Annotated in this window: 38 protein-coding genes (1 of these 38 only partly in view); 18 read left to right on the top strand and 20 right to left on the bottom strand. The window is 70.6% G+C overall.

Going from position 1 to position 57,671, the window contains the following annotated elements; translation table 11 throughout:
* From AOZ53_RS02495 to AOZ53_RS02460, 8 genes are all read right to left on the bottom strand, one after another.
* Positions 1 to 10,417 carry the 5' portion of a filamentous haemagglutinin family protein gene (locus AOZ53_RS02495; protein WP_054486728.1) on the bottom strand. The gene continues 2,270 nt to the left of window position 1, outside the view, so only the first 10,417 of its 12,687 coding nucleotides appear in the window; its start codon is at positions 10,415 to 10,417; its stop codon lies beyond the left edge, outside the window.
* A 184-nt stretch (positions 10,418 to 10,601) separates the two neighbouring features.
* Complete coding sequence (locus tag AOZ53_RS02490; protein WP_054486726.1) at positions 10,602 to 11,567, bottom strand: FecR family protein; 966 nt, start codon at positions 11,565 to 11,567, stop codon at positions 10,602 to 10,604.
* Between the two features lie 4 nt (positions 11,568 to 11,571).
* Complete coding sequence (locus tag AOZ53_RS02485) at positions 11,572 to 12,108, bottom strand: RNA polymerase sigma factor (RefSeq protein WP_231690410.1); 537 nt, start codon at positions 12,106 to 12,108, stop codon at positions 11,572 to 11,574.
* Positions 12,109 to 12,119: 11 nt separating this feature from the next.
* The gene (locus AOZ53_RS02480; protein ID WP_054460516.1) at positions 12,120 to 12,818 is read right to left on the bottom strand and encodes an STN domain-containing protein; all 699 of its coding nucleotides are present in this window, start codon (positions 12,816 to 12,818) and stop codon (positions 12,120 to 12,122) included.
* Between the two features lie 171 nt (positions 12,819 to 12,989).
* Complete coding sequence (locus AOZ53_RS02475; protein ID WP_054486724.1) at positions 12,990 to 25,652, bottom strand: filamentous haemagglutinin family protein; 12,663 nt, start codon at positions 25,650 to 25,652, stop codon at positions 12,990 to 12,992.
* 126 nt (positions 25,653 to 25,778) lie between these two features.
* Positions 25,779 to 26,780 carry a FecR family protein gene (locus AOZ53_RS02470; protein WP_054486723.1) on the bottom strand — a complete coding sequence of 334 codons (1,002 nt, stop codon included), beginning with the start codon at positions 26,778 to 26,780 and terminating at the stop codon, positions 25,779 to 25,781.
* Positions 26,771 to 27,325: an RNA polymerase sigma factor gene (locus tag AOZ53_RS02465; protein WP_054486722.1), complete on the bottom strand. Its 555-nt coding sequence runs from the start codon at positions 27,323 to 27,325 to the stop codon at positions 26,771 to 26,773. Before AOZ53_RS02465 ends, AOZ53_RS02470 begins: the two co-directional genes overlap by 10 nt.
* Positions 27,315 to 28,010, bottom strand: a complete 696-nt coding sequence (locus AOZ53_RS02460) for an STN domain-containing protein (RefSeq protein ID WP_231690542.1) — start codon at positions 28,008 to 28,010, stop codon at positions 27,315 to 27,317. Before AOZ53_RS02460 ends, AOZ53_RS02465 begins: the two co-directional genes overlap by 11 nt.
* A gap of 215 nt (positions 28,011 to 28,225) precedes the next feature.
* Here AOZ53_RS02460 and AOZ53_RS02455 point away from each other — a divergent pair, with 215 nt between their 5' ends.
* Positions 28,226 to 28,594 carry a hypothetical protein gene (locus AOZ53_RS02455; protein WP_054431820.1) on the top strand — a complete coding sequence of 123 codons (369 nt, stop codon included), beginning with the start codon at positions 28,226 to 28,228 and terminating at the stop codon, positions 28,592 to 28,594.
* A gap of 70 nt (positions 28,595 to 28,664) precedes the next feature.
* On the opposite strand, the gene AOZ53_RS02450 is transcribed toward AOZ53_RS02455, so the two are convergent.
* The 5 genes from AOZ53_RS02450 to AOZ53_RS02430 form a co-directional block, all read right to left on the bottom strand.
* Positions 28,665 to 29,030: a cupin domain-containing protein gene (locus tag AOZ53_RS02450; RefSeq protein WP_054486720.1), complete on the bottom strand. Its 366-nt coding sequence runs from the start codon at positions 29,028 to 29,030 to the stop codon at positions 28,665 to 28,667.
* Positions 29,031 to 29,046: 16 nt separating this feature from the next.
* Positions 29,047 to 29,601: a helix-turn-helix domain-containing protein gene (locus AOZ53_RS02445; RefSeq protein ID WP_006390110.1), complete on the bottom strand. Its 555-nt coding sequence runs from the start codon at positions 29,599 to 29,601 to the stop codon at positions 29,047 to 29,049.
* A 134-nt stretch (positions 29,602 to 29,735) separates the two neighbouring features.
* Positions 29,736 to 30,518 (bottom strand): aldolase, encoded by a 783-nt coding sequence (locus AOZ53_RS02440; protein WP_054431822.1) that lies wholly within the window; start codon positions 30,516 to 30,518, stop codon positions 29,736 to 29,738.
* 13 nt (positions 30,519 to 30,531) lie between these two features.
* Positions 30,532 to 31,167 (bottom strand): glutathione S-transferase family protein, encoded by a 636-nt coding sequence (locus AOZ53_RS02435; RefSeq protein WP_054486719.1) that lies wholly within the window; start codon positions 31,165 to 31,167, stop codon positions 30,532 to 30,534.
* Positions 31,168 to 31,169: 2 nt separating this feature from the next.
* Complete coding sequence (locus AOZ53_RS02430) at positions 31,170 to 32,126, bottom strand: Bug family tripartite tricarboxylate transporter substrate binding protein (protein WP_054477694.1); 957 nt, start codon at positions 32,124 to 32,126, stop codon at positions 31,170 to 31,172.
* A gap of 266 nt (positions 32,127 to 32,392) precedes the next feature.
* Here AOZ53_RS02430 and AOZ53_RS02425 point away from each other — a divergent pair, with 266 nt between their 5' ends.
* Positions 32,393 to 32,827, top strand: a complete 435-nt coding sequence (locus AOZ53_RS02425) for a hypothetical protein (protein ID WP_156333187.1) — start codon at positions 32,393 to 32,395, stop codon at positions 32,825 to 32,827.
* Positions 32,828 to 32,962: 135 nt separating this feature from the next.
* Here the strand turns inward: AOZ53_RS02425 and AOZ53_RS02420 are convergent, their stop codons facing one another.
* Positions 32,963 to 33,253 carry a hypothetical protein gene (locus tag AOZ53_RS02420; RefSeq protein ID WP_054431826.1) on the bottom strand — a complete coding sequence of 97 codons (291 nt, stop codon included), beginning with the start codon at positions 33,251 to 33,253 and terminating at the stop codon, positions 32,963 to 32,965.
* A 79-nt stretch (positions 33,254 to 33,332) separates the two neighbouring features.
* Positions 33,333 to 34,331, bottom strand: a complete 999-nt coding sequence (locus AOZ53_RS02415; protein WP_054431827.1) for a GlxA family transcriptional regulator — start codon at positions 34,329 to 34,331, stop codon at positions 33,333 to 33,335.
* Positions 34,332 to 34,804: 473 nt separating this feature from the next.
* Between AOZ53_RS02415 and AOZ53_RS02410 the strand changes: the two genes are divergently transcribed.
* The 4 genes from AOZ53_RS02410 to AOZ53_RS02395 are packed head-to-tail and all read left to right on the top strand — an operon-like array spanning position 34,805 to position 41,640.
* On the top strand, positions 34,805 to 35,989 hold the full coding sequence (locus AOZ53_RS02410) for an efflux RND transporter periplasmic adaptor subunit (protein WP_054486717.1): 1,185 nt from the start codon (positions 34,805 to 34,807) through the stop codon (positions 35,987 to 35,989).
* 36 nt (positions 35,990 to 36,025) lie between these two features.
* Complete coding sequence (locus AOZ53_RS02405; RefSeq protein ID WP_054431829.1) at positions 36,026 to 39,205, top strand: efflux RND transporter permease subunit; 3,180 nt, start codon at positions 36,026 to 36,028, stop codon at positions 39,203 to 39,205.
* The gene (locus AOZ53_RS02400; protein WP_054486716.1) at positions 39,202 to 40,638 is read left to right on the top strand and encodes an efflux transporter outer membrane subunit; all 1,437 of its coding nucleotides are present in this window, start codon (positions 39,202 to 39,204) and stop codon (positions 40,636 to 40,638) included. Before AOZ53_RS02405 ends, AOZ53_RS02400 begins: the two co-directional genes overlap by 4 nt.
* 57 nt (positions 40,639 to 40,695) lie before the next feature.
* Complete coding sequence (locus tag AOZ53_RS02395) at positions 40,696 to 41,640, top strand: LysR family transcriptional regulator (RefSeq protein WP_082385476.1); 945 nt, start codon at positions 40,696 to 40,698, stop codon at positions 41,638 to 41,640.
* Here AOZ53_RS02395 and cyoE read toward each other — a convergent pair.
* Both cyoE and AOZ53_RS02385 read right to left on the bottom strand, forming a co-directional pair.
* A complete protein-coding gene (cyoE, locus tag AOZ53_RS02390) occupies positions 41,628 to 42,500 on the bottom strand; it encodes a heme o synthase (protein ID WP_054486715.1) in 873 nt (290 codons plus the stop codon). The genes AOZ53_RS02395 and cyoE overlap by 13 nt on opposite strands.
* Before the next feature lie 256 nt (positions 42,501 to 42,756).
* Positions 42,757 to 43,236, bottom strand: coding sequence for a hypothetical protein (locus AOZ53_RS02385; protein WP_054431832.1), 480 nt, complete (start codon positions 43,234 to 43,236; stop codon positions 42,757 to 42,759).
* A 150-nt stretch (positions 43,237 to 43,386) separates the two neighbouring features.
* Between AOZ53_RS02385 and AOZ53_RS02380 the strand changes: the two genes are divergently transcribed.
* The 8 genes from AOZ53_RS02380 to AOZ53_RS02345 all read left to right on the top strand — a co-directional run bounded on the left by AOZ53_RS02380 (position 43,387) and on the right by AOZ53_RS02345 (position 50,150).
* Positions 43,387 to 43,896, top strand: a complete 510-nt coding sequence (locus AOZ53_RS02380; protein WP_054477706.1) for a sigma-70 family RNA polymerase sigma factor — start codon at positions 43,387 to 43,389, stop codon at positions 43,894 to 43,896.
* Complete coding sequence (locus tag AOZ53_RS02375) at positions 43,893 to 44,834, top strand: FecR domain-containing protein (RefSeq protein ID WP_054431834.1); 942 nt, start codon at positions 43,893 to 43,895, stop codon at positions 44,832 to 44,834. The genes AOZ53_RS02380 and AOZ53_RS02375 overlap by 4 nt, the downstream gene beginning before the upstream one ends.
* Positions 44,835 to 45,046: 212 nt before the next feature.
* A complete protein-coding gene (locus AOZ53_RS02370; RefSeq protein WP_156333186.1) occupies positions 45,047 to 47,401 on the top strand; it encodes a TonB-dependent siderophore receptor in 2,355 nt (784 codons plus the stop codon).
* 109 nt (positions 47,402 to 47,510) lie between these two features.
* Positions 47,511 to 47,699 (top strand): CrpP-related protein, encoded by a 189-nt coding sequence (locus tag AOZ53_RS02365; RefSeq protein ID WP_054431835.1) that lies wholly within the window; start codon positions 47,511 to 47,513, stop codon positions 47,697 to 47,699.
* A 270-nt stretch (positions 47,700 to 47,969) separates the two neighbouring features.
* Entirely contained in the window at positions 47,970 to 48,515 is a 546-nt protein-coding gene (locus tag AOZ53_RS02360) for a DUF4142 domain-containing protein (protein ID WP_054431836.1), read from the top strand.
* A gap of 22 nt (positions 48,516 to 48,537) precedes the next feature.
* Complete coding sequence (locus AOZ53_RS02355; RefSeq protein WP_054431837.1) at positions 48,538 to 48,768, top strand: hypothetical protein; 231 nt, start codon at positions 48,538 to 48,540, stop codon at positions 48,766 to 48,768.
* Between the two features lie 34 nt (positions 48,769 to 48,802).
* Positions 48,803 to 48,994, top strand: coding sequence for a hypothetical protein (locus tag AOZ53_RS02350; RefSeq protein WP_054486714.1), 192 nt, complete (start codon positions 48,803 to 48,805; stop codon positions 48,992 to 48,994).
* An 88-nt stretch (positions 48,995 to 49,082) separates the two neighbouring features.
* Positions 49,083 to 50,150 carry a mechanosensitive ion channel family protein gene (locus AOZ53_RS02345; RefSeq protein WP_054431838.1) on the top strand — a complete coding sequence of 356 codons (1,068 nt, stop codon included), beginning with the start codon at positions 49,083 to 49,085 and terminating at the stop codon, positions 50,148 to 50,150.
* Here the strand turns inward: AOZ53_RS02345 and AOZ53_RS02340 are convergent.
* The 3 genes from AOZ53_RS02340 to AOZ53_RS02330 all read right to left on the bottom strand — a co-directional run bounded on the left by AOZ53_RS02340 (position 50,147) and on the right by AOZ53_RS02330 (position 52,806).
* Entirely contained in the window at positions 50,147 to 50,587 is a 441-nt protein-coding gene (locus tag AOZ53_RS02340) for a hypothetical protein (protein WP_054431839.1), read from the bottom strand. The genes AOZ53_RS02345 and AOZ53_RS02340 overlap by 4 nt on opposite strands.
* A 6-nt stretch (positions 50,588 to 50,593) precedes the next feature.
* Positions 50,594 to 52,372 carry a hypothetical protein gene (locus AOZ53_RS02335; protein ID WP_180180181.1) on the bottom strand — a complete coding sequence of 593 codons (1,779 nt, stop codon included), beginning with the start codon at positions 52,370 to 52,372 and terminating at the stop codon, positions 50,594 to 50,596.
* A gap of 122 nt (positions 52,373 to 52,494) precedes the next feature.
* Entirely contained in the window at positions 52,495 to 52,806 is a 312-nt protein-coding gene (locus tag AOZ53_RS02330) for a hypothetical protein (RefSeq protein ID WP_054431968.1), read from the bottom strand.
* A 137-nt stretch (positions 52,807 to 52,943) separates the two neighbouring features.
* On the opposite strand from AOZ53_RS02330, the gene AOZ53_RS02325 reads away from it, so the two are divergent.
* From AOZ53_RS02325 to glgA, 4 genes are all read left to right on the top strand, one after another.
* Positions 52,944 to 53,705, top strand: coding sequence for an endonuclease/exonuclease/phosphatase family protein (locus AOZ53_RS02325; RefSeq protein ID WP_054431841.1), 762 nt, complete (start codon positions 52,944 to 52,946; stop codon positions 53,703 to 53,705).
* Positions 53,702 to 54,904 (top strand): cardiolipin synthase ClsB, encoded by a 1,203-nt coding sequence (gene clsB / locus AOZ53_RS02320; RefSeq protein WP_082380640.1) that lies wholly within the window; start codon positions 53,702 to 53,704, stop codon positions 54,902 to 54,904. Before AOZ53_RS02325 ends, clsB begins: the two co-directional genes overlap by 4 nt.
* Positions 54,901 to 55,875, top strand: coding sequence for a lysylphosphatidylglycerol synthase transmembrane domain-containing protein (locus AOZ53_RS02315; RefSeq protein WP_082385474.1), 975 nt, complete (start codon positions 54,901 to 54,903; stop codon positions 55,873 to 55,875). Before clsB ends, AOZ53_RS02315 begins: the two co-directional genes overlap by 4 nt.
* Before the next feature lie 160 nt (positions 55,876 to 56,035).
* The gene (gene glgA / locus AOZ53_RS02310; RefSeq protein WP_054431842.1) at positions 56,036 to 57,601 is read left to right on the top strand and encodes a glycogen synthase GlgA; all 1,566 of its coding nucleotides are present in this window, start codon (positions 56,036 to 56,038) and stop codon (positions 57,599 to 57,601) included.
* Positions 57,602 to 57,671 lie beyond the last annotated feature (70 nt).

Here is a 57,671-nt window from a genome sequence, read left to right as displayed (position 1 = left end):
CGCCCTTGGCCAGGCTGCCCTGGGTATAGGGGCTGGTATTGATCTGGCGCACGCGGCCGGGGTCCGGCGCATCGGCCAGCACCAGGTCGCCGCGCGTGTCGAACGACGCCACGGCATCGCCCAGCAGCAGGCGCGGCCCGCCCATGGGGCGGCCGCCGCCCACCGCGGACTGGTCGGGGGCCCGCAGCCGCGCGCCGTCGCCATAGGTCAGCGCGATGCCGCCCACCCGGCCCGCCGTCAACGCCAGTTGCCCGCGCAGATTGACCAGCAGCCCGTTCAGATCGACATCCTCGAAGTTGCCGGCATAGCCGGTGCCCGTGCCAGCGCTGCCGTCGGTCTGCTGCATCGCGCGCAGATTGGGGTTGTACGCGCCACCGATGCGCAGATCCATGTCGCCGCCGCCCGTCAGCACCAGGTCGCCGCCGACCACCCGGCCAGTGCCGGCCACCACGGCCACCAGGGCCTGCGAACGGCCGGATGCCAGATTGTTGTTGAGCAGCGCGTCGCCGCGCGGATCGCGCACGCCGGCATCGCGCCCGGCGCTGATGCTGAGATTGCCGCCGCCCAGGGTGCCGAAGCCGGTGAAGCCCACCACCCGCGGCTGTTCCCCGTTGGTCGACGAATTGCTGGCGTACGTGCCGAAGTTGATCCACCAGCTCGAAGCGATGTCCGTCACCCCCGGCGTGCCCACGCTGCCCTGGCGCCACAGCCAGTTGCTGAGCGCGGCGCTGGGGTACTTGGGGTATTCGACGTCCGGGCTGCCGTAGCGCTGGGCGTTCATGGCGGTCTTGGCCCATGCGTCGCCATAGATGTCGCGGCCCGCCGCCACGGTCAGGTTGCCGCCCTGGTCCGGATACCAGGCGCGGTAGGCGGCCAGCGCCGCGTCGTACTTGCCGTCGTACTGGACGGTGCCCAGCACGGCGTCGTCGGCGGTGGTGCCGCGCGGCAGGTTGAAGCGCGCGTCCAGCGACGCCCCCAGCGATGACTGCGTGCCGGCCGTGTACACGCCGTAGACCGACGCCATGCCGACGTCGCGCCCGGCCAGCAGCGACAGGTCGCCCGTGCCGGTACGCAGCACGCTGAACAGCGGCGTGCGGTCGGCGTAGCGGTACTCGCGCGTGACGGTGGTCTCGGTGCGGCCGCCGCCTTCACAATAGCTGACCGCCTCGCAGAATTCCGCCTCGGAAACGCCCCACTCGACCTCCAGCTCCGCCACGTAGCGCCCCTTGCCCGACTCGTCGCCGAACCAGTAGAGCGAACCCGCCGCCGTCAGCTTGCGCTTGCCCGCCTCGCAATAGCCGGTGCTATTGCAGAACGTATCCTCGCTCATCTCGTACCCGTCGGCGATGGGCTTGACGGGCGTGCCCAGCAACGACGGATCGAGTTCAAGCTCGTCGATGGCGAGCTGCGTCAGCACCCGCTCGCCGATGAATACGTTGGTGGTGGTCTTGCTGCCATAGGCCAGCCGGCCGTAGTGCGTGTCGGCCAGGATGATGTCGCCCTGCCCGTCCGGCCGGCGCGCCGCCATGTCGGCCGCCGTCAGGTCCGCACCCGCCACCGCCATCACGCTCCAGGCGCTGGCGCCTTCGCCCAGCATCGGCGCCAGGGCCCAGTTGCGGCCCTGCCGACCATCCGGGCCGACGGGACGCAGGTTGATGGGTTGATGGCCCGGCAGTTCGATGAAAGTCTGCGACGGGATCAGCGAGCCGCGCGCCAGATCCAGGCGCGCGCTGGCCTTGAGCGCCGCCGGCAGCGGCACGCCCTTGGGCCAGGTGAAGGCCTGCAGCGCCGCCTCGCTGCGCAGCGTGAAGCCCACGCCCAGGCGGGCGCCCGCGCCCAGCGTCAGCGCCTCCTGCAGCACCGAGCCGGCGCGCAGCACGCGGCCGTCGGCCAGCGTCAGGTCGCCGGTCAGCACCAGGCCGGCGGGCAGGGCCAACGGGCCGTTCAGTGTCGCCGCCATCGGCAGCACGGTGCCGGCCGGCAGCGTGGCGGCCTGTGCCGGCAGGTCGTAGTTCAGCGCCCGGCCGCCCGGGAAGACGGTGCCCGTTTCCAGTTGAACGCCATCGATGGGCACCACCAGGTCTTCGCCGAACGGCGTCTGGCCATTGCCCAGGAAACGCCCTTCGACCAGCTTCCAGCCGCTGTCGTCGATCGTCTCGGGCGGCGGCGCGAAGCCGTCGTTGAGGCTGCCGTGGATGGCCAGGTCGCCGCCGGCGCGCAGCACCAGCTTGCCGGGCTCGCCGTAGCCGCGCAGCGCGGCCACCGTGCGGTTGGCGTTGGGGCCGTAGCGGTAGTTCGACAGGTCGATGTCGCCCGATACCGCCAGATTGCCATCGGGCGTGGCGCTGACGATCTCGACGCCGGGCCGCAAGTGGTACGGGCCCAGCGCCGCCAGCCGGGCGGTCAGCGCGCCATTGCCGAGCGCGGCGTTCATGAAGGCCACGCTCTCGCCGTCGATGCCGTCCAGGTAGGCCTGCGTGATCAGCTGCGGCGTCTTGCCGCTGACGTCGGGCTTGGGCGCCAGCGGCGCGTCGTCATAGCGGCGGAAGGCATTCACCGCCACGGTCTTGGCGCCCAGGATCTGCGGCGTGCCCGTGATGCGGATGGCCACGTCGTTGGCGCCGTCGCCGGAGCCGGCAATGGCGCCGCGCTCGCCGCCGCCACCCAGGCGGCGGGCATTCAGGTCGAGCGTGCCGAGCTGGCGGCCGGCCAGGCGGCTCGGGTCGTCGGTGCCGGCGCGCAGGTCGAAGCGCGCGCCGGCGTCCAGCACCAGCGTGCCGTCGCGCGAGGTCAGTTCAATGATGGCGCGGTTGGCGGCGTCGATGGCCTTGCCGTAGCTGTCCAGGCGCAGGCGTGCGCCATGCGTGTCCAGCAGGCCGTTGATGCGCAGATCGTCGCGCGCCGCCAGGCGGATGCTGCCGACCTGGCGGCCGCTGGCGTCGATACGGCCATTGACGGTCAGGCTGCCGCCATCGACGCTGATCTCGACCACGCGCGCGCGCACCTCGTCGCCCACCACCAGGTCGCCCTGCTTGAGCTGGAAGCGGCGGGCGCCGGTGACGCCGCCCTGGTTCAGGCGTTGATTCAGCCCGGCGAAATCCGCCAGCGTCTGCGCGCGCAGCATGATCTCGGCGCCGTCATAGGGCACGCGCGTGCCGCCGGCATCGTGCTCGCCGCTGGCCCCGCCCAGAATGACGCCGTCCAGCGCCACGTGGCCGCCGGCCACGCCCAGCGCCGAGGCCTGCATGCGGCCGCCGCGCTGGTTGCGCGCCGACAGGTCGATGACCGACCCGGCGGCCTGGACGATGTTGCCGGCCACGCTGTTCAGTTCGAGGTCGCCGCCCCAGCTGTAGCGGGTGGCATCGAACGCCGTGAAGGCGCGTCCCGCCAGGTCGATGCGCGCGCCCGCGCCCAAGGTGATGTCGCCATCGGCCTTGACGGTCAGCTTGCCCGACGGCAGCGCCACGGTCGAATCCAGCGTGACGCGCTGCGCCTTCAGATCGAGCGTGGCGCCCAGCACGTCGCGGGCGGGCGCCACGGCGCCGGTGCCCGTCAGCGCCAGCGCGCCGCCGGCGCGCAACGCCAGCGTCGCGCCCGCCTCGCCGGTCAACAGCGGCGTGCGCAGCGTCAGATCGCCGCCCTGGTAGCGCCAGCCTTCTCCCGCCACATAGCCGTTCTGCTTGTGATAGACGTGCAGGCTGCCGGTCGACGCGCCCGTGATCATCTGGGCGGCCTCCAGGTTGACCGCGGCAAAGCCCAGCGCCAGCCGGTTGGCCGGCACCAGCGAGGCCGGCACCGTGTAGGGCGAGTAATCGAAACGGATGACATCGGCCGCGATGGTCAGGCTGCCGTCGCCCAGGCGATCCAGCACCGCGCCGCCCGGCGCCGCCGGCTGGTCGTAGCCCAACGGCGCGTTGCCGGCCGTCGCGGCCCTGACCGAGCCGGCCCAGACGAATTCCGACGCACTGATGCGCGCCGTGTCGCCCGCCGCGCCATAGCCATACACGGCCGGCGCGCCCAGCACCAGGCGCCGCAAGGCCGAGGGACCGGCCGCGGCGCGGGTGTCCAGCGTCACCGCGCCATACACGTTGATGGATTCGGCGGCGTTGAAGATCAGGCTTTCCAGCGCGGGCGCGCCCAACGCCGTATTGCCGCGCAGCAGCCGCGCCAGGGCATCCTGGTCCAGCGCCAGTCCGGGCGGCAATTGTCCTTGTGCCGCGGCCTGGGCCAGCGCCTGCGGCGAGCCCAGGTTCAGGCCGGACACGCTCAGCATCAGGTTGCGCGTACCGTACTCGACGTTGTCGCGCAAAGTGAAGGCGCCGTTGGTGGCCGCGCCCAGGGTGCCTTCCGACACCAGGCGCGTGGTTCCCGAGCAGATGCCCGGGCAGGCGCCGATGTCGATGGCCACGCGGCCGTCTTGCGTCGGCGGTCGCAGGTTGACCAGCCCGTTGGACAGGACCAACGCGCCGTTGGTCTGGACCGAATAGTAATAGCCGCCACGCGCGTCCTGCGGCGCCGGTCCCAGCCCGACGGTGGACAGGACGGCCCCCTGCTCGATGGTGATATTGCCGTTGTCGGGTGAGAACAGCACGATCTCCGGCGCATACAGGCTGGCGCCGCCGCGCACCAGCACGCGCTGGGCGTCGCCGGCCAGGCTGATCGCGCCGAGCGAATCGGCTTGGGTGGAGGCGCCTATCACGCCACCCAGCACCATGCGGGCCGGACGCAAGGCGTTGAGCGCGTCCGCGGAGACGGCCACGCCAGGGCCCGCCAGGGCCGGCGCCTGCCCCGGACCCAGGATTTCCAGGCCGCCGCCCCGCACGTCCACGGCCAGGGTGCCGCCCGCGCCGGTGCTGCCCGGCGCCGCGGAGAAGCGCGCCACGCCGCCGAACGACAGGGCCGGCGTGCCTTCGCGGCCCGCGCCCGGCGTCAGCTTCAGGCGCAGCATGCCCGCGTCGGCCAGCTGCATCGGCAACGGCGTGCCGGTGCGCGCCGCGTTGGCCACCAGGAAGGCGTTGTACGAGGTCTCGTTGTATTGCGCATGGCGCCGCACCACGTCGCCCGGCGTCACCAGCAGCTGACTGGCGGGCACCGCGCCCGGGTTGACACCCGGCGCCGTCATCCGGCCCGTGGTCACCCAGGAACCGCCGCGGGTCGGCGCGGCCTGCGCGGCGTCGAACACGCCCGGCGCACCGGCCTCGACGCGGAACGCGCCCGGCAGCATGGCGAAATTGGCGGGCAACAGCGTGTAGGTGCCGGGCGGCAAGCCCGGCACGCCGGCGCCGATGGTGACGCGCTGGCCGTACGCAGGCATGGCGGCGTCTTTGGTGGCCGGCGCATAGTCGCCGCCGAAGCCGGGCACGATGGCATAGACGGCATTGCCGGACTTGCTGAAACCGAAGCCGGGATTGGCGTCCGCCATGGCGTACTTGAGCACGTCCACCGAGCCGCCGCGTCCGCGCACGAACGCGGCGCCGGTCAGTTCGCCGCCCCCGGACAGGTCCAGCAGCGAGCCGGCCTCGGCCACGACGGATTTCATGTTGATCTGGATCATGCGGGATGGCGCGCCGTTCGTGTCATTGCCGCCCACGCCGCTGGTCCGGATCTCCTGCCCGCCGTACAGGTACTTGATGCCGTCGGTGGTGCCGCCATAGGGCATGACCATCCCCTGGCCGCTGATCGACGTCACGCTGCCGGCCAGGAAGCGCACGCTGGACGGCGCGCCTTCGGGCCCCATGAACAGAATCGAGCCGAGCGGCGCGCGCACCACGCCGCCCTGGATGATATTGGGCCCCGACAACGTCACCGCGCCGAAGGCGGAATACGGCATGTCGGGCATGCCCTCCGTGGCGCGCCGGATCGTCAGCACCGCATCCGGATTCTTCACCGCGCTGCCGCCCCCCTGCCCGTAGTATTCGCCCGCGGCAATCCCGCCGCCGCCGCGGGTGGTGGGGTAGATCTGGGCCGCGGTGATGGTCAGGCGGTTGGGCGCGGCCAGCAGCGTATTGCCATTGAAGTCCTGGCCCATGGACACGCCTGTCAGGCGCAGGTCACCGGTCAGGTTGACCTGGACATCATCGAAGCTGAGCAAGTCGCGCATGCCGCGCAGATCCATCATGCCGGCGTCCAGCACCAGGCGATGCCCGCGCTTGAGCCACTCCGGCGCCACCACGCCGACTTGCACCACGCTGTCGGATCCCACCGGCGGCGCATAGGCCGCGTGATTCAGGAACATGTACGGGGCCGACAGCTGCACCAGGCTGCCCGCGGGCGCGTTCTGGCCCAGCATCAGCGGGCCCGACAGGCGCAGGCTCTGCGGCATGGCGAGCGTCAGGCTGTTCTCGGCCCGCATCGACGCGAACAACGCCAGGTTGCCAAAACCGCCGGCCTGGACCTGGTCCACGCCCAGGCCGCCGACGCCATAGCGCAGGTTGCCGCCGAGTTCGCCCGGACGCAGATCGGCGGACAGCAACGGGGCGCCCTGGCGCTGCGCCAGCGTCAGTACCCGTGGCGTCAGCACCTCGGCCTCGGCCAGGCTTCTCAGATAGAAGGCGGGCGACAGCGCCACGCCCAGGGTGCCGCCCACCGCGCCCGCTCCGCCCGCCGCGGCGCGCAGGTCGCCGTCCAGGTACAGGCTGTTGGCCGACGCCAGCACGATGCTGCCGCCGTTGTAGGCCAGCAGCGTGGCGCCGCGCCCGGGCAGGTCCACCAGCGCCTGCGCCCCGGATGCGTCCAGCAGCGAGCCGGGACGCAGGATCAGGTGCCGGTCCATCGGACGGCGCGGGGCGTAGGCGTCGACCTCCCAGTCCAGCATGCCGCCGATCTCGATGTTGCCGCCGGCGCGCGCCACGCCGTAGCGGCGGCCGTCGGTGGCCAGCGCGACATGGCTGTCGCCGGCCACGTCCAGCACCGCGCGCTCGCCGATCCACACCGAACGGCCGTTGGCCTTGGGGGTGTAGTTCTGCTGCGAATCCACCCGCGTATCCAGGATCGAGATCAGGCCGCCGGGCGCCACCAGGCGCCCCAGCACGGTGATCTGGTCGCCGCCGACAAGGCGGATCGACTGGCCCGGATCCACCGCGACCCGCGCGGCCTCGCCGATCTCGAGCACGCCGCCGACGGTCGCGCGGTCCGAGCGCAGCGCCAGGCTGGCGCCGCCGCGCTGGGTCAGCTTGCCGCGCTTGGGATCTTCCGCGTAGAGCGGCGGCGTCCACAACTGCAGCGCCTCGGCCGGGTCGGCGCCCGTCGGCGGCAGCGGGCCGCTTTCACGCCGCATGCGCCAGGCCGGCATCGCCACCTCGATCGCCGCGCCGTCGGCCACGCGCAGCCCGGCATGGCCATTGACGTCATAGCTGGCGAAGCCGGACTGGAACAGCGCCGGGTCCAGCCGCAAGGCGCCGGCAGGCAGGCCATCGGCCGGGCCGCCCAGGACGATGACGCCGCCGCTGGCGACGCTCAGGGCGCCGCTGCCGCTCATGCCGTAGGCGCGCACCGCGGCGCCCAGCGACAGCCTGCCGCCCGATGCGGTCTGGCCGCCGAGCGCGTTGGCCTCCAGCGTCACGCTGCCGCCGCGGCCGCCCTGCACCGCGCCGGTCGTCAGCAACGCCCCGCCCGAGGACACATCGATCGCGCTGCCCGCCGCCAGGGTCACGTCGCCGGTGCCGCGCAGCAGCACGCGGCCGCCATCGACCAGCGCCAGGCCGCGCTGCGCGGCCGGGTCTTGCTTCAGGTTGCTCCACACGCCGCGGGCATCGAGCGCCACGCCGCCCGCCACGCGCAGCGCGGCGCGGGCGCCGGCGGCCGGCTCCAGCGCGACCTCGTCGACGCGTCCCGCCGCGCCGGGCTGGCGCAGCGTATTGCCGGCCTGGATCAGGCCGCCGCGGCTGACCAGGTCGGCGTTGATATCGATGGTGGGCGCATACAGCGTGATCTCGCCGCCATCGGCGCTGCGCAGGGTGGCGTCCACGCTCAGGCTGCGGCCGGCGGCGATGCGCACCGCGCCCAGGCCGAAGCCGTTCAGGCGGTCGGCGTCCAGGAACAGCTTGCCCCGCAGGTCCGCCGGCAGCGCATCGGCCAGTTCCAGGCCGGCCGAACGGCCCGCCAGGCCCTTGCCCACCGCCACATCGGCGGCCGTGCCGGTCGCGCCCAGCTGGTAGCGCAGGAAGTTGCCGGCGGTGTCGTAGAACGGCTTGTAGGCGCCCACCACGAACTGCGCCGCGCGCGCCGCGTTGCGATGCGACTGGCTGTAGCCGTCCTGGCCGGTCACCGGCGCGCGCGTCTGGCGGTCGCCCTGGTAGGTGTCGCTGATCAGGTCGCCGTCCAGCACCGCGTTGCGGGTCGAGACCACCAGCGTGCCGGCATCGCGGCCCACGGTGTAGCCCGACTCGTAGCGGGTCGGCGGCGCGATCAGCGGGTTGTAGAAGCGCCGCGTGGCGTTCTCGCCCCAACGTCGCGACACCGCCTCGTAGCCCTGGTACAGGCCGGTATAGAGCAGGTCGCCCGGCGCGCGATCGGCCAGGTACAGGCGGCCGTCCTCGCCGCGCAGCCAGCTCTGGCGGATCTCGCCGCTCTGCACGTCGAGCGTGCCGCCCGACAGGTTGATGGCCGAGCCGGCCTGCGTCACCACCTCGGCGCCATCGAAGCGCACCACGCCGCCCTGCGCCAGCCAGTGGCTCACCGGCACGCCCAGCGTGCCCAGGTAACCGCCCACTTCCAGCAGCCCGCCGGCCGTGTACCAGCGGTCGGCATCGTTGCCGCCGCTGCCCGCCGCCAGGCGCACCAGGTCGCGGCGATCGAGCCAGACGTCGCTGTTGTTCAGCAGCTTGCTGTCGCGGTTGATCGGGGCGTCGCGCTGTTCGTTGCCCTGCAGGTTGATCTTGAGGTTGTTGGACTCCATCGACACGATCACGCCGACCGCGCCGCCCACGTCGATGCGCGCGCCGTCGCGCACCAGCGCGCGGCCATCGGCCTTGACCGCCACCTGCCCGCCGGTGGCCAGCGACAGCGAACCGCCCTGGAAGTCCACCGTGCCCTGGCTGCTGATGCGCAGCAGCGACAGGTCGCGGCGGAATTCGTCGCCGGGGATGAGCGCGGTGTTGCCGCCCACGGCCGGCTGCAGCAGGCTGCCGCGCTGGCCGTCCAGCGCCGTCGTCAGGCTGGCGTCCACCAGGATGGCGCTGATGGCGGATTCGCTCAGCGTCACGGCCGCGCCAGCGCCGCGCGCGTCCAGGTGGATGGTGCCGCGCGCGTCCACCGACGTCGTCGACACCAGCACGCCGGCCTGCTCCACGCGCTGCGCGGTCAGGGTGATGTCGCCCTGCGGCGCCTGGATCAGGCCGGTGTTGCGCACCAGCCCGGCGCCGGTCGTCTGCGCCTCGTTGCCGCGCGTGGTGGAGGCGATGTTGCTGTCCGATCCCTGGCCGCGGCGGATGATGAAACTGTCGCCCGCCGCCAGCAGCGCCTGGCCCTGCGGCGTGCTGATCTCGCCGGCGTTGCGGACTTCCTTGCCGGCCAGCAGCACATAGCCACCGCCGCGCGTGGCGCTGCCGGGCGTGGCCGTGGACAGGCGCGCGCCGGCCTGCACCTCGATGTTGCCGAGCGCGTCCTTGAAGGTCGGGATGGTGCCGTCGGCGTCGGCGTAGATGCCGCGCTCGCGGAACTGCGCATCCGTCATGGTCGCGGCCGCGACCACCAGGTTGCGCGCGTTGACCTGGCTGGTACCGCTGAAGATCACGCCGTTCTGGTTGACCACCAGCACCGTGCCGTCGGCCTTGATCGCGCCCTGGATCTGGCTGGGCCGGGCCGACGCGCCCACTACCCGGTTCAGCACCGCGTCGTCGGCGCCCTGCTTGAACTGCAGCGTGGTGTTGCGACCGATGTTGAACGTGTCCCAGTTCAGGATGGCGCGCGATTGCGTCTGCTCGATCGTCACCAGCTGGCGTCCGCCCTCGGCGCCGGTGGTCGGCTTCTTGGCGCCTTCCCACTTGGCCTGCGCGCCTTCGGCGATCCACAGGCCGCCCTGCGCCAGGCCGTCCGGCACCCCCGCGCCATTGGCGGCCGCGCGCGCCGCCGCCTGCGCCGCCTGCTGCGCGGCCACCGCCGCCGCGGTGCGGTTCAGGTTGTCCAGCGAGCGCTGCAGCTGCTGGCGCGATTGCGCCTGCTGGCGGGCCGTGTTGCCGATGCCGGCCAGGCTGCCGTCGGGCATGCGGCCGGTGCGCTGCGCCGTCGATTGCACCGCCCCCTTGTCGGCGAACCAGCCCGGGCTGAACGCCCGCGCCTGGGCCTGCGCCGCGCCATGCCCGCCCCCCGCCACCAGCAACACCGCCAACGCCTGGGTCAGCGGCGCCAGGCGCCAGGCCGGACGGCGCGAACGCCGCTGGGGATTGCGGGAAACGAGGGCGTGATTACGGCTGGGCATGACGGCTTTTCCTTCGTGGAATCGGATCTGGCATCTGCAGCGCCAGGACCGGCACGCCGGAAAAAACGGCGACGCGGACCGGGCAGTTCTGCGCATGGGTGCCTAGACCGCTTCAAGCGTCATCGACTGCGCCTTTTCACAAAAAATTCATATTTCACGTTTGGGACAATGCGCGCGACGGCGCTCAGCTCAGCAGCACGATCCCGCCCGGCAGCGACGTGACCTGGGCGCCATAGGCATCGCGGATCAGTTGCGCGGCGTCGGCCAGCTGGTCCAGCGAAAAGCGCGCCTGCACCAGGCTGCCCGCCAGCCGGTCGCTCACCAACACGATGCGGCCGGGGCGATAGCGGTTGATCTCGTCGACCACCTGCGCCAGCGGCACATTGTTGAATTCCAGCACGCCGCGGCGCCACGCCGTGACCTGGTCGGGGTCCACCCTTTGCGGCCCGCTGGCGCCGCCGGCGCCCAGCACCACCTGCTGCGCGGCCGTCAATTCAATGGAGTCCTTGCGCAGCGCGACGCGGGCGCTGCCCTCCAGGCAGGTCACGCGCACCAGGCCATCGGTGTAGCGCACGTTGACGCACCCCGAGGTGGCGCTGACGCGACCCGCGCCCGCCGTCAGGCTGACCAGCTGGCCGGACGTCAGCAGCTCGACCTCGCCGGCCAGCAGATCGATCTGCTGCGCCGGGCCGCTGCGCGACAGGTTGATGCGGGTCTGGGTATTGAGCTGCACGCTGGCGTCGCCCGCCAGCGCCACGCGGCGCTGTTCGCCGGTGCCGCTGCGCACATCCGCGGTCAATTCGTCCACCGCCGGCCACAGGCCCAGCGGCGGCTTGAACGCCAGCCACGCGCCGCAGGCCGCCACCGCGCCGCCCAGGAACGCGCGCCGCGCCGGCCGCGCGACGCGGGCGCGGCGCGCCTGCGCGGCCTGCAACTGGCGCGCCGCCGGCGCCAGCTGCTGCCAGGCGCCGCGCGTTTCCTTGAAGACGCGCGCGTGCTCGGCGCTCTGCGCGCACCAGCGGCGGAAGGCCTCGCCATCGGCCACGCTGGCCTGGCCCGAGGCCAGCCGCACGACCCACGCCTGGGCCTCGCGCTGGAGCGCGGCCGCGGGGTCGCCGCCGGGGCGGGAGCGTCTGAAGAGGGTCGTCATGGGTCTAAGACGTTTCCCGGGCCTGGGGACCGTAGCGCTGGACATACTTTTTTTCCAATTTCCCGCAACAGTGCTCCAGCCCCGCGCGCAATTCCTTTTCCACGGTCCGCACCGAAATGCCGAAACGCTCGGCGATCTCGCGGTGCGGCACCTCGTCGACCCGCGCCGCGATCACGATCGCCTGGCGCCGGCGCGGCAGCTCGGCCAGCGCCGCCTCCAGCGCCGCCAGTTGCTCGCGGCCCTCGGCCACCTGGGCCGGGCCAGCGGCCTCGTCGGCCATGTCGTACAGCTCCTCGATCTCGGCCATGGACAGGATGCGGGCATTGGCGCGGCGCTGGTCCTCGGCGATGTTCGAGGCGATCTTGAAGAGATAGGCGGCCGGATACTCGACCGGCGCGGTCTCGGCCAGGCTGTCGACCCGCAGCCAGGCCTCCTGCATGGCGTCGTTGGCCAGGTCTTCCGACCCCAGCCGGATGCGCAGGCGCTTGCGGAATTCCTGGTACTTGGACAGGAACAGGTTGCGCAGGGCGTCGCCGGTCATGGACATGCGGTTCAGCCCGCGGCGCCGGCCAGCCGGCAATCGGTCCGCGGATCGGGCCGCGGCGCCAGCACGATGGTCACCGGCTGCGGCAGGTCGGCCGGCGGCGGCGCATCCATGATGAGTCCGGACAGCACGCCGGCCAGCGCCTCGTCGCGGCGCGCGTCGCCGGTGCCCGACAGCACCCGCGCCTGGCGCACCACGCCATTGCGGCCGATCCACAGCTGCAGCGAGGCGCGGTAGCGGCCGAACTGCGCGCCGGTCCACTGGCACAACGCGCGCGTCACGGTGTTCTGCAGGACGCCGGCATAGCGCGTCACCGCCGCCGGCGACGGCGCCGTGGCCGGCGCGCGCGGCGCGGGCGCGCTGGCGGCCGCTTCCACCAGCGTGAAGGCCGACGCGCTGCTGTAGCGGGCCTGCAGGCCGGTGCCCGCCAGCAGCAGGCGCAAGGCCTCGCGCGGCGCCAGCCGGCCGCGCACCGCGCTGCCCTGGCGGCCGGCCGTCAGGCGGCTGGTCACCAGCACCGCCATGCCGGTGGCCTGGGTGTACGCGGCCAGGGCCGCGTCCAGCGGCTGCGCGGCGATGTCGAACGGGATCAACGCCGTGTCCGCCGTCCGCTGCTGGGCCAGCGCGGCCGGCGGCAGCACCGCCAGTCCGAGCGCGAACCAGCAGGCGAACGCCCAAGCGGCCCCAGGCGCCTGCGTGACTGTCATAACACCCCGATGTCTCTAAGATGGCGTGGCGACTGCGCCCCGGTGGTGGCCGGAGGCAGGGCGGAAGCGGCATGGTAGCGAGCGGATATGACGGTCGGGTGACGCGCTCGTGACAGTTGCCGGCCATCGGGCAGGCAACCGTCACGCACGCGTCACGCCCCCCGGCGCGGCTCACATCGCCAGCTTGCCCCGCTCCTGCGCGCTCAGTTGCCGCATCTCGCTGTCGTCCAGCGCGCCGGCGCCCAGCACCTGCACGGCGCTGGCCGCGTCATAGCGGTTCGCGGCCGCGGTCGGCCCGGGCGGCGGCGCCATGCTGGCGCCGGCCACCGGCTCCTCGCCATACCCCAGGATCTGCACGCTGATCACCGACGGCTGGTTCTGCCGCGCCTGGCTCTGGGCGCGCTGCGCCGACTCCTGCGCCGCCCCCACCGCCGAGGCCGCCGCGGCGCTGGCCGACGACATCGCGCCGGTATTGACCGACGCCGTCACCGGCACGCCCTTGCTCTCGCCCTGGGCCTGGATGTTGGCGGCGTTCACCACCTGCAGCGCCGCGATGTTGACGTTGCCCGACACCCGGATGCCGGCTTCGCCCGCGTCGATGGTGCCCAGCGGCGCATACAGGTCGACGTCGCCGGCCGGCACCTCCGGCAGCGGCGCCAGCGTCGCGATGCCCGCGCCGGTGCCGGGCGCATTGGGCGACAGCGTCACATTGCCGACCGTGTCGTAGACGCGCTTGGGCGGGGCGTACAGCACGGTCGTCTTGGCGCCACGGCCGGCGTTGATGTCGCCTTGCGCCGACCAGGCGGTGATGCCGCCGCCGAAAGTGGTCATGACCCGGCTCTGCCCCAGCAGGATGCTGCCCAGCGCGTAGAGCTGGATGCTGCCCTCGCCCTGGGTGATGATGCCGGCGGTGGCGGGCGGCGCGGCCCCTTCCAGGCCGAACACCTGCTGCCCGCCCGGCGTCAGCAACTGAATGTCGCCGCCGAAGGTGCTGCGGATGCCGGCGCCGCCATACAGCGTGATATCGCCCTGGTAGGCCCCGGGCGCGGTGTCCGGGAACAGCGCGGCAATGGCCTGGCGGCCGCGCAGGTAGCTGCCGTAGCGGGCGCTGGACTTGTCGTTGTATTCGCGGCCGCCGGCGCGCAGCTCGGCAAAGTACACCTGGCGCGCGAAGAGGTTGCGCTGCTCGGCGGGCAGCGCGTTGAAATAGGCGCGCGCGTCGTCCACGCTGCCGGCGAAATCATGGTGTTGCGTCAGCCACAGCAGCAGTTCCGCCTGATAGGTCTTGAACGCCAAGCCCTGGTCCGTCAGCGGCCGGCCCGGATCCGCGGCCCGCGTATCCAGGTAACGCGCCAGGAATCCCGCATAGTCCGGCCCGGCCGCGCCGACGCCCGCCAGCACGGCGATCGATGCGCCGGGACGGCGGTCGCCGGGCATCACCGCGCCCAGGCTGGTGATCGAGGCCTGGTCGGCCATGAGCACCTGCCGGCCCGCCGACACTTCCAGCGCGCCGGGGCCGGCCACCTGGAACGAGCTGTAGAGAATGTCGCGGCCGGCGGACACCCGGGAAACCTCGCCCGCATCGCGGTGCAGGAACAGGTTGCCGCTCGATCCCACCCACGCGCCCCCGCCGCTGCCCAGGTTGTAGCCGTTGCTCGACGGCACGTCGAGCTGCGCGCCCGGCCCGGTGCCCGACGCGACGATATCGCGCCCGGCCATCATCCAGACCGGCCCCGCCGCTTCGTACCAGGTCTGGCCCTGGCTGTCGCCCTTGAGCACGGTCAGCGTTTCACCGCTGCGCAACCCGACGATGTCGCCATCGCGGGCATACAGCCGGGTCACCGCGCCCGAGCCTGCCGCGCTTGCGGTCGGCGTGCCGAAATAGAACAGCGGGAAATGCAGATCGCGCTCCAGGAGGCCGCCGATCGAGCCCCGGTTGCTCAGGACAGGCGCCTGGCTGGCCTGCGAGGCATAGCCGGCAAAGGCGGGCGTGCGGACACTGGCCACGCTGGCGGGATCGGCGCCCGAGCGATTGATGGCGTAACCGCCCGCGTAGATCGAGTCGCCCGCCAGCAATTCCAGCTGCCCGCGCGCGCCCGGCGCCAACGTCAACGAATACGGCCGGCCGGTGTCTTCCGTGTTCAGATAGCCCGCCGACACCCCCGCATAGATACTGCCATCGTAGGCCGTCGCGCGCAGGATCGACGGATAGAGATAGCGCGCGTCCGACGCCGAGGTATTGAGCCCGGTCTGCAACGCCATGCCCTTGGCGCTGTGCGACGTCTGCCGGCTGGGCGTCAGGTTGCCGCCCGCGCTCGACAGGGTGATCGCGGTGTTGTCGGTCCAGAGCGAGAACCAGGTGGTGCCGCCTCCCGTCATCGGCGTGCCGTCGCGCAGCCGGAACGGCGTGCTGTTCGGCACGGCCACGCGGCCCGGATCGCTGGCCCCGCCGACCACCAGATCGCCGCGCGTATCCAGGCGGATCACCGCGTCGCCAGGGATCAGCGCCAGGCCGCCCGTGGCGCTGGCCAGGGTGGCGGTGTAGGGATCGTAGCCGCGGCTGTCCTTGGCATCCTGCAGCGAAGCATTGTTGCCGTATTGCAGATCCAGGCCGCCGACCGCGCCGCCCGTCAGCCTGACGTTGCCGCGCAGGTTGATCAGGGCGCCCTGCAGGTCGATCGCGGGATCGCCGTAGTACGGCGTCGCCCCCCCGGTGGACGACACCCGTCCGCGCGCGCTCTGCGTCGGATTGAGGGCCCCGCCGATGCGCATGTCGATATCGCCGCCGCCCGTCAGCACCACGCTGCCATCGGCCGCGACGCGGCCGGTGCCGCCCACGGCGACGACCAGCCCCTGGCCGCGCGGATAGGCGATCGATCCGCGCGATTCGATATTGCCGGCATCGCCGTCCGTGCGCACGCTGACGTTGCCGCCGCCCAGCGCGCCGAAACCGGTGAAGCCCACCAGCACGGGCGTCGAATCCTTGAACTCGGGCCGCGCCGGCGCATAGCTGCCGAAGTTGATCCACCATGCCGTGGGCGTGTCGCCGCCATTGGCGCTGCCGCTGCCCTGGCGCCACAGCCAGTTGCCGATGCCGACACTGGGGTCGATCACGCGCCCGTCGTAGTTGCCGGCCACGGTCTTGCCCCAGACGTCCCCGCGCAGCGCACCGCCGGCGTACAGGCTGAAGTTGCCGCCCGCTTCGGGATACCAGGCCTGATAGCCGGCGCCGGCGGCAACGAAGGGTTCGTAGTTGCTGGCGTAAGCGTCGCCCAGCACCGTGCTGCCGTAGCGGCCGCGCGGCAATTGGTAGGCCGGCGCCACGTTGGCCGATTGCGTGCCGGCCGTGTAGACGCCATAGGCCGACATCAGGCTGATGTCGCCGCCGGCCACCAGGTCCAGGTCGCCGGTGCCGGTGCGCAGCACGCTGAAGTTCTGCGTATGCGTGGCGACGGTGGTGGTCTGCTTGTTCTCGACGCACTGGTCCGGAAACCCCTCGCAGACCCCCAGGTCCGCGTCGGCCACTGGCGAACCTTCGGGCTGGCCCCACCAGTTGTCCTTGGCCCAGACCCAGCGCGGCGGCGGCAGGCACAGGCCCTCCACCACGTCGCACAGCCACAACATGTCGTCCGGCACCGGCTTGCCGGGCTCGAAGCCGGACGCCTCGCCGTCCGGCCCCCACACCAGGCCGGCCCCCTTCACCAGGGTGGCGTTGTAGTGCGTGTCGGCCAGCGTCAGCTTGCCCGCGCCCGGCCCGGGCAGCACCTGGCGCCGGTCGGCCGCGTCCAGGTCCGCGCCCGCCGTCAGCTGCACCGACCACGACTGGCTGCCGGCGGGCAGCATCCTGGCCAGCGCCCAGTTGCGCCGCTGGTCCGCCGCGGTGCCCGGCCGCAGCTCCACGTAATCCGTGCCCTCCGGGAACACCAGCTTGGTCTGCGAGGGAATCAACGCCCCCTGCTGCAGCGTGATGGTGCCCGCCATCAGCAACACGTTGGGCTCGTAGGCCTGGGTGGTGTACCGATTGGGCAGGGCCACGTTGGCCGGCCAGGTGAATGCCTTCAGGGCCGTGCCACGGGTCAGCAAGGTGCCCGCGCCCAGGCGGGTCTGCGCCGGCAGGTCGAGCGCGTGCTCCAGGACCGTGCCCGCGGCGTACAGCAGTTGCCCGCCGGCGTCGCGCACGTCGCCCGACAGCACCGTGCCGGCGGCCAGCGACAGCGGCTGGTCCAGCACCGCTTCCACGGGCAGCCGGGTGCCGGCCGCCAGCGTGGTGGCCTGCAGCGGCAAGGGGTAGTTCAAGGTCTTGCCGCCCGGGAACTCGGTGCCGTCGGCCAGTTGCACCCCGCCGCGCGGCAGCACCACGTCGCCGCCGAAGGGCTGCGCGCCGGGGGTCAGGACCCAGCCGCTCTCATCGTCCGGCGATGCCGGCGGCGGCGCGAAGCCGTCGTTGATGCTGCCGTAGACGTCCAGGTTGCCCTTGGCCCGCAGGATCAGCGCGCCCGCCTCGCCCGAGCCGTAGGCCGAGGTCACCGGCGATCGCGGATTCAGGCTGGCGTAGCGATAGCGCGACAGGTCCAGGTCGCCCTGCACCACCAGGTCGCCGTCGGCGGTGCGGCTGACGATTTCCACGCCGGGACGCAGATGGAACACGTCGCGGTAGGTCGCGTTGTTCAGGCCCGCCAGCTTGCCGTCCAGCAGATTGCCGTTGAGCAGGGCAAGGCGGATGAATTCCCGGCTGTCCGCGTGCTTGGCCTCCAGGTAGGCCTGGTCGATGATCTGGTATTCACGGCCGCCGGCGCGGTCGGCCGGATCGCCCGGGCGGGCGTCGTCATAGCGCTGCATGGCGGTCAGGTTGATGGCCTTGGCGCCGTCGATCGTGAGCGGGCCGCGCGCGTCGATGGCGATGTCGCCGTAGGTCGCGGCCGCCCCCGGCGCCCCGTCGCCATTGAGCCCGGCATTGCCCGCGGCGTCGATGCGCGGCGCCATGAGATCCAGCGTGCCGCGCGCCGCGCCATCGTGCTGCCCGGCGGCGGCGCCCGGCGCAGCCGCGGTGCCGTGGCGCAGGTCGATGCGGGCGCCGCCCGCCAGCGTCAGCACGCCCTGGCCCGAGCTCAACTCGACCACCGCCCGGTTGGGCGCGTCAATGATCCTGCCGTAGCTGTCCACCCGCAACACCGTGCCGTGCGCGTCCAGCACCGCGCTGGAGGCCAGCGTCAGGCCGTCGCGCGCCGCCAGCCGGATGCGCCCGACCCGTTCGCCGCTGGCATCGACCCGGCCGACCACGGTCAGGCTGCCGCCGTCGATCGACAGGTTGATATCGTTGGCCCGCAGCGCGTCGCCCAGCGTCAGGCTGCCCTGCTTGACCTGGAAGCTGCGCGCGCCCGTCACGCCGCCCTCGTTCAGGCGGCGGTTCAGGGCCTCGAAGTCGGCGTTCAGACTGCCGGGCGCGCCGAGGCGCTGCGCGCGGACCTCGACACTGCCCGCCCGATACGGCACCTCGGTGCCGCCCGCGTCGTAACGGCCCGAGCTGCCGCCCAGGATGCGGCCCAGCAAGGCCACCTCGCCATCGGCGGCCGCCAGCGCCACCGCGCGCAGGTTGCCCGCGTCGTTGTCGCGCGCCGACAGGTCGATCAGCGACCCGGCCTCCTGGCGGATGCCGCCCTGGCTGCTTTCCAGCACCAGGTCGCCGCCCCAGCTGTAGCGCAGCACGTCATTGAACGCGATGGCGCGACCGGCCAGGTCGAGCTTCGATCCGTCCGCCAGCAGCACGCTGTCGCGGCCCTGCAGCGTCAGCTTGCCGCTGGGCAACGCGATCACGCCGTCGACCCGGACATTGGCGCCGGCCAGGCTCAACTCCGCGCCCAGCGCCTGCACCGTGTCCTGCGCCGCGGGCGCCCCCACGGCGGCCAGCACACGCACGTCGCCGCCCGCCGTGATGCGGTTGACGGAGCCCGCCGCGCCGGTCAGCAAGGGGGTGTTGAGCGTGAGATTGCCGCCGCTGTAGGCATAGCCGCTGCCGCTGGTGTAAGCGCCTTGCGATTGGTACACCGCCAGACTGCCGCGATGGTTCGCGGTGATGCGGTCGCTGGCGTTCAGCGTGACGCCGGCAAAGCCCAGCGCCAGGCGGGCGTTGTCATCCAGGCCATTCGGTTGCGCGCCCTGGCCGTAGCCGAACTCGATGCGCTCGGCCTCGATCCGCAACGCCCCCCGGCCGGTGCCGGCCCCGCCCGCCGCGACCGCGCCAGGCGCCTGCACCGCGCCGTTCCAGACCAGGTTGCGGGCGTAGATCGACGCCACGTCGCCGGCCTCGCCATAGCCATAGAGGGCCGGCGTGCCCAGCGCCAGCGTCGCCATGCGGTAGTTGCCGGTGGCCGGGTCGCGCGTGTCCAGCGCCACGGTGCCGTAGAAATTCACGGCTTCGCGCGCCGTCAGCGTCAGCATCTCGAGCGCCGGGGCCCCGGCGCTGGCATCGCCGCGCAACAGGCGCGCCAGGATGGCCTGGTTCAGCGTCAAGCCGCTGGGCAGCACGCCGCGCGCGGCGGCCTGCTGCAGCGCTTCAGTGGTGCCGACATTGACGGTGCCGACGGCCAGCGCCAGGTTGCGGGTGCCGTAGCGCACCTGTTCACCCAGATCGAACACGCCATTGGTGGCGACGGCGATGGTGCCCTCGGAATACAGCCGCGTCACCGCCTCGCAGGCGCCGGTCGCGCAGGTGCCGATGCGGATCGCGCCCGTGACCGTGCTGTCGGGCGCCAGCACATCCAGGCGGCCATTGGACAGCGCCAGCAGGCCGGCGCTGCCGGGCTGGAAGGCATAGCCGCCGGTCGAATCCACCGACGGCGCGCCGCGTCCGAGCGTGGAAATGCCCGCGCCCGCCTCGATCTCGATCACCCGTGACGAGATCAGCACCTCCGGCACCGCCAACTGGGCGCCGGACCGCATCACCACCTCGTTGGCGCCGCCCTGGAAGGTATAGAAGCGCCCGCCCTGCCCGTACAGCACCACCGGCAGCGCGCCGATCACCAGGCGGCTGGCGCCCAGCGCGGCCAAGGCGTCGGCATGCACCGACGCGCCGCCAAAGCCGGCGGTCGGCGCCTGGCCCGCCGCCAGGATTTCGATACTTGAACTGCCGCCATTGAGCGCCGCGGTGCCACCGAAACCGCCCGGCGCCCCGTTGAAATTGGCCAGCCCCTCGAAGCGCAACGCCTGCCCGTCCTGCGAACCGGCATGGATCACCAGGCGCAGGGTGCGCGCGTCGGCCGGCAGCATGGCGCGCGGCACGCCGCGCGTCGCCGCGTCGGCCCGCACGAAACTGGCATAGCTCATTTCGTTGTACTGCGAATAGGTGCGCAGCACGTTCGCGGGCGTCAGGATCACCTGGCTCGCCAGGCGGTCCGCCGCGCCGACCCCGGCGGTGGACAGCACGCCGCTGGCGGCCCACGACAGGTTGCGCATCTGCAGCGGCGCGATGGCCGCGCCGGCCGCCGCCTGGCCGTTGATCTCGACCCGGAAGGCGCCGGGCAGCAAGGCGTAGGTGGAGGGCATCAAGGTATAGGTGCCGGCCGGCAGGCCGGGAACGCCGTCGCCCAGCGTGATCTGCCGCCCCACGCCCGGCGTCGACGCGCCGGCCTCGCCGCCCGCCGGCGCATAGCCCGGCTGTGCGCCGGGCACGATGGCGTACACCGGATTGGTGGCCAGCCCCGGCAGCGTGAAGCCGCCCTTGGGATCGTTGCGGACCAGCGGGAAGTAGCGCGCGTCGGTCGAACCGCCACGGCCGGACACGAACCCCGCGCCGGTCAGTTCGCCGCCGCCCGACAGGTCCAGCAAGGATCCCGGCAGCGCGTCCACGTCGCGGAACCCCAGCGTGATGCCGGTGCGCAGCGACGCGCCCTGGCCCTGGCCGACCGCGCCGCCGGCGCCCGGCAAGGCCACCTCGGCGCCCTGGAATTTGTACGACACGCCATCGGTGGTGCCGCCATACGGCATCCACAGGCCGGCGCCGCTGACGGACGTGACGCTGCCGGGCAGCAAGGTCAGGCGCTGCGTGCCGACCGCTGAACTCAGGTCGCCCAGCACGATCGTGCCCAGCGGCGCGCGCAGCACGCCGCCCTGCTCCACGCTGGCCGCGGCCAGGCGCAAGGTGCCGAAGGCCGAATACGGCACGGCCGGCAGCGCGGCGCCCGCGTCGCCCGCGCGGCCCACCCGCAGCGTGCGGGTCGGATCGAAAACGTTGACGCCAGACTGCGGATTGCGGGTATAGCCGGCCAGCAGTTCGGCCTCGGCCCCCGTGACCGGATACAGCTGCGCGGCGGTCAGGTCGAGGTCGCCCCGGGTCCACAGGCGCGTGCGCGGCTGGTCGTCGTTGTGCCGCAGGAAGCGCAGGTCGCCGCCGCTGTTCAGCGCCACCCGGTCAAAGCCGCTGCGCGCCACGGTCAACAGGCCGCCCACGCTGCGGTTGATGCTGCCCTGGGTGCCGAACGACAGGCTGTTGCCCACCTCCAGCAGACTGCCGGCGCGCACCGTGAACACCCCCGCCCCCACATCGGGCGCATCGCCGAACAGCACCCGCGGCCGCAGCATGCCATTGGTGGCGAAGTACGTGCCCGGGCCGGACAGCCGCACATAGGGCGCCGCCAGGTTGACCCGGGTCCGCGCAGCGGCGTCCGGCGCCAGCGAATAGGCGCTGGCGTACAGCCGCATGCTGCCCGCCACCGCCACATCGACCGCGCCGTCGAACGACATCAGGCCGTTGGCCAGCAGCCCCAGGTGATCGAAGCCGCCCGCGGCCGTCAGGCGCGCGGCGTCCAGCCTTGTCTGCCCGTAGCGCAGGCCATCGGCCGCCGCGCCCGGCGTCAGGGCGGCATCCAACAGGCCGCCCGCGCCCGGCGCCAGCACCAGCTCGCGCGGCACCTGCACCGGCATGCCGGCGACGCCCTCGCCCCAGATGCGGTAGAGCGGCGTTTCCAGCGCGACATCGAGCGTGCCGCCCATGGCGCTGGCGCCGCCGGCGCGCGCGATGAAGGCGCCGTCCAGGTGCAGGCCGTTATACGAGCTGAGCGAAATGCGGCCGCCGTCACGCTCCAGCCGCAGCGGGCCGACCCCGTTGATGTCCACGTCCACGCCGGCGCCCGAGGCATCCAGCACCGCGCCCGGCCGCACGATCACGTAGGCGTCCGACGAGGTCGCGGTGGCGCGCGCATGGTCGATTTCGCCGCCGATCACGATCACGCCGCCCGCGTCCGCCACGCCGTACCGGCGGCCCTGCGCATCGATGCCGGACTGCGCCCGGCCGGCCACGTCCAGCACCGCCCGCTCGCCGATCCAGATCGAGCGGTTGTGCAGCTGGCCATCCGCGGTCTCGACCGACTCGGCGACATCGATGTCGCCCAGGCGCAATTGCCGGATGTCGATCTTGCCGCCCGCGGCCGTCAGCCCGCCCAGCACCGTGATCTGGCCGGCGCCGCGCAACTTGATGGTCTGGCCCGGGTCCACCGTCACCTGGGCCCCCTGGCCGATCAGCAGCGTCGTATCGCTGTCCGCGCCGACCGGGCCGAGGGTGCGCCCGCTCTGCAGCGACAGACTGGCGCCGCGCCGCCGCGTCACCGTCCCCGCCACCGCGTCATGCAGATAGACAGGCGGCAGCCAGGCTTGCAGCGCCGTGGCGGCCTCGGCGCCGGTGGGCACGCCGCCCGCCTGCGCGACCGGCCGGTATACCGGCATCGACACCTCGATGCGGGCGCCGTCGGCCACGGTCACGCCACGGCTGCCGATGATCTCGTAGCGCGCGAAGCCGCGCTGGAAGAACGGCGCCGCCAGCGCCAGCACGTCGGCGTCGGCCTGCGACGGCGTCGCGCCCAGCGCCACCTTGCCCGCCGTCACCGCCAGGGTGCCGCCGCCGTCCACGCCGTAGCCGCGCAGTTCGGCGCCCAGGTCCAGGCGTCCCATGGCGGCGCCGCTCATCACCGTTTCGATGGTGACGTTGCCGCCCTTGCCGCCGGTCAGCTTGCCCTTGGCGCGCAACGCCGCGCCCGAGCCGACGTCGATCACGCCGCCACGCTCCAGCAGGATGTCGCCGCTGCCGCGCAGCGACACGCTGCCGCCATTCAGGTAGGGCATGGCGCCGGTCAGACCCGGTGCCAGCGCCAGGTTGGTCCACAGGCCCGACGTATCCAGCCGCCCGCCCGCGCCCAGCGTCAGGCGGTCGGACGCCGTGGCGCCGATGGAGGTATCGAGCATGCCCGACGAGGTCACCTGATTGAGCACATTGCCCAGGCGGATACTGCCGCCGCGCGCACTCAGCGCGCCGTCCACCGTCACGCGGTTCGCGTACAGCGTGATGTCGCCGCCCGGCGCCACCGCCAGATCGGACTGCGCGACGATGTCCTGGGCGGCGATGCGAACGGCGCCCAACTCGAAGCCGTTCAAGCGGGCGGTATCCAGCAACAGCGCGCCGCCTCGATCGGCGGGCAGCGCGTCGCCCAGCTCCAGGCCGGCGGCAATGGCCGCCACGCGCTCCGACAACACCACCTGCCGCACCGTGTCCTCGCTGCGGCCCAGCGCGTACTGCACCGCGCCGGTCGTCTTGTTGTAGTACGGCGTATAGGTGCCGACCACCAGTTGCGCGCCACGCGCCGCGGCCCGCTGCGATTGCTGGTAGCCGTCCAGGCCGGCCTGCGGGGCCGTATTCTGGCGATCCCCCTGGAAAGTCGTGCCGATCAGCTCCCCTTCCAGCACCGCGGCGCGGGTGCCGATCAGCAGTCGGCCCGCATCACGGCCCACGGTATAGCCGGTCTCGAAGCGTTCGAGCGGCGCGATCAGCGGGTTGTAGAAACGGCGCGTCTGGCCCCAGCGCTCGCTGCGCGCCTCGTAGCCCTGGTACAGCCCGGTGTAGGCCAGGTCGCCCGGCGCGCGCGAGGCCTCGTACAGCTTGCCGTCCACGCCGCGCAGCCAGCTCTGGCGGATCATGCCGTCCTGCACGTCGAGCGTGCCGCCGGACAGGTTGATCTGCGAGCCGGCGCGCGTCACCACGTCGCCGCCGGTGAATTCGACATTGCCGCCCTGCGCCATCCATTCGTTGACCGCATGCCCCTGCGTGCCCAGATAGCCGCTGACCTCCAGCAACCCACCAGCCGTGTACCAGCGGTCGGTGGCGTAGCCATTGGTGCCAGCCGGCACCAGCACCAGGTCGCGGATATCCACCCACAGGTCATTGCTGTTGAGCTTGCCGCTGTCGCGGTTGACCGGCGCGTCGCGCTGCTCGTTGCCCTGTACGTTGATCTTGAGATTGTTGTTTTCCATGGCGACCGGCACGCCCACCGCGCCCGCCACGTCCAGGATGGCGCCGTCGCGCAGCAGGCTGCGCCGCACCGCCTGCACGGCGATCTGGCCGCCGGTGGCCAGCGTGATGGAACCCGACGCGAAATCCACCGTGCCGCTGCTGCTGATCTCCACCCGCGACAGCTCGCGCCGGTCGGCGCCGGCCGACAGCCACGGCGAAGACGTCGACGCCGCCGGCGGCGCGCGCAGGCCGTCGCGCTGGCTGTCCAGCGCCAGGGCGCCGCTGTGGTCCAGCAGAATCGCGGCGACGCTGTCTTCGGCCAGGGTGATCCTGCCGTCCGCGCCGGCGGCGGTCAGGTGCAGGGTGCCGCGCGTGTCCACCGACGTGCTCGACAGCAGCACCCCGCGCTGCGTCACGTCGCCGCCGGTCAAGGTCACGTCGCCCATGGCGGCCTGGATCAGGCCGCTGTTCTCGACCCGTCCGGGCACGCCCGCTGGCGTGACCTCATTGCCCTTGGTGGTCGACAGCAGGTTGCCCGCCGTGCCCTGGCCGCGCTTGATGACGAAACTGTCGCCGGCCGCCAGCAGCGCCTGTCCGCCCGGCGTGTCGATCGTGCCGGCATTGGCCGCCTCCTTGCCCAGCAGCAGCACGTAGCCGCCGCCCGAGGTCGAGGTGGTGGACGCGGCGGTCGCAATGCGCGCGCCGGCCTGCACCTCGACGCGGCCCAGGGCGCCCTGGAACGTCGGCTGGGCGCCGTTGTCGGCATACAGGCCCTTGTCGCGGAACTGCGCATCCGTGATGGTGGCGGCCGCGACCACCAGGTTGCGGGCGTTGACCTGGCTGGTGCCGCTGAAGATCACCCCGTTCTGGTTGACCACCATCACCGTGCCGTCGGCCTGGATCGCGCCCTGGATCTGGCTGGGCCGGGCCGCCGCGCCCACCACCCGGTTCAGCACCGCGTCGTCGGCGCCCTGCTTGAACCGCAGCGTGGTGTTGCGGCCGATGTTGAAGCTGTCCCAGTTCAGGATGGCGCGCGATTGCGTCTGCTCGATGGTCACCAGCTGGCGTCCGCCCTCGGCGCCGGGCTTGGGCGCCTTGGCCCCTTCCCATTTGGCCAGCGCGCCCTCGGCCACCCACAAGCCGCCGGGCGCCAGGCCATCCGGCACGTCGGTGCCGTTGGCGGCCGCGGCCGCGCGCGCCGCCGCCTGCGCCGCCTGCTGCGCGGCCACCGCCGCCGCGGTGCGGTTCAGGTTGTCCAGCGAGCGCTGCAGCTGCTGGCGCGATTGCGCCTGCTGGCGGGCGCTGTTGCCGATGCCGGCCAGCGAGCCATCCGGCATGCGGCCGGTGCGCTGCGCGGTGGACTGCACCGCGTTCTTGTCGGCGAACCAGCCCGGGCTGAAGGCCCGCGCCTGGGCCTGCGCCGTGCCGCTCCAGCCGCCGGCGATCAGCAGCACCGCCAGCGCCTGGCGTAGCGGCGTCGGGCGCCAGTCTGGACGGCGGCACCCCGTCTTGCGCGCCATGAATGCCTTACCGCCGCGTTGCGCCAACCGTGCCTGCATGATCGTCTTTCCTTATTCCAATCGCGGTGTTCGCCACCTAGAACAAGACAGACGGATGGAAAAATGCCGACCAGAACCCTGTCATAAATAATTCATGAACCCCGCCGGGCCGCGGCGCCGGCCGGCTCAGGACAGCAGCACCACGCCGCCCGGCAGCCGGGTCACCTCGGCGCCATAGGCGTCGCGGATCAGCTGCTCGGCGTCCGCCACCTGCGCCAGCGCGAAGCGCGCCTGCACCCGGCGTTGGCCAAGCTGCCTGTTGAGCAACACCAACCGGCCGCGCCGATAGCGGTTCAACTCGTCCACGACGTCCGCCAGCGGCACCCGGTCGAACACCAGCCAGCCGCGCCGCCAGGCGGTCACGGCTTCGGTGTTCACCTTCGCCGGCGGCATCACCCGGCGGTCGTCGTAGCGCAACTCCTGGCCGGCGCCGACCTCGTAGGTGCCCTGCGCGTGCGCCAGCCGCACGCTGCCGGCCAGGCAACACAGGCTGGCCTCGCCGCCCAGATAGCGCAGGTTGAACAGCGCCTCGCGCGCCGAGACCCGTCCCGCCCCCGCCACCACCTGCGCCACCGGCGCCGGCAGCGCGGGATTCGCATCGGCCTGCCGGCCGACGCGGACCTCGGCCTCGCCCGCGGCCAGCTCGATCACCGCGCCCGCCGAAGCCCCCGCCGCCGACCGCACATTGATGCGCGTCTGCGTGTTCAGTTCCAGTTCCAGCGCATCTCCCAGCGCCACCCGGCGCTGCTCGCCGGTCGCCGTGCGGTAATCGGCGCCCAGCTCGTCCAGTCCGGGCCACAGCCCCAACGGCGGCCGCCACGCCAGATAGGCCGCCGACGCCGCCACCGCGCCGCCCAGGAACGCGCGCCGGCCCGACCGCGACGGACGCCGCGTCGTGGCCCGCGCCGCCGCTTCTTCGCGTACCGCCGGCCCCAGCGCCTGCCACAACCGCTTCTGTTCGGCGAAGGCGGCCTCGTGCCCCGGGTCCGCCCGCAGCCAGGCGCGGAACGCCTCCGCATCCGCTTCGGTGGCGGCGCCCGAGGTCAGCGTCAGCAACCAATGGCGCGCATCGCGGTCGTGCGACGTCCGTCCGCCCCCGCGCCTTCCCGGCAGCATCATCAGCGCCATGATTCGTCTTCCTCGCCCGCGTCCCGCGCGGGTCCTTCCTGCGCTTGCAGCGCCTTGCCGCAATGGGCCAAGGCGCGCTTGAGCTCCTTGGATACGATGCGCTCGGACACGCCGTAGCGCCGGGCGATCTCGGCATGCGGCACATCGTGCACCCGGGCGGCCAGCAGCATCTGCTGGGTCCGCTCCGGCAGCTGCCGCAGGGCGCGGCGAAACGCATCGATCTGGCTGCGGCCCTGCGCGATGCGCGCGGGGTCCTCCGCCTCGTCCGTCGCGCCGACCAGCTCGATGATCTCCACCCCCGTCAACAGGCGCGAATCGCGGCGGCGCTGATCCTCGGCGATGTTCACCGCCACCCGGAACAGATAGGCCGCCGGCTGCTGGATCGACGAGCTCGATGGCATGTCGTTCACTTTCAGGAAGGCTTCCTGCATGGCGTCGTGCGCCAGGTCGTCCGACCCCAGGCGGCGCTTGAGCTGGCTGCGAAAATCGTTGTAGCGCTCCAGGAACAAGGCGCGCAGGGAACCCGCCGGCTTGTCATCCCGCATGGCTTGCCCCTCGCAGCGCGGCGCAATCATCCGCATCGCTCGCCTGCAGCAGGATCGTCACCGGCTGCGCCATGCCGCCCGGCAGCGGTCCGGCCGTCACGCCGCGCAACGCGGCCTCCAGCCGCCGATTCAGCGGCGCCGATCCGGTATCCGAGACCCAATCCACGCGGTCGACGCGCCAGGCCTTGTCGAACCACAGCTTGACCAGGGCGCGATAGCGGCCCGGCTCGGCGCCCTGTCCTTTGCACAGCGCCCGCTTGAGCGCGCCTTGCAGCGCGGCCGCGTACGGCGTGTCGCGCAGCCGCGCCGCGGCGGCCGACCGCGCGGCCGCCGGCTCGCGCGGCGCCGCCACCAGCGTGAACGAATGCGCGCTGGCGTAGCGGATCGCCAATGGCGATCCCGCCAGCAGCTTGCGCAACGCATCCCCGGGGGTATAGGTGCCGACCACCGCGGGCGCATGGCGGCCGGCGGTCAGGGCGCTGTCGACCAGCACCGTCAGGCCGCTGTCCAGGCTGTATTGCGCCAACGCCTGGTCCAGCGGCTGCGCGGCAATCGCGAACGCCATCTCGCGCGGCGGCGCCTCGGCGCGGCTCGCGCCGGCCAACGCCCACACCCCCAACGCCAGGCAGACGTGCCGCATCCAGCCCCTGCCCGGCGGACAGGCGAAGGTCATCGACGCCAACATGGAGGAAAAATGCCAGGCATGGCCGTTGCCACGGGCGCCCGCGCACCCGTCTCGTAGGAAAGGCGCCATGCTAGGACGCGCGAATGACGCAATCGTGACACGCCACATCCGCGCCACGGCGGGCCGCCACGCAATCGTCACCTGCGCGGCGTCATCCGTCCCTATACTGACGGCATGGCGGCCCCGGGCCGCCGGGCCTTTTCAAAGGAGCCCGCATGCGCACACATAGCCCCTCTTCGCGCCGCGCCAGCCTGCTGTTGCTGGCGGCGCTGGCGGCAACGCCCCTGCTGGCGGGCGCCCAGGCGACGCCCACGCCGGCTCCCCAGGCCGCCCAACCGGCGGCCAAGCCCGCCGCCCGGGCCTGCATCGACACCGAAGTCAACGGCTACCATGCCCTGTCGTATGACTGCCTGAACCAGAAAATGGCGCCCGACGCCGCGCCCAAGCCGCCGCCCACGCTCGGCTCCGAAGCGATCACGCAGCGGCCGCCCAACCAGATGGGCCTGCCCACGCCCGCCACCATCGGCAACCGCATGGGCAACACCTTCGGCACCTCGGCCTACCCGCAGCGGCCCGCGCCGTAACGGGCGTGCGCCGTCGCGCGTGCACGCCTCGGCCCTGTTCGAGCCGTGGCGGGCGATTGTCGAGCGGGCCTCAGGCGGAGCGGCTGATGAAATAGATCTTCTTGACGAACTGGTCCACTTCCCAGCGGCCGGTATAGCCCTCCGGCATCACGAAGGCCTCGCCCACGGTCAGCTGGTGCACCGTTCCGTCCGGATCGACCAGGCGCGCCGCGCCTTCGACGATGTAGCCGAACTCGATGTAGCCGGTGGTGTTGGACTGGAAACTGCCGGCGGTGCTTTCCCACACGCCGGCCTCGGCGCGGCCGCCGTTGCCCTCGAAGGCGGTCACGGTGCGGAACGCCGCGTCGCCCGAGAGCGGGCGCTTGGGCTTGCCCGGCACCGGGTTCTTCATGGGGCCGGCATCGATGCGGACCAGCCGCGATTGATCATGCTTCACTGCGCTTTCCTTGGAATCAATGCGCCGCCACCACCAGCACCTCGGCCGCGCCTCGGCTGACCGTGCGCATGCGATGCGGCAGTTCGGAATCGAAATAGAGGGAATCGCCGGCGTCCAGGCGGAACTCGCGTTCGCCGACCTGAACCTCGATGGCGCCCTTGAGCACCAGCAGGAATTCCTCGCCCGGATGCGGAAAGACCGCGGCGGCGTCGGGAAATTCACGCGGCGGGTGCACGATGAAGGGTTCCATCGCCTTGACCTTGCGGCGCCCGGCCAGCGATTCGTAGTGGTATTCGTTGCCCAGGCCGCGGCGCTGCAGCACCTCGCGATCGGCCACCCGCACCAGGCTGACGACCTCATCCTGCGCCGCGCCGTCGCCGCCCACCAGTTGCGACACGCCCACGCCGTAGGCCTCGGCCAGCCGCAGCACGGTCGATATCGAAGGCTCGCTCAGGCCCCGCTCCAGTTTGGAGAGGTAGCTTTTGGTCAGGCCCGTGCGCTCGCCCAGCTGTTCCAGGGACAGGGATTGCTGGCGGCGCAGCGCGCGCAGGCGGTGAGGCAGGTCGATCATGGGCGGGAAAAGTCGCGATAACGACCAATAAGCATGCCCGAAAGCCGCCCCCGCGTCGAGCCGGCCCGCCCGCCGCGTCCCTGGGCCCGCCCGCGCGGCAGGCCCCCCGCGCCGGTTCGGCGCCTCGGCAGCCCCTAGCCCAGCACGTCCGGATGCTGGCGCAGCGCCCGCCGCGCGTAATACGAAAAGCCCACCTGCGAGCGCTTGGGCGTCAGGATCCAGTCGTGCGCCTCGTGCCCCAGCGCCGGCGGAATCGGCTGGATCTTGCCGGCCGCCATCGCCAGCAGCTGCATGCGGGCGGCGCGCTCGAACTGCAGCGCCAGCACGCAGGCCTCTTCCACCGTGCCCGCGGCCACCAGCATGCCGTGGTGCGACAGCAGGATGGCGCGCTTGTCGCCCAGCGCCGCCGAGATGATCTCGCCTTCCTCGTTGCCCACCGGCACGCCCGGCCAGTCCTTCAGGAACGCCACGTCGCCGTACAGCGGGCAGTTGTCCATGTGCGAGACCTCCAGCGGCACCTCCAGCATCGACAGCGAGGCCGCGTGCAGCGGGTGCGTATGGATGATGCAGTTGACGTCCGGCCGCGCCCGGTAGATCCACGAGTGGAAGCGGTTGGCCGGGTTGGGCATGCCGCCGCCCTCCTGCACCCGCAGGTCCTCGTCCACCAGCAGCAGATTGCCGGCCGTGATCTCGTCAAAGCCCAGGCCCAACCGCTGCGTGTAGTAGCGGTCGGGCTCCGGCGCGCGCGCCGTGATCTGGCCCGCCAGGCCCGAATCGTGCCCGCCGTCGAACAGGATGCGGCAGGTCAGCGCCAGGCGCTCGCGCAGCGTCCAGTCGGGCGTGTCGAACTGGCGCTGCATCTCGGCCTTGGCCCGCGCGATCAGTTCATCCTTTCCCAAGTGCATCGTATCGGCCATCTGTGACTCCTCGCTATGCCGTTTCCAACAACGGCGTAAAGCCCGGCAGGGCGCGCATGCGCGCCAGCCAGGCGTTGATGTGGGTAAAGGCGGACAGGTCGTAACCGCCCTGCTCCGCCATGCTGGTGTAGGGATAGAGCGCGATGTCGGCGATGGTCGGCGCCTCGCCCACCAGGAAAGCGCGGCCCGCCAGATGCTCCTCCATCCAGGCCGCCGCGCGCATGCCGATGCGGCGCCACTCGACCATCGCCGCGTCATCCGCCCACGCCGTGCCGCGCAGGTGGATCAGCAGCCGCGGCTGCGCGAAGGCGTGCATGTGCTGGGTCTGCTCGAAACTCAGCCAGCTGGCCACCTGCGCCTGCGCCAAGCGCCCGTCCGGCAGCCAGGGCGTGCCCTGGCCCAGATACCACAGGATGGCCTGCGACTCCGCCAGCCACGCGCCCTCCGGCGTGCGCAGCGCCGGCACCTGGCGCCACGGATTGATGCGGCCGAACGCCTCGGTCTCCAGGTCGCCCTGCACGATGTCGAAGGTGCGGCGCGTCAGCGCCAGCCCCATGTAGCCGCAGGCCAGCCGGATCTTCCAGGCATTGCCCGAGCGCAGCGTGTCGGCCAGTTCCAGCGGCTGTCCCGCCAGGGGGTGCGTCGTCATGGTCAATCCATCCTGATGTCGGCGCGCTTGACGATCTCGGCCCACTTCTTCTTTTCGGCCGCGATGAAGCGCTGGTATTCGTCCGGCGCGCCGGTGTAGAGCTGCGTGCCCTGCGCCGCCAGCCGCGTCTTCAAATCGGGCGAGGCCAGCGTCTGGCGCAGCGCCGCGTTGAGCTTTTCCAGCACCGCCGGCGGCGTGCCGGCCGGCGCGAAGAACGCATTCCAGGAACTGATCTGCAGCCCCGCGTCGCCGGCCTCGCCCGCGGCCGGCACCTGCGGCGCCGACGGCAGGCGCTGGTCCGCCGCCACCGCCAGCGCGCGCAGCTTGCCCGAGGCCACGTGCGGCATGATCACCGGACTGGCATCCATCACCACGTCCACCTGGCCGCCGATGGCCGCGTTGACCGCCTCGCTGCCGCTCTTGAACGGCACGTGCACGATATCCACGCCCGCCGTCAGCTTCAGCAGCTCCAGCCCCAGGTGCGGCGAACTGGCCGTGCCCGCCGAGCCGAAATTCAGCTTGGCCGGATGCGCCTTGGCGTACGCCACGAAGTCCGCGAAATTCGCCGCCGGCAGGTCGCCGCGCACCGCCAGCAGATAGGGCGAGCCGGACACCAGCCCGACCGGCGCGAACTTGTCGGGGTCGTAGCTGAGCTTGGCGTAGATCAGCGGGTTCACCACCTGCGTGCCCACCGTGCCCATGAAGATCGTGTAGCCGTCGGCCGGCGCCGTGGCCGCCACCTGGGCCGCGATCACCCCGCCGGCGCCGGGCCGGTTCTCCACCACCACGCTCTGCCCGAGCGCATCGCCCATGCCCTTGCCGACCTGGCGCGCCACGATATCGGTGATGCCGCCGGCGCCGAACGGCACCACCAGCCGGATCGGATGATCCGGAAACGCGGCCTGCGCGCCGCCGCTTGCGGCCAGCGCCAACGCGGCGGCCATGATGATGCGCTTCATGGGATTCCCCTTGTGTCCGCCGCTTGATTGCGGCTATGACACAAAGTGTCCTATAGAGCATTGATTTTCCGCAAGGGAAATGTGATTGGGGGAATCCCTGAGGGGCGGGAGTAAGGTTCGCTTTTTTGTTGGCGTTGTTAGCGCGGCAGTCCAAGCCGGCCGATTTGCTCCAATACCTGCCGGTTATGCTTGTCATCCAGTCCATAAAACGCCGCCGCGTCGTCCATCACTCCTTTCACGCCGATTCTCGACAGGCCATCCGAACCATGAAAATTCTTGCAGCAGCGTTGCTAAGCCTTTCGTTCCTGGTGGCGGCTCCCTGCATCGCGGAGACTGACGCGGATCAAGCGGAGATCCTGGGGACGCTGACTGGCGGAAGTTGGCATTCCCGCGACGGCCAGGGCTCCTACCGGGTGATCTTGGAGAACGTGGGCTTCGAGCATGTGAGCTGCCGTGTCTGGATCGAGTGGCTGGCTACTACGACATCCGGAAAGACGCAGCCCGGGCAACCGCCGCGCCTGGTCGCCAGGGCGTCGTACAACGAAATCTCCAGCGGCTTCTGGTCTTGCAATCCGAAGAAGGTCGGGTTGGCCGGAGGCACGCTGACCATCCACGCCAAGCACGCCTATTCCGGCGAAAACCACAAGTTCTGCGCCGTGCTGGGCGCACCGGGTGAGTACCGCCATCAGGGCTTATGTTGAGCCTGCTTTTCTATCGCGCGGTCCAGGTTGGACAGCAGCCGTCCAAATCAATAAAGACCCAGTGAGCGCAAGCGGTCGCGGGGGGGGGATCATCCGACGATCGGAGCCGAAGCCGATCCCCCCGGAAGAGGGCATTCAGGCGGTCAGGAAGCGCACGACTTCGGCCCAATCATTGGTCGACAGGGCGACATCGTCGAAGTCGCCCTCTTCCTCGTCGTAGCGCGAAACACAGAAGCGCTGGCTTCTGCCGGATTCGCGGTCGGCATAGTCGGCGTAGTCGACATACACCTTCAAGCCGCGTTCCCGGTTCTCGAATGACGGCGCGGCATCGATGTAGCTCGACGCATCGACGTACCCTTCGGGCAGGGGCGGCAGGGTTGTGATGTCGAAGTCGGGAAATTCGCGGCGCAGTCGGTCAAGGTTCATAAGGCAGGCATGTGGAGGCTGAAGACCTGCCATTTTACGTTGCTCCGCGCCAGTCGCCACGATGCCTCCCGAAACAGCGTCAGGCCAGCAGCGGCGCCTGCCGCGAGGCCATGCGCCGGATGCTCTGCGGGGGATGCCCCAGCACGCGAATGAATGCCCTGCGCATTCTTTCGGGATCGGTGAAGCCGATTCTGTGAGCGATGATCTCGATCGGCTCCGCGCCGCGCTCGACGCGTTGCCTGGCCACCTCGACGCGCAGGCGTTCGACGGCCTTGGCCGGCGTCTCCCCCGTTTCGGCCAGAAATGCGCGTCCGAACTGCCGCGGACTCAAGCAGGCGACGGAGGCCAGAAGCTCGGTCGACAATGATTCATGCAGGTGTTCGCGAATATAAGTCAGCACCGTGCGAATTCTGTCCGACTCGGGTTCCATATCGGCAATGGCCGAGAATTGGGATTGCCCGCCGGGCCGGCGATGGTAGACGACCAGCATCTGGGCAACGGCGTGAGACAGGCCCGCGCCATGATCCTCTTCGATCATGGCCAACGCCATGTCGATGCCGGTGGTGACACCCGCCGACGTCCAGATGCCGCCCTCTCGGGTGAAGATCCGATCGCCATCCACCTTCACTCGGGGGTACTCGCGTTGCAGGCGCGCGGCGTATTTCCAGTGCGTCGTCGCGCACAGGCCGTCAAGAAGGCCGCTTGCCGCCAATATGAAGGCGCCCGTGCAGACGCTTGCGATGCGGCGGGCGCCTTTGGCGACGACGTGATTCAGATAGTCGCAGGTTTCCGGCAATGCCGCGTCGGGGTAGGCGCCAAGGCCGGCGCCCGCCACGATCACGGTGTCGCAGGCGGAAAACCCAGCCCTTTGCGTGGTGACTTCCAGGCCTGCCGAGCTTCGAACGGGCCCTCCAGCCAGCGATATGACCTGGTATCGGTAGGAATCGTCGCCCAGCAGCCCGCCGGCTACCTCGAACGCCGCCAGTGGCCCCGTCAAGTCCTGGATCTGGAAATCGTGGAATACGAGGAAAGCAATGTCCCGCCGCGTGCGGCTCGCGCTGGATGAGATTGGGTTCATGACACTCTTGCACCACGTTCGGAAGTCGGTTCCACCGCATCCTGGCCGTGGCCGGCGCGTGGCCCGGGATTGATGTTACCCAGCCCGCGCGGTGGCCAGTAAGACATATATCCCTCAAAAAAAGACATGTGGCGCGGCGCGCAGGCAAGCCGGATGGCATTGCCCATGCATCGATGCATGCTGGCGTTCCTCCAGACCCGTCGTGGCGAAAAAGGAGGGAACTAAGTCCTTTTGGCATCGGCGCGCCAGCGGGAGAATCCTCACACGTTGAAGGCCCGGAAGACGCCAGGCGCCCATCGCCGGGCGCCTCCCCACCGCTGCGCGGAGCGTTCCGGGTCAACGACAACGCCCATGCCGGCGGCGGGCCGTTTGATGACGGCCGGCGCCAGCACGCATGGCGCATCCGAGTTCTCTTACAGAGCGACATCCAACATGAACCATAGAAAGTCCTACCTTGCGCGGAGAGCGGCCGCATGACCCATCCACGCCTTTCCTCCCGCACGGGTAAAAAACCGGTATTCCCGCGCATGGCTTTGCTGGCCGCGGGACTCGCCACGGCGACGGCCTGCGCCTTGTTTCTTCTGCCCCCCAAAAAGTCGTTGGCAGTCAGCGCGGTCGCGCTTCCCACGGTCTCCGTCACATTGCCGGTACAGCGCACCGTCATCGAATGGGACGACTATGTCGGCCGTTTCGAGGCCAGTCGCCGGGTGGAAGTCCGGCCCCGGGTGTCTGGCCAGATCGTCGGGGTGCATTTCAAGGACGGCGAAATCGTCCAACAGGGCCAATTGCTCTTTTCCATCGACCCGCGCCCCTACAAGGCGGCCTGCGCGGAGGCGCAGGCCGGCCTCGCCAGCGCGACCAGCGAACTCGAGCTCGCGCGCGCCGACCTCGCTCGCGCGCAGCGGCTGGTGGGCGACAGCGCGATTTCAAAGAGCGACATCGATCAGTTGCAGGCGCGCGTGCGGGCCGGCACGGCAGACGTTGCCGGCGCGCAAGCGCGCGTTGCGCTGAAGTCGCTCGAGCTGGAATTCACGGAGGTGCGCTCGCCGATAACGGGCAGGGTTTCCGACCGCCGTGTCGACCCCGGCAACCTGGTCATGAGTGGAGAAGCGGGAAACGGCACCCGCCTGACCACCATCAATGCGCTGGACCCGATCTATTTCACATTCGACGCATCCGAAGCCTTGTACCTGAAAGCCATGCGTGCCGGGGAACCGAGCGCGGCGCAAACCCAGGTCGAGGTGCGGCTTCAGGATGAACCCGACTACACCTGGCGCGGAAAGCTCGACTTCACGGATAACGGGATCGACCCTCGCTCGGGGACCATACGAATGCGCGCCGTGGTCGCGAATCCGAAATTGTTCCTGACGCCCGGTTTGTTCGGAAACATGCGGCTGGCAAGCGGGGCCGGCGCGCCTGCCTTGCTGATTCCCGACTCCGCGGTCCAGATCGATCAGACGCGCAAGACGGTTCTCACCGTTTCCGCCGAGGACACGGTACTGGTCAGGACCGTCGAACTCGGCCCGCTCGTCGACGGGCTCCGGATCGTGCGTGCCGGCCTGGCCGCCGACGACAGAGTGATTGTCGGCGGACTGCAACACGCCATTCCGGGCGCGAAGGTGCAAACGAAGCCGGAACCACCGGCGTTCGCGTCGTAACGAGGCCCCGGCGGCTGCCATAAAGGAAAAAATCTCATGCGCCTGTCGCGCTTCTTCATTACGCGCCCGATATTCGCCGCGGTGCTGGCGATCGTCATCACGATTGTGGGTGCGATCTCCTATTTCGCGCTTCCCGTTGCGCAATACCCGGACATCATTCCGCCCACCGTCGTCGTTTCCGCCACCTACCCCGGCGCCTCGGCGGAAACCGTCGCGGAAACCGTTGCCGCGCCCATCGAGCAGGAAATCAATGGCGTGGAGAACATGCTTTACCAGTCCAGCCAGTCCACGGCGGACGGAAAGGTGGCCATATCGATTACGTTCAAGGTCGGGACCGATCTCGACGCCGCCCAGATGCTCGTGCAGAACCGGGTTGCGGCGGCCGTGCCGCGCCTGCCGCAAGAGGTGCAGCGGCTGGGAGTCACCACCCGCAAGACCTCGCCAAGCGCCCTGATGGCGATCAACCTGGTCTCTCCGGATGGCTCGCTGGATCAAGCCTATCTTTCGAACTACGCGCTCACCCAGCTGCGCGACAAGCTGAGCCGCATCGACGGTGTCGGCGAGGCCCGGATTTTCGGTAGCCGCGAAGTGGCCATGCGGGTCTGGATCGATCCGCGGCGCGCCGCCGCGCTTGAGCTGACGGCCGGGGAGATTGTCGCCGCCATGCGCGCCCAGAACGTGCAGGTCGCCTCCGGGGCGCTGGGCCAGCCGCCCAACCCGGGCGCCCAGGCCTTCCAGCTGAACGTCCGAACGCAGGGGAGGCTGAGCGAGCCGGAGCAGTTCGCCGACATTGTGATCCGCACGGATTCCGCTGGCCGCCAGACGCGCGTTCGCGACGTCGCGCGCGTCGAACTGGGCGCCGACGACTACGGAACCAATTCCTATCTTTCGGGCAAGCCATCGGTCATGATCGCCATTTTCCAGCGGCCTGGCACGAACGCGCTTGAGACCGGCATCACCCTCGAACGCGAGATGCAGGCGGCGGCAAAGGCGTTTCCACCCGGTCTTGAGTACCGGATCATGTGGAACTCGACGCGCTTCATCGCGCAATCCACCGAAGCGGTCCGGGAGACGCTTTTCGAAGCCGCGGCCCTCGTTGTTCTGGTCATCTTCGTTTTCCTTCAGAACTGGCGCGCCGCAATCATCCCCGTCGTGGCGATTCCCATCTCGCTGGTGGGCACCTTCGCCTTGCTGGCCGTGTTTGGCTACAGCTTGAACAGTCTGTCGCTGTTCGGCCTGGTCCTGGCGATCGGCATCGTCGTGGACGACGCCATCGTCGTCGTGGAAAACGTGGAACGAAACCTGGCGCGGGGCCTGAGCCCGCTGGAAGCCGCGCGCGTCTCGATGGACGAAGTGTCGGCGGCCCTGGTGGCCATCGTGCTGGTGCTTTGCGCGGTATTCATTCCCACGTTCTTTCTGACCGGCCTTTCCGGGGCGTTCTACAAGCAGTTCGCGCTCACCATTTCCGGCGCCACCGTCATTTCCCTCGTCTTGTCGCTGACGCTGTCGCCTGCCTTGGCCGCGGTGCTGCTGCGGCCACACAAAAAGGAGAAAAGCCGGCATCCTCTCGTCCGGCGCCTGCAGCTTGCCGGCGACGGGTTCAATGAGCGATTCGACCGGTTCAGCGCCCGCTATGGCCGATTGACGCAGTGGCTGGTGGCGCGTCCGAAGCGCGTCCTGGTCAGCTATGGCGGACTCGTGCTGGCAACCATAGGCATATTCTGGGTCACGCCCACCGGTTTCATTCCCGCGCAGGACCAGAGCTATCTGATATCGATCACGCAACTGCCGCCGGGCGCCTCGCTGGCGCGCACCGATGCCGTCGTGCAGGAGGTATCCAGGCGGCTGCTGAAGATCGACGGGATTCGCGGCACGATCATGCTGCCCGGCTACGACGCCGCGTCGAATACGAATTCGCCGAACACCGCCACCGCCTTCATCCCGCTCAAGCCATTCGAAGAACGGTCCCGCCCCGCCAGCGCCATCCTGGATGAAGCCCGCAAGTCCGTCGCGGACATTGATCAGGCGCGGGTGCTCATCATTCCCCCTCCGCTGATCGACGGCATCGGCTCGGCGGGCGGCTACCGGATGATGGTGCAGGATCGTGGCGGCCACGGCTACAAGCCGCTCGGTTCGGCTGCCGATCAGCTCATGGCCAAGGCGAACGGCACCGAGGGGCTATCGCAGGTCTACTCGTTCTTCAACACAGCCACGCCCCGCATCTTCGCCGACATCGACCGGCGCAAGGCCGAGGCGCTGGGCGTCCCGCCGGATCGCGTCTTCGAAGCGCTGCAAGTCTATCTGGGATCGGCCTATGTGAATGACTTCAACCTGCTGGGACGCACGTTCCGGGTGATCGCGCAGGCCGAACAAGGCCAGCGCAACAGCGAATCCGACATCGCCAATCTGAAGACGCGCTCCGACAGCGGGGCAATGGTGCCCATCGGCTCGGTGGCCACGTTCAAGAGCGAAACCGGGCCGTTCCGGGTGGTGCGCTACAACCTGTTCCCCGCGGTCGAGGTGGACGGAGACACCGCGCCGGGCTCTTCCACGGGCAGGTCGCTCGCCACGATGGAAAGGCTCGCCGGCGAGACGCTGCCCTCGGGATACGGCTACGAATGGACGGGCATCGCGTTCCAGCAGAAGATCGCGGGCAACACGGCAGGCCTCGTCTTCGCGCTGGCGGTGGTGTTCGTGTTCCTGGTGTTGGCCGCCCAATATGAAAGCCTCACCCTGCCCCTGGCCATCATCCTCATCGTCCCCATGTGCCTGCTTGCGGCCATGGTCGGCGTCAATCTGCGCGGGATGGACAACAACGTCCTGACGCAGATCGGTCTCGTGGTGCTGATCGCCCTTGCCGCCAAGAACGCGATCCTGGTGGTCGAGTTCGCGAAACAGGCGGAAGAGGAAGACGGCCTGAGCCCGGCCGCCGCGGCGGTGCGCGCCGCGCAGACCCGCTTGCGCCCGATCCTGATGACGAGCTTTGCCTTCATTCTTGGCGCCGTGCCCATGCTCGTGGCCTCGGGCGCGGGCGCCGAGCTGAGGCAGGCATTGGGCACCTCCGTTTTCTTTGGCATGGTCGGCGTCACCGTCTTCGGCCTGCTCTATACCCCCACGTTCTACGTCGTTTGCCGCACGCTCGGAGATCGGCTGTCCCGACGGGCGGGCGCCCGCTCGCTGGAACCGCGACACGACCAACCAGGAACCCTCACGTGACTCGATTGCACATCCTATCCATGTTGGTTGCACCGCTGCTCCTGAGCGCGTGCGCGGTCGGCCCGGACTACGAAAAGCCGCCGATCCCGGTTTCGGCGGCGGGGCCGTTCCTGTCCCGAAGCGATGCGACCGCGCCCGACGCCGTTCCCGTTTCCCCGGACTGGTGGAGGCTATACGAGGACCCGGTGCTGGACAGGCTGGTGCAGGATGCCCTGGCCTCGAACACCGACGTGCGCGTGGCGATCGCGCGGCTGGCCCGCGCGCGCGCCCAACTTCGCCAAACCTCCGCCGATCGGCTGCCGGGCACCGAACTTGGCGCAAGCGCGAACCGGCAGCGGCAATCCGCCATCCAGGCCGCGCCCGGCGTCGATCGCGAGAATACCGTTGTCGATGCGGGTCTATCCGTGGCGTATGAGGTCGACCTGTTCGGCCGCGTGAGACGGAACATCGAAGCGTCACGGGGCGATTACCAGGCGGCGCAGGCCGAGCTGGACGCCGTGCGGGTATCGACCGTGGCGGCGACGACCCGCGCCTACCTGGGCGCCGCCAGCGCCGCGCATCGCCTGGCCGTGGCAAGACAGATCGTGGAACTGCTGGAACGCTCGGTCAGCGTGACGACCAGCAGGGAGGACGCGGGCCTGACGACTTCCCTGGACACCGCGCGTATCGCGGCGCTTCGGGACCAGCGACGAGCTGACATCCCCAGGATCGTCGCCGAGCGCCAGGCCGAGCTGTTCCGGCTCTCGCTGCTGACCGGCCGATCGCCCAGGGACCTCCCGCCCGAAGCCGCCGCGCTCGCGGCGCCGCCCACGGTCCTGCAGCCCATCCCTGTCGGCAACGGCATGGCTCTGCTCGCCCGGCGTCCCGACGTGCGCGCCGCGGAGCGACGACTGGCGGCGGAAACGGCCCGGATCGGCGTGGCGACGGCAGCGCTTTACCCGCGCGTCTCCATCGGCGCGTCGGTCGGCTCCGCCGGGCTGGGCCTGAACGACTTCTTCGGCAGCGGCCCGCTACGCTGGCTGGCCGGTCCGCTCCTGTCCTGGTCGTTCCCGAACCAGGAAGCGATCCGCGCCCGTATCGATGGCGCCACCGCCGACGCCCAAGCCGCGCTGGCGGCGTTCGACGGGACGGTGATACAGGCCTTGAGCGAGACGGAAACCGCGCTCTCGAACTACGCCCGGAGCCTGGACCGGCGCGTGTCCCTGGCCGCGGCCCGGGACCAGGCGGAGAAGGTGGCGCGCATCGTCCGGGCGCAGGCGCGGGAGGGGCGCGCCGACAGCCTGGCCTTGCTGGACGCGGAGCGCACCTACGCCGACGCGCAGGCGCAGCTTGCCGAGGGTGAAGCGCGGGTCGTAAATGCTCAGGTGGACCTGTTCAAGGCGCTCGGCGGGGGCTGGGAGTCTGTCAGCGCCGACCGTGTGGTTGCCAGGTAGCCCGCGGTCTTCCGGATGGGTTCGAGGCGGCTTGTTTCTGGACGGAGGGCGTAAGGCATGAAAACAGAACGCCGGGCCGCGAAACCCGCCGTGGCCCGCGCATCGGCCGATGCGCCCCGGGCGACCATACAGCTGAACGACATCGCCCTGTTCGTCGAGGTCGCGCGGCGGGGCAGCTTCAGCCTGTCCGCCGCCGCGCTCGGCGTGCCTCCCTCGACGCTGTCGCGGCGAGTGAGCGGACTGGAGCGCGATCTGGGGATGCCGCTGCTCAAGCGCAGCACCCGGAAAATCGGCTTGACCGAGGCCGGCGCGCTCTACTTCGAGCGTTGCCGGGACCTCATCGATGAAGCGCGCGTCGCGCATGAGCAGTTGCAGGCCGGCATCGCCTGTCCCGGCGGGCAACTGAGCGTGTCGCTGCCGGCCTCGCTGGCCCAGGTATTCATGCCGACGGTGATCGACGCCTTCCACCGCCGGTATCCGGACATCCATTGCCATTTCGAACTGGGCAATCAGCGCGTCGACCCGATCAGCAGCACTTGCGACATCGCGCTGCGCTTCGGCCCGCAGCCGAGTTCCAGCCTGATCGCCCACGTCATCAGCGCAATGACGCCGCGCCTGTATGCATCCGCCGCCTATCTCGACAGACACGGCGCGCCGCGGACGCCGGCCGACCTGGCCCGGCATCAATGCCTGGTCGGCGCGCCGACAGGCGAGTTCCAATGGGTATTGCGCTCAGACACGCGGGAAGAGAGGGTCCAGGTATCGGGCAAGGTGGCGGCCAGCGATTCCGGCATGATCCGATCCCTGGTCCGCGCGGGAGTCGGAGTCGGGCCCCTCTTGAAGTTCGAGGCCGGAGAAGCCAGCGGCGACAGGCTTGTCCATGTCCTGGAGCGATGGTCACTGCCCCAGGTTCCCCTGGTCGCCCTGCTCCCCACGCGCCAGGCGCCGGCGAGAGTCAGGGCGTTTCTGGATTTCATTCGTCCCAATCTTCAGGAATGCTGAATTCCTCGAGCCGCATCGATGGACATGGCCACGCTGATCAGTACCACCGCCGCGATGGAAGCCGCGAACACCCGCCGCGCCCAGCGCGCATCATCGCTGGCCGAGAACCCCGCGAGCGCGGTTTTCAGCCAGTAGACGCCGCTCAGGAGAACCGTTGAGAGGTAGAGATTTCCCACGTATCCCAACGCAGGAAGCGCAAGCGCGGCCACGAGAAAGGCGGCGATGTACAGGACGATACGCCGCTTCGCATGATGTCGCCCCTTCACCAGGGGCAGGACGGGGATGGACGCCGCTTCGTAGTCCTTCCACCTGAACAGGGCGATGGCATACGAATGAGGCATCTGCCATATCCCGAAGATCACGAAGAGCGCGACAGCCGCGGTGTCGAGGGTTCCACGCACCGAGCAATAGCCCACCACGGGAGGGATCGCCCCCGATATGCTGCCGACCAGCGTGGCGTGGACCGATCTGCGCTTCAGGATAAGCGAGTACAGGCCGACATAGACAACGTATCCGATGAGCATCAGGAACAGCGGCGCAATTCGATGCGTCGCGGCATACAACAGCGAGAACCCGATGAGAGCCAGAATACAGGTGAAGGCGAGCGCCGACCTTATCGAAATGCTCCCGGTAGCCATCGGACGCGCATAGGTGCGTTCCATGAGCCGATCGATATCACGGTCAATCACGTTGTTGGCGGCGCAGCCGGAGCCGATCACGAGCGCTGCGCCGGATATCACCAGTGCAAGGTGACTTGCATCCACGACGCCCTGCGATGCGAGCAGGTAGCCTCCGGCAAGAGATATCAGATTGCCGGCCACAATGCCCGGCTTGACCAATTCGAGATAAGTTCGATACATGAAAATGCGCCGCACCGATGTGGGCGCGAACAAGAAGCAGCCGAACAGGCTTGATGACAGGAATGACCGTGATCGCGCCGCTCGTGGGCTAACGCGTGGGCCTGTCGGATCTATGAATGGCCACGGCGATACGGTCGAATGCGACGCGAGGAATTATCTGGACCACGGAGTTTTCCTTCGCGCCGCAAGCTTTATAGCCTCTGTGCAACGGTGCACGAAAGTGAAGTTTCGGACATGGATCCCGCAGATCCCGACGTCACGAAAAACCGATGACCATGGCGCGGCCCGCGATCATGTCTTCGAACAGGGCCGTGATGCTCGGGGCGACGTCGCGCGTGTCCTCGAATTCCGGCTCGATGCCGTGCACGATGCGGCCCGAGTCGCGTTCTATCGCCAGGAATTCGTAGTCGCCGGCAACGCTCATGTAGATCGGCGTGTGCTGGCTCCAGAAGTCCAGGACCGCCTGCCGGCCGCCATCGTCCAGCGCCGCCTCCAGGCTGATATCGCGCAGGGCGTGCCAAGGAAAAGCGCTGTCCCCCGTGCCGTCATGGTCGGCCGCGCTCAGGAACCAGCGTGTCTGGGTCGCGTTGTGCAATTCGGTGAAGGTCGCCAGGAATGCGCCATAGCCGTGCGCGTCGCCCGGCGCGGCCGCGGCGGTCGGGTCGGGCGTCGTCCGGCGCACCGTCCAGCCGCGAGCGGCAAGATGATCCAGGAAGCGTTGTTGCAGCGATGTCATGTCGGTTTTCTCGGATCGGCTATCTGAATCGGGTATCCACGGGACCCTTGTAACGCCATCCGTCAATAAAGACGAACTTTATTCCCGCCACGGTTCGTCGGTTCCAATTAATAGTATTTCTTATTCGCATTCGCTACACTAGCGGCCATCTTGCAATCTCCCGACCCCCTTTCCCTCCCCGCGGTCGAGCAGCTTTATCGCCATCACCATGGCTGGCTGCAAGGCTGGCTCCATCGCAAGCTGGGCGACAGCGGCGACGCGGCCGATCTGGCGCACGACACGTTCGTGCGGCTGATGGCCGCGCGCCGGCCGCCCGTCTTGCGCGAGGAGCCGCGCGCGCTGATCACGCATATCGCCAAGGGGCTGCTGATCGACCATTGGCGCCGCCGCGCGGTGCAACAGGCCTATCTGGAAACGATCGCGCACCTGCCCGAGCCGCAGGTGCCGTCGCCGGAAGCCGGTCTCATGATCGTGCAGACGCTGGTGGCGATCGACGCCATGCTGCAACGCCTGCCGGCCGCGACGCGCGACATGTTCCTGCTGGCCCAGCTCGACGGGCTCACGCTGCGGGAGATTGCCGAGCGGACCGGCAAGCCCGTCATCACGGTACGGCGCCATCTGCACAAGGCCCTGATGGCCTGCATGAGCGCCGCCGCATGAACGAGGCGCTGCTCGAGGAAGCGGCCAGCTGGGTGATCCGGCTGCGCTACGAGCCCGCCGATGCGAACACGCGCCGGGCGTTCGAGCGCTGGCTGGCGCAGGGCGAGGCCCATGCGCAGGCCTGGGGCCGCGCCGAACAGGTGCTGGGCGCGTTCGACGGGCTGCCGGCGCGGATCGGGCATGACGTGCTGCGCGCCACCGGCAAGCGGCGGGGCCGCCGCGCCGTGCTGCGCGCGATGCTGGGGCTGGGCGTGGCGGCGCCGTCCGGCTGGCTGGCATGGCGTGAGGCGCCCGCCTGGCGCGCGGACCTGCGCACCGCCGCGGGGGAACAGCTGACCCGCAGCCTCGACGATGGCACGCGATTGGTCTTGAACAGCGGCAGCGCCGTCGACCTGCGCTACGGCGCCGCCGAGCGCCGCCTGGTGCTGGTGGCGGGCGAGGTGCTGGTGACCACCGGCCAGGAGACGCAGCGCGCCTACCGGCCATTCGTGGTGCAGACGCCGCAGGGCGAGGCGCAGGCCTTGGGCACGCGCTTCTCGGTGCGGTTGATCGACGATCGCACCGAGGTCATGGTATTCGAGCACGCGGTGCTGGCGCGGCCGGCGCATGGCGCGCCGGTGCGCATCGACGCCGGCCAGCGTGGCAGCTTCACGCGCGGCCAGGCCGGCGCGCTCGCGCCCGTGGACGACAGCGCGGCGCTCTGGGAGCAAGGCATGCTGGTCGTGCGCGACCAGCGCCTGGCCGATGTCGTGGCCGAGCTCGCGCGGCATCGTCCGGGCGTGCTGCGCTGCTCGCCCGAGGTCGCCGGGCTGCGCGTGTCGGGCGCGCTGTCGCTGCGCGATACCGATGCGGCCCTGCACGCCCTGGCCGACCGCCTGCCGATCGCGGTGCGGCGCCTGACGCGCTACTGGGTGTCGGTCGGTCCGGCGGACGCCTGATCGGCCGCCAAGGCAGGCCGCGCAGAAAAAATTCGTATCGAGGTGATCACTTTTTCGTTGTCGTGCGGAGTAGGAAGTGAGACCGCATCGAGGGGATGCGGGCGCTTCCAGCTTGACAATGAAAGGATGAAAGAGTGATGGCACGTGTAAGCGCAGCGCGGGGCAAGCGATCCCGCAAGGCAATGATCTGGTCGGCGCTGTGGTGCACGGCCATGGCGAGCGCGACGGCAGGTGCGCAGTCCGCGGCGCAGGCCGGCGCGGCGCCGGCCTCGCAGATGCGAGCCGTGGCGATCGGCGCGGGCCCGCTCGATACGGTGCTGGCGCGCTACGCCGCCGCGGCGGGCGTACAGATCGTCTATGACCCCGCGTGGCTGGCAGGCCGCCAGAGTCCGGGCCTCTCGGGCGAGATGAGCGTGCAGCAGGGCTTTGACCGCCTGCTGGCGGGCACCGGCTATCGCGCCGCGCCCAGCGGGGCGGGCACCTATGCCTTGCAGGCCGCGTCGCCAGGCGGGGTCACGCAGCTGGAGGCCGTGACCGTCATGGGCGCGGCCGAGCGCGCCACCAGCGAGGGAACGGGTTCGTACGCCAGCCACGCGGTCACGCTCGGCAAGGGCGCGCAGACGCTCAGGGAGATCCCGCAGTCGGTGTCGGTCGTGACCCGCCAGCAGCTCGATGACCAGAACCTCAACAGCCTGTCGGACGCGATGCGCAACGTGACCGGCATCACCGTCGAGACGCTGGCGAGCGGCGGCAATATCTCGGGATTCATCTCCCGCGGCTATACGCTCGACTCGATCCAGGTCGATGGCATGCGCTCGCCCGCGGGCGCGGGCAACCTGTCGGCGGGCTTCGACCTCGCCATCTACGATCGCATCGAAGTGCTGCGCGGCCCGTCCGGCCTGTATCAAGGCACCGGCGAGCCGGGCGGCAGCGTGAACCTCGTGCGCAAGCGCCCCCTGCAGGAATTCGCCTTTGGCGCGCAGGCCAGCGCGGGATCGTGGGACTACTACCGGGCAGTGGCCGACCTGAGCACGCCTTTCGACAGCCAGGGCAAGGTGCGCGGGCGCTTCATCGCCGCCTACGAAGATCGCGGCTCGTTCGTGGACCGGGTGAATTCGACGCGGCCGACGCTCTACGGCATCGTCGAGGCCGATCTCACGCCGCACACCACGCTGGCGGCCGGCGTGGCGTATCAACGCGCCCGCACCACCCCCGCGTTCGGCCTGCCGGCCTATGCCGACGGCTCGCTGCTCGACGTGCGCCGCGGCACCAACCTCAGCGCGGCCTGGAACCAGATCGAAGAGGACACCACCGAGATCTTCGCGGACCTGGAGCACCGGCTCGCGGGCGGCGGCGTCGTCAAGGCGAGCGTGTTCCACCGCGATACCGACACGCCCACGCGCCTGACCACCTGGCCCAACCGGGCCGTCAATCCGCTCAACGGCGATTCCAACCTCATCGCCTGGTCGTACCGCAACCACTGGAAGACAACGGGCGCGGACGCCAACCTGAACCTGCCGATCGAGGCCTTCGGCCGCGAGCACAGCCTGCTGCTGGGCGCCGACTACAGCTACACGCGCAAGCGCTTCACCTATGGCGGCGGCACGGTGTTCCCGACCAACGTGTACGAGCCGGTCACCGACATGGCGCGGCCCGACATGGAGCAGGTCAACGGCAACGACGGGCGCACCAGCGAGTTCGGCCTGTATACCCGCGCCAATTTCCAGGCGACCGACCATCTGAAGATCATCGCGGGCGCCCGCCTGGCCTGGTGGAAGAACGACGCGCGCAACGCCAACCAGTACTTCGGCGACTTCAGCCAGGCCGAGACGCGCATCGCCGCGCGCACCACGCCGTATGCCGGCGTGGTGTATGACCTCACCCCGCAGCTGTCGGCCTATGCGAGCTACACCAGCATCTTCCAGCCGCAGACCGATATCGACGCGCAGGGCAACACGCTGGCGCCGCGCGTCGGACGCCAGATCGAGACCGGCCTGAAGGGCGCGTTCATGGACGGCAGGCTCAACGCGCATGCCGCGCTGTTCCAGATCCTGGACCGCAACCGGGCGATGAGCGACCTGAACAATCCGATGTATTCGGTGGCGGCGGGCAAGGTGCGCAGCCAGGGCTTCGAGACCGAGGTCAGCGGTTCGCTGCTGTCGAACTGGGACATCGTGGCGGGCTACGCCTACACGCAGACCAAGTATCTGGAGGCGGCCCCGGGCACCGAAGGGCTCTCGTACAGCACCATCACGCCGCGCCACGCCATCAACCTCTGGACGCGCTACCGCTTCACCCAGCCGGCGCTGGAAGGGTTCAGCGTCGGCACGGGCGTGCGCTGGAACAGCGGCAACTACCTGCAAAGCGGCAAGGTGCGTTGGGACCAGGGCAGCTATGCCCTCGTCTCGGCCCAGATCGGCTATCGCTACAACCGCCACCTCGAGGGCACGCTCACGGTCGACAACCTGTTCGATCGCAAGTACTACGAGAAACTCGGCGGCGCCGCGCGGCAGAACTATTACGGCCAGCCGCGTAGCGTAATGCTGACGCTGCGCTATCAGTACTGAGGCGGGTCGGCCATCGGCTTGCGCAACAATGTGTCGTTACGTAATAAACATCGACGCCGCCGCGAACTGCGCGCAAGCTGATGGCTCACTCTAACGTTGGGGAGACTCAATGTATGACGACATCAGAAGGCAAGGTTCTAGCGCCGCGGAACAGGGCGCCGTGAAACTGGACTGCCCCTATTTCAGGCTTGAGCTGATGCCGACCTGGACCCGCGAACCGCTGACCCAATGGCTGGCGAAGGTGCGAGCCTGGGAGGCCGGCTGGCAGGACCAGCAGCATTCACGAGCGCGGATGTAGTCCCGCCCGTGCCACCCCGGGGGCCATGCCCCCTTTTTCACGCCCTGCGCCCGCCAGCCCCGCCTGCCGGCGGCAGGCCGACCCGGCCAGCGCGCCGCGCCCCCCCTGCAAATCGGTAAAAAGTACCGCCCGCCTCGGCACGGACCGCGCGGTTGCCGAGGCGGTGGCCGCGCGGACCCGTTGCGGTCGGCGGGAACATGGATTGCTACTGCTGTTTCTCAACGGCCATCCCCCCGATGCGCCGCGCACGCAATCCCACGGGAGTACGCCATGAAAATCCGCCTTCTCACCCCGATAGCCCTGCTGTTGTTCGCGCTGGGCGGGCCGCAGGCCGCGCTGGCGCAAGCCGCGCCTTCGGCCCAGGCGGAAACGCGGCTGGACAGTGGCGACCGCGACTTCCTGGAAAACGCGGCGCAGGCGGGCCACCTGGAAGTCGAGGGTAGCCGGCTGGCGCTGGACAAGGCGCGCAGCCCCGAGGTCAAGCGCTTCGCGCAGAAGATGATCGAGGACCACGGCAAGGCCGGCCAGGAACTGGCCGCCTTGGCCAAGCACAAAGGCTATGACGCGCCCACCGGCCCGTCCGTGATGCAGAAGGCGCGCTTGCAGGCCCTGGGGCTGCGCGATGACGGCTTCGACAAGGCGTATGCCGACGAGATCGGCGTCGGCGCGCACGAGCAGGCCGTCGAACTGTTCGAGAAGGCCTCCAACGAGGTCAAGGACCCGGACATCAGGCAGTTCGCCATCCAGACGCTGCCCACCTTGCAGCAACACCTGCAAATGGCCAAGTCACTCAAACAAAGTACGGAAAAGCAGTGATCGCGACGGATATGGCTAGCATATGGACCGCGATGAGCTTCTGGCGCGCATGTTGGCGACCCCCGTTTCCGACAGGCATCTGAACGACTGGCCGGAGGTGCTCTCCGACTACGCCAGGTGCCTGGTGGACCTGCAGGGCAAGCTCTCCGCCGGAGACATGGAGATGCTGATCGGCGCCGGCGCCGATTTCTATCGGACGTTGGCGCGTGCCGAGCAATACCGGCAGGCGTCGGTCTGGAATCCCCCCCCCTGACCCTGGGGTGGGCCTTCGATTGACAGGACCTGCCATGATCACACCCGAAACGGCCGCGCCTTCGCCCCTGGTCGACCCGGCATTGGGCGCGCCTTCCCTGCCCCCGGCTGCCGCGCCCGCGCCGCGCCGGCTGCTGTCCCTGGGGCTGTTGCTGGGGTTGCTGCTCTGGGCGCTGGGCACCGCGCTGCTGGTGATGTTCAACCTGGCCATGCGCCTGGCCGCCTGAAGCGCATCGCCCGGGCCGTCAGGTACGCGCCGCGCCCGGCCGGCATGGCAATTGCTGCTTTGCGCAATTGCCCGCATCCGGAGGCGCCGTGCTTTCTTCCTGGCTTTCCCGCCCCTTCGTGCCCGCCGAACATCCCGTTGCGCTGTGGCTCGCCGCCCTCGTGGCGGGCGCGGCGCTGTTTGTCGCCCTCAAGCTTGCCTTGCGGTTGGCGCGCGCGCGGCTCGACCGGCTGGCGCAACCCTCCGGACACGGCGTGGCCGGCGCGGCTTCGCGGGTGCTGTTGCGCACGAGCTGGCTGATCCTGGCATTGGCCTCGCTGCTGATCGCGGTCGACGTGGTCGGCGCGCCGCTGCCGGGCAGCGGTTTCGGCGCGGGCCATCTCTGGTTCGTGCTGATCGCGTTACAACTGGCGCTGTGGCTCGACCGCGGCATCGAGGCAGGCCTGAGCGAGGCGGTGGCGGCGCGCGGGCGCGCCGGCTCCATCACGGCCACGCTGCTGTCGTTCCTGTTGCGCGCGCTGGTCTGGGTCATCGTGCTGCTGGCGATGCTGGACAATGTCGGCGTCAACATCACCGCGCTGGTCGCCAGCCTGGGAATCGGCGGTGTCGCGGTGGCGCTGGCGGTGCAGACCATCCTGAGCGATCTGTTCGCCTCCATCTCGATCGGCCTGGACAAGCCCTTCGAGGCCGGCGATTTCATCGTGTTCGGCCAGGTCGCCGGCAGCATCGAACACGTCGGCCTCAAGACCACGCGCATCCGCAGCCTGGGCGGCGAGCAGATCGTCTGTTCCAACACGGAACTGCTCAAGCAGACCATCCAGAACTACAAACGCATGCAGCAGCGCCGTATCGTGTTCTCCATCCGCGTCACCTATCGCACGCCGGTCGAGCAGGTGGCGGCGGTGCCCGCCATCATCCGCGCCCAGATCGAGCGGCAGCCGGATACCCGCTTCGACCGCGCGCACCTGGCCCGGCTGGCCGAGAGCGCGCTGGAGTTCGAGGCGGTCTATTACGTGATGAGCGCGGACTACAACCAGTTCATGGACCTGCAGCAGGCCATCTACCTGGGCGTGATGCGCGACCTGCAAGCCGCCGGCATCGCGCTGGCGCTGCCGGAGCGCACGCTGCACGTGGTCCGGCCGCCGCCGCGCCATTAACGCGTGTCGGCGCCCCCGCCGGAGCCGGCCGAGGCGCCCGAGCCGGGCATGCCGCCCTGGCCGGTCGAACCGGTGCCGCCCTGGCTGCGCGGCGCTCCGCGGCTGTCCGTGCCGCCCTCGCCGCCCAGGCGTTCGGACGGCCGCTTTTCCTTGGCGGGGCGGGGTTCGCCCTGCGGGGGAGGCGTCTTCTGCGCGGGTGCCGGCCCGGCCTTGCCCGGTTGCGCCGCCGACGGGTTGCGCGGCGGGGCCCGCAGTTCGCCGGGCCTGGACGGCGTGGTCGAACCGGGCTTGGGCAGGGTCGCGGGAGCGGCATTGCCCGGCGTGGCGCTCGGCGCCGGCATGGCCGCGCCGTCCGGCGGCCGCGACTGGGCCCAGCCGCTGGCCGCGGCCAGCGCGTTGACGAGGAGAGCGGTGGCGATGATGTTTACGGTCTTCATGATGGACTACCTCCGATGTGGAACCCTGGCCGCGCCCGACAGGGGCATGGCCGCCGCGGCATGGCGCGCCCGGCCAGGATGGCCGGCAACGCCTGGCGCCAGCGCCTGGCGCAGCAGGTCCCCCAGTTGCGCCAGGCCCGCGTGCAGGTCGCCGCTGATGTGGACGCGCAGGCAACGGCGGCCTCGCGCCCTCAGCTCTTCCATGTCGCCGAACGCCTGTGCGCGCTGCGTGGCGCCGAAGTCCGCCGCATGGCCGGGCGCCACCAGCTCGCCCGGCGCCTGCGCCGTGATGAAGAGGAACCGCCCGCCGGCCCGGCCGCCCTTGTGCAGCTGGCCGCACGAGTGCAGATAGCGCGGCCCGAATCCGCCCTGGGTGGCCACGCCGGTGGCGCGCATGATGTCGCCGCGCGCGCCAGCCAGCCAGCTTTCACACGCCGCATCGCGCGGCAGGTAGGCCAGCAGGGCCACGTAGTCGCCCGCCCGCGCCGCATGCGCCAGATGGGCCGCCAGCAACGCCGCCGCCGACGGGGACGAAGCGGGCTCGCCATGGAAGGCCAGCGCCCCCTCCACCCGCAACAGCTCGCCGCCCCCGGCCACCGCCGCGGGCCCCGCGGCCACCGACAGGGCGCGCGTGCGCGCCTTGCTGGCCTCCACGTCGGGCTGATCGAACGGATTGACGCCCAGCACCGCGGCGGCGATCGCGGTGGCTACTTCCCAACGGAAGAATTCCTGCGCCACGGCCAGCCCCGGGCCGCAGCGGCAGACCAGCACCGGGAAACCGGCCGCCGCCAGCTCGCGCGCGCGCGCGGCCAGCCCGGCGTCGGGCGCGGCGGTGCTGGCCAGGTGCACGAACAGCCGGTCGGGGCCATACCGCGAGGGTGCGGCCAGGGGTTCATCCGCGATCGGCACCAGGCCCTTGCCCTGCTTGCCGGTCGATTCGGCCAGCAATTGCTCCAGCCAGCCGCCCAGCGCCCGCAGCCCGGGATCGGCCAGCAGCGTGACCTTGTCGCGTCCGGCCAGCGCCGCTTCTCCCAGCAGCAGGCCCAGCACCAGCCCGGGATTGCGATGCGCCGCGGCATGACGCGCGCAAGCGCGCCGCATGGGCTGGGCCGCGCGCGCCAGGCTGGCCGGATCGTGGCCCAGCAGTGCCGCCGCCACCAGGCCGAACGGCGACAGCACCGAACTGCGTCCCCCGACCGCGGGATTGCCCTCGAACACCGCGGCATAGCCCTCGCGCTGCGCGCGCGCCTGCAGCGGCGTGCCGGGATCGGTAATGGCGACAAAGCGCCGGCCGGCCTCCTGGCGCCCGAGCAGGTCCACCACGCGCTGGTGGAAATAGGCCGCCAGCATGCCCGACTCCAGCGTGGCGCCGGACTTGCTGGCGACCACGAACAGCGTGCGCGTCAGATCCAATTGCGCCTGGAGCGCGAGAATCTGCGCCGGGTCGGTGGAATCGAGCACGCGCAGCCGCAGGCCGCCGCCGGCCACGCCGAGAATGCGGGCCAGCGCTTCGGCGCCCAATGTCGCGCCGCCCATGCCCAGCAATACGGCATCCGAGAAGCCCGCCACGCACAGCCGGCGGCAGGCGGACGCCAGCCGGCCCATGCTGCCTGGCGCCGCCCCCGGCCGCAGCCAGCCGAGCCAGCGGTTCTCGTCCGCGCCGGTCCAGAGCGATGCATCGCCCGACCACAGGCGCGCCATCCACGCCTGCCGCCGCGCCTGCGCCAGGCGCGCTTCGACGCGCGCCGCCAACGATGCCGGGATGTCATGGGAAAACCCGTTCAAGGGAGGGAGGGCGCGGACCGGGCGCGCGGGACCGCGCGCGCCCTTGGACGTTTGCCGCGACCGCGGCGCGCGCGGGGCGAGAGGAAGCGTGGCGGGCGAGTACATATCCATGAATAGGGTTCCTAAAAGCCCGAAGCACGCGGCCGAGAGGCTGGCGCGCGCGTTTCGCGCAGGCGCGGGATGGCCGCGGCAGGGCCAAGCCGGTCGATGCCCGGTGTCTGCTGCGGATCGACGTCCGGCATGGGGTTGGGCAGGCTGTCCGGCGGACTGCGCTCGGGGCGGTCCGGGTCCCGCCGCGCGGGCGGCGCGACGTCCGGCGATTCGGCCGGCGACTGATCCGGCGGGACAGGCGGTCTCGGGGCGGAGGGCGCGTCGGCCGGGCGCGGACCCGCGGCGGCGCCCGCCTGCCGGTTCTGCAAAATCTTCTGTGTCATTGCCGACTCCTGGAGCGGGAAGGAAGCGCTGTCGGCTTCCATTCCGGATGGAGCCGCATTCCAGCAAGCGGCATGCCCGCCGCCTGGCGCCCGGCACGGGACTTGCTCGGGGCAGGGATTCCCCGCCTGGAGCCGCCATGTCCGTTCCCGAAGCCACCACCTTGACGGTGCTGACCGTCAATACCCACAAGGGCTACACCAGCTTCAACCGCCGCTTCATGCTGCACGACCTGCGCGAAGCGTTGCGCTCGGCGGCGCCGGACCTGGTGTTCCTGCAAGAGGTGGTGGGCGAGCACCAGGGCATGGCCGCGCGCCATGCGGGCCGCTGGCCGACGCAATCGCAATACGAGTTCCTGGCCGACACGCTGTGGCGCGATTTCGCCTATGGCCGCAACGCGGTCTACCCGGCGGGCCACCACGGCAACGCCGTCCTGTCGCGCTATCCGATCGCGCGCTTCGAGAATCATGACGTCAGCGTCGGCGACCACGAAAGCCGCGGCCTGCTGCATTGTGTGTTGCGACTGCCCGGCGGCGCGCGCGCGGTGCACGCGATCTGCGTGCACCTGGGCCTGCTGGAGCGCCATCGCCGCCAACAGATCGCCAGCCTGTGCCGCCTGGTGGCGCGCGAGGTGCCGGCCGCCGACGCTTTGCTCATCGCCGGCGATTTCAACGACTGGCGCCTGAAGGCCGACCGGCTGATGCGCGACTGCCGGGTGCAGGAAGTCTTCACCTCGCGCCTGGGGCGGCCGGCCCGCACGTTCCCGGCGCGCTGGCCGCTGCTGCGCCTGGACCGCATCTACGTGCGCAACGTGCGCGACTGGCGCCCCGTGCCGCTGGCCTCGCGAGTGTGGTCGCGCCTGTCCGACCACGTGCCGATCGCGGCGGAGATCGCGCTATGACGGACATTGCCCTGGGTTGGCGCAGCGGCAACCGCTACACGCTGCTGGAAAACGGCGAAGCCTATTTCCCCGCGGTGCGTGGCGCCATCGACGGCGCCACGCGCGAGATCCTGGTCGAAACCTTCATCCTGTTCGACGATGTGGTCGGCCGCGCGCTGCAACAGGCCCTGATCGCCGCGTCGCAACGCGGCGTCAGCGTCGACCTGCTGGCCGATGGCTATGGCTCGGACCAGTTGCCCGAGGCATTCCTGGCGGCGCTGACCGGCGCCGGCGTGCGCGTGCACCTGTTCGACCCGCGCCCGCGGCTGTTCGGCGTGCGCACCAACCTGTTTCGCCGCATGCACCGCAAGATCGTCGCGGTGGACGGCGCCTGCGCCTTCATCGGCGGCATCAACTTTTCGGCCGACCACCTGCGGGACTACGGCCCGCAGGCCAAGCAGGACTATGCCGTGCGGGTGGAGGGTCCGCTGGCCGCCGACATGGCCGACTACGCCCGCGCGGCCCTCGGGCCCCGGCGCGGCCGCCGCCGCTGGCCCGCGCGCCTGGAACCGGTACCGGCCGGCGACGGCGGCGGCCGGCTGGTGGTGCGCGACAACCAGGGCCACCGCACCGACATCGAGCGTCATTACCGAGCCGGGCTGCGCGCGGCGCGCCAGGACGTGCTGATCGCCAACGCCTATTTCTTTCCCGGCTACCGCCTGCTGCACGACCTGGCCCAGGCCGCGCGCCGCGGCGTGCGGGTGCGCCTGCTGCTGCAAGGCGAGCCCGACATGCTGGTGGCGCAACTGGCCGCCAGCATGCTGTACGACTACCTGATCGACGCCGGCGTCGAGATCTTCGAGTACTGCAAGCGCCCGCTGCACGCCAAGGTGGCCTGCGTCGACACCGATTGGTCCACCGTCGGCTCGAGCAATCTGGACCCGCTCAGCCTGGCCCTGAACCTGGAAGCGAACGTGGTGGCCCGCGACGCCGCGCTGAACGCCGACCTGCGCGCCAGCCTGGAGCGCCTGATTGCCGACGACTGCAAGGCAGTGCGCATGCAGCCCGGCTCGCGGCGGCGCCTGCGGCGCTTCTGGGTCGGCGTGGTGGTGTTCCATTTCCTGCGCCGCTTTCCCGCCTGGGCCGGGGCCTTGCCGGCGCACAAGCCGCGCCTGCGCACCCTGGACGAGGTCGGGCAGCGCGAGGGCGAGGCGCTGTGAGCCTGTACCGTTCGCGCCTGATGCGCGCCGCCCGCCGCCGCTGGCCCCGCGTCAAGCGATGGCTGCCGTGGGTCGTGCTGGCGCTGGCGGCGGGCCTGCTGGCGTATTTCGGCAGTTCGGTCGACTGGCCCCAGGTGTGGCAGGCGGTGCGCCGCATCCCGCGCGCCGCGGTGCTGCTGGCCGCGGCGCTGGTGCTGCCCGCTTATCTGGCCTACGCCTGCCTGGACCTGCTGGCCCGGCGCTACACCAGCCACACCCTGCCCTGGCCCCGGGTCCTGGGCGTGGCCATGCTGAGCTATGCGTTGAATCTGAACCTGGGCGTGCTGCTGGGCGGGCTGGGCGCGCGCCTGCGCCTGTACACCCGGCTGGGCTGCCGCAAGGCCGTCGCCACGCGGGTGGCGCTGTTCTCGGCGCTGTCGAACTGGATCGGTTACGGCTGGGTGGCGGGCGTGGTGTTCGCCAGCGGCGCGCTGGCGGCGCCGCCGGGCTGGGAAATCGGCGCGGGGGTGCTGCGCCTGGTCGGCCTGGGCTTGCTGGCCGCGACCGCGATGTATGTCTGGATCTGCGTGCGCGCCAGCCGCCGCGCGGTGACGTGGATGGGGCAACGCGTGGCGTTGCCGCGCGGTCGCCTGGCGGTATTGCAGAGCGTGACGGCGGCGCTGTCATGGATGCTGATGGGCGCCATCATGTATGTGTTGCTGCAAGGCAAGGTGGGCTACCCGATGGTGCTGGGCATCCTGCTGTGCACCAGCTTCGCGGCAGTCATCACGCGGGTGCCGGGCGGCCTGGGCACCACCGAGGCGATATTCGTGGCCGCCCTGTCCTCGCGCCTGCCGGCGGCCGAAGTGCTGGGCGCGGCGCTGGGCTACCGCGCCCTGTACGCGCTGGCGCCGCTGAGTCTGGCCCTGTTGGCGTTCACCGTGGTCGAAGCGCGTCTCACCTGGCGCAAGCGCAATCCGCAGCCGGGTTAGCCGGCCAGACCCTTCATTACAAAAAGCGGCAACAACGACGGCCGCGCCGCGCGTACCGTCCCCGTCGCCAAGCGCTCGACGCCGGGCATGGCACTTGCTTGGAACGAGGTCTTGCGGAGCGGGCCCGTTCCCGTGGCCTTCCGCCGACTCCGGAGCAAGCATGGTGCCAACAGAAATTCTCATCGTGGCGGCCGAAGCGTTCCCCCTGGCCAAGACCGGGGGGCTGGGCGACGCCATCACCGGCATGGCGCGCGCGCTGGCCCAGGCGCACACCCCGCCGACGCTGCTGCTGCCCGCCTATCGCGGCGTCGCGCGGCGCCTGCCCGACGCCCGCCTGGTCGCCCACCTGCCCGGCTTGCCCGGCGGCGACGCCCGGCTGCTGGCGGGCATCTGCCCGCAATCGGGCCTGTCGTTCCTGCTGCTGGAAAACGACGCCCTGTATGACCGCGCCCATCTGTATCTGGACGACAACGGCCAGGAGCATGTCGACAACGCCCTGCGCTATGCCGCCCTGTCGCATGCCGCCGTGCGCGTGGCGCAGGGCCTGCCGGGCCTCCCGCGCCCCGACGTGGTGCACGCCCATGACTGGCACGCGGCGCTGACGCCGCTGCTGCTGCGGGCCGCCGGGGTCGAGGACGTCAAGAGCGTGCTTACTATCCACAATCTCGCCTTCCAGGGCCATGCGCCCGTCGAGGACGCGGCGCGACTGGGCCTGCCGCCGCCCTTCTGCGGCGAAGCGGGCGCGTTGGCCTGGGGCCGGCTCAATCTCATGAAGGCGGGCATCCGCTATGCCGACCGCATCACGACCGTCAGCCACCGCTATGCGCGGGAAATCCTGACACCCGAGTTCGGCTGCGGACTGGAAGCCACGCTGCAGACGCGCGCGGCGGAGCTGCTGGCCATTCCCAACGGCATCGACACCCACCTCTGGAACCCGACGCGCGACCCGCACCTGGGACCGCTGCGCTACAGCGCCGCGGACCTGGCCAACAAGCGCCTGTGCAAAGCCGCCGCGCAGCACGAGTACGGCCTGCGCGAAGACCCGCAGGCGCTGCTGCTGATCCTGTGCAGCCGGCTGACCGGCCAGAAGATGGCCGACGTCGCGGCGCAGGCCCTGCCGCGCGCGCTGGATGCGCATCCGGCATTGCAGGTGGCGGTGCTGGGTCAGGGCGAACGGCACCTGGAGTCCGCGCTGCGCGAGCTGGGTCCACGCTATCCGCGGCGCTGCGCCGTGCGCATCGGCTACGACGAGGCCGGCGCCCACCGCCTGCACGCCGGCGGCGACGTCCTGTTGCACGGCAGCCGCTTCGAGCCGTTCGGCCTGACGCCGCTGTACGCCATGCGCTACGGCACCTTGCCGATCGGCTCACGGGTGGGCGGCATGGCGGACACGATCGACGACCCAGGCCCGCGTCAGCCGCTGACCGCCATGGCCCGCGCCACCGGCGTCCTGTTCGACGGCTGCGCGCCCGAGGACATGCTCGCGGCCATCGACCGCGCGGTCCAGTTGCACGCACATCCGACCTTATGGCGCGCCATGCAGCGCAATGCCATGACCGCGGATTTCAGTTGGCGCCCCGCGGTCACGCAATACCTGGAGCTGTTCCGCTCCCTAACCCGGGCTGCGCCCGTCACCGCCGAAGCCCAGCCGCAGCCCGAGGCGGCTGCGCCCCGCGCCGGCCGGGCGCAGCGGACGTCATCCCTGACGGCCGGCGCGCCGGTGTAGGGGCCGAGCCATGGCGACGCCTCCGACGTTCGGCAACGCGCCTCGCATCTATTACGCGCGGTCCGGCCTG

Source organism: Achromobacter sp. 2789STDY5608621 (genome assembly GCF_001299375.1).
Lineage (GTDB): Bacteria > Pseudomonadota > Gammaproteobacteria > Burkholderiales > Burkholderiaceae_B > Achromobacter > Achromobacter insuavis.
This window is presented reverse-complemented; position numbering and strand designations above follow the sequence as displayed.

What these genes read in the sequence shown, in the direction of transcription:
- AOZ53_RS02465 (WP_054486722.1), bottom strand. Translation starts at nt 27,325, where the DNA reads ATGCGGGATGACAAGCCGGCGGGTTCCCTGCGCGCCTTGTTCCTGGAG.
- AOZ53_RS02370 (WP_156333186.1), top strand. Translation starts at nt 45,047, where the DNA reads ATGGCGAGCGCGACGGCAGGTGCGCAGTCCGCGGCGCAGGCCGGCGCG.
- glgA (WP_054431842.1), top strand. Translation starts at nt 56,036, where the DNA reads ATGGTGCCAACAGAAATTCTCATCGTGGCGGCCGAAGCGTTCCCCCTG.
- AOZ53_RS02340 (WP_054431839.1), bottom strand. Translation starts at nt 50,587, where the DNA reads ATGAAGACCGTAAACATCATCGCCACCGCTCTCCTCGTCAACGCGCTG.
- AOZ53_RS02490 (WP_054486726.1), bottom strand. Translation starts at nt 11,567, where the DNA reads ATGACGACCCTCTTCAGACGCTCCCGCCCCGGCGGCGACCCCGCGGCC.
- AOZ53_RS02480 (WP_054460516.1), bottom strand. Translation starts at nt 12,818, where the DNA reads ATGACAGTCACGCAGGCGCCTGGGGCCGCTTGGGCGTTCGCCTGCTGG.
- AOZ53_RS02440 (WP_054431822.1), bottom strand. Translation starts at nt 30,518, where the DNA reads ATGGCCGATACGATGCACTTGGGAAAGGATGAACTGATCGCGCGGGCC.
- AOZ53_RS02460 (WP_231690542.1), bottom strand. Translation starts at nt 28,010, where the DNA reads ATGTTGGCGTCGATGACCTTCGCCTGTCCGCCGGGCAGGGGCTGGATG.
- AOZ53_RS02435 (WP_054486719.1), bottom strand. Translation starts at nt 31,167, where the DNA reads ATGACGACGCACCCCCTGGCGGGACAGCCGCTGGAACTGGCCGACACG.
- AOZ53_RS02430 (WP_054477694.1), bottom strand. Translation starts at nt 32,126, where the DNA reads ATGAAGCGCATCATCATGGCCGCCGCGTTGGCGCTGGCCGCAAGCGGC.
- AOZ53_RS02415 (WP_054431827.1), bottom strand. Translation starts at nt 34,331, where the DNA reads ATGAACCCAATCTCATCCAGCGCGAGCCGCACGCGGCGGGACATTGCT.
- AOZ53_RS02445 (WP_006390110.1), bottom strand. Translation starts at nt 29,601, where the DNA reads ATGATCGACCTGCCTCACCGCCTGCGCGCGCTGCGCCGCCAGCAATCC.
- AOZ53_RS02425 (WP_156333187.1), top strand. Translation starts at nt 32,393, where the DNA reads ATGAAAATTCTTGCAGCAGCGTTGCTAAGCCTTTCGTTCCTGGTGGCG.
- AOZ53_RS02410 (WP_054486717.1), top strand. Translation starts at nt 34,805, where the DNA reads ATGACCCATCCACGCCTTTCCTCCCGCACGGGTAAAAAACCGGTATTC.
- AOZ53_RS02470 (WP_054486723.1), bottom strand. Translation starts at nt 26,780, where the DNA reads ATGGCGCTGATGATGCTGCCGGGAAGGCGCGGGGGCGGACGGACGTCG.
- AOZ53_RS02350 (WP_054486714.1), top strand. Translation starts at nt 48,803, where the DNA reads ATGATCACACCCGAAACGGCCGCGCCTTCGCCCCTGGTCGACCCGGCA.
- AOZ53_RS02360 (WP_054431836.1), top strand. Translation starts at nt 47,970, where the DNA reads ATGAAAATCCGCCTTCTCACCCCGATAGCCCTGCTGTTGTTCGCGCTG.
- AOZ53_RS02385 (WP_054431832.1), bottom strand. Translation starts at nt 43,236, where the DNA reads ATGACATCGCTGCAACAACGCTTCCTGGATCATCTTGCCGCTCGCGGC.
- AOZ53_RS02475 (WP_054486724.1), bottom strand. Translation starts at nt 25,652, where the DNA reads ATGCAGGCACGGTTGGCGCAACGCGGCGGTAAGGCATTCATGGCGCGC.
- AOZ53_RS02405 (WP_054431829.1), top strand. Translation starts at nt 36,026, where the DNA reads ATGCGCCTGTCGCGCTTCTTCATTACGCGCCCGATATTCGCCGCGGTG.
- AOZ53_RS02395 (WP_082385476.1), top strand. Translation starts at nt 40,696, where the DNA reads ATGAAAACAGAACGCCGGGCCGCGAAACCCGCCGTGGCCCGCGCATCG.
- AOZ53_RS02325 (WP_054431841.1), top strand. Translation starts at nt 52,944, where the DNA reads ATGTCCGTTCCCGAAGCCACCACCTTGACGGTGCTGACCGTCAATACC.
- cyoE (WP_054486715.1), bottom strand. Translation starts at nt 42,500, where the DNA reads ATGTATCGAACTTATCTCGAATTGGTCAAGCCGGGCATTGTGGCCGGC.
- AOZ53_RS02455 (WP_054431820.1), top strand. Translation starts at nt 28,226, where the DNA reads ATGCGCACACATAGCCCCTCTTCGCGCCGCGCCAGCCTGCTGTTGCTG.
- AOZ53_RS02365 (WP_054431835.1), top strand. Translation starts at nt 47,511, where the DNA reads ATGTATGACGACATCAGAAGGCAAGGTTCTAGCGCCGCGGAACAGGGC.
- AOZ53_RS02355 (WP_054431837.1), top strand. Translation starts at nt 48,538, where the DNA reads ATGGACCGCGATGAGCTTCTGGCGCGCATGTTGGCGACCCCCGTTTCC.
- AOZ53_RS02420 (WP_054431826.1), bottom strand. Translation starts at nt 33,253, where the DNA reads ATGAACCTTGACCGACTGCGCCGCGAATTTCCCGACTTCGACATCACA.
- AOZ53_RS02330 (WP_054431968.1), bottom strand. Translation starts at nt 52,806, where the DNA reads ATGACACAGAAGATTTTGCAGAACCGGCAGGCGGGCGCCGCCGCGGGT.
- clsB (WP_082380640.1), top strand. Translation starts at nt 53,702, where the DNA reads ATGACGGACATTGCCCTGGGTTGGCGCAGCGGCAACCGCTACACGCTG.
- AOZ53_RS02375 (WP_054431834.1), top strand. Translation starts at nt 43,893, where the DNA reads ATGAACGAGGCGCTGCTCGAGGAAGCGGCCAGCTGGGTGATCCGGCTG.
- AOZ53_RS02485 (WP_231690410.1), bottom strand. Translation starts at nt 12,108, where the DNA reads ATGACCGGCGACGCCCTGCGCAACCTGTTCCTGTCCAAGTACCAGGAA.